Origin of the sequence: Staphylococcus sp. GDY8P119P (genome assembly GCF_017892075.1) — a bacterium.
GTDB classification, from domain to species: Bacteria; Bacillota; Bacilli; order Staphylococcales; family Staphylococcaceae; genus Staphylococcus; species Staphylococcus ureilyticus.
In genome coordinates this window covers 1-57,671 of sequence record NZ_JAESKJ010000001.1, presented here as the reverse complement: position 1 = coordinate 57,671, position 57,671 = coordinate 1, and the positions used below count along the sequence as shown (strand labels likewise).

Here is a 57,671-nt window from a genome sequence, read left to right as displayed (position 1 = left end):
TTCACGCAAATGGCGTCGTGAAATTGTTATTAATTCAGAAGGTGTTCATGATGCAGTAGCCATCCTTGATAAGATTATTGATAACAGCAAAGCAGATGAAGCTACAAAATCTGAAGCAGAGGAAGTTAAACAACAATTATTAGATACTTTACCTTATTATGAATGGTTAGATAATTTAAGCAATGCATTAGAATCTGGTGAAATATTTAAATATTTCCCAATTCCAGAAAAAAAAGAGTTATAGTTATGTTGGAAGCTTGCTTTTAACATTTTTAGTTAAAAAGCTGAGACAGTTTATAATGTCTCAGCTTTAAGTATGTGTTCATAGTGATTGAATACTATACATGCTACTCGTTTTACAAAGTAATCCGAATCACTGTCTCTATACAAAATAAGCGCACCACTATCTCACCGTAAAATAAGATAGTGGTGCGCTTGTTTTATATTACTTATCATTTTCTTTCCGTTCTCTTACTTGTGTTATACGTAACGAACGTCTTTCTACTTCCCTATATTTTTCGGCTCTATCTTCTAGTTTCAATCTATCTTCGGACAATGTCCTTAAGAATGAAATCATCATCATGACAAATATAGCCAACAGCGGGACACTAGCTAATAAAGAAGCTGTTTTCAAAACTTCTAACGCTCGTTCACCACCTACTAACATCAATCCAAATGGTAATAGACATAATGCAAAAGCCCAGTACAATCTATTTGCTTTTAATGGCTCGCCGATAACTTTCTTTTGAGAAGCTGCAGCCAAGATATATGAACCTGAATCAAATGTAGTCGCTAAGAATAAGAATGCAGATAACAAGAATAGTACAATGATTAAATTAGGGAATGGTAATTGATGCATAACTTCTATAATAGTAGCCTCTGTACCATGCGTATTTAAGAAATGGATCACATCGAATGAACCAGTGATTTGTAAATAAACTGCATAGTTTCCAAAAATACCAAAGAACAGTGCACATCCTAACGTCCCATAAACAATTGTTCCAAGCACAATTTCTTTAAGTGTACGTCCTTTAGAAATACGCGCAATAAACAATCCTATAAATGGCGCATATACAATCCACCATGACCAATAGAAAATCGTCCATTGTTGTGGGAAATTCGTTTCTTTACGACCACCTATACCGCCAAATGGTTCAATCCATGTAGCCATTTGGAAGAAATTTTTAATCATGTTACCCATACCAGTGATGGACGTTTCCATAATAAATACAGTCGGTCCAACAATAAATACAAATCCTAGTAATACAAAAGATAAAATAACATTCGCATCACTTAAAACTTTAATTCCTTTTTTCAAACCAGAATAAGAACTATATGCGAAGACAGCTGTAATTGTGAAGAGAATAATGCTACGCATCAACATACTGTCTCCAATACCTGTTAATTTTTCTATGCCTGCAGAAATCATTGGCACACCCAGTGCTAATGAAGTAGCTGCGCCACCAAGCAGACCAAAAATAAATAGAATATCAACTATTTTTCCTATAATACCATCTGTCTGACTTCTTAAAATCGGACGCATTGTTTGACTAATTTTATAAACTGGTTTTTTCTTAATAAAAACAAGATAACCAATTGCTAGTGCTGGCAATACAAATGTGGCCCAAGCAATTGGTCCCCAATGGAACATGCCATACATAGTAGCGTAATTCAATGCACTATCCGTCATTCCTTTACCGCCATGTGGAGGATCTTGATAATAGAATGCCCATTCAATAACGCCCCAATATAAAATATCTGAAGCAATTCCGGCACAAAATAGCATAGCTGCCCAACTAAAATTATTAAATTCAGGCTTGTCTGTCGCTTTACCAAGCGTCACATTACCATATTTACCAAATGCGATATAAAGTACAAATATTAACGTTGCAAGTCCAATCAATAAATATATTGAGCCGAGTGTACTCGACACGACCTCATTTAAATGCGTAATTATGTCCTGACTGGCCTTAGGAAAAACCATCATCGGAATAACTGCAATCAGTAATATCAATGAAGACCCTATAAAGGTCGTCCAATCCATTACTTTTACTCTTTCTTTTTTCACAATAGACACCCCTTATTGTTAGTAAAATATGTAAAAAATTTGCTAATCACTATAATTTTTTAGCAAAACCATTTATTAAATTACAAACATGAGCCTAACGAACTTTTAATAATAATGCAAATTGCATTCAAAAAACACAAACACAAAAGATGAATAAATATATAATATTTCTATTAGTCACAGTCTCTAAAATCGTTACAATCACAGTGTTAAGTTTAAATTTAACGAAATTAACGAACGGAACAAACTTTCTTTTTGTATTATTATGCGTTATTTATGTATTAATATTATTTTTTATATTTTTTCGAACAGTTGCTATTTTCCTTTTTCTATAGTAAATTCAACACACAATTAAGTTTCAATATACTTTATTTTTTAAAAAAATAATATTGGTAATTCTCAATATTTAACAAAGGGAGTTTATATCATGTGGCATTATTATAAATTGTATTGGAAAAATGTGCTTGATTTTAAAGGGCGTGCTAGAAGAAAAGAATTGTGGTTTCCATTGTTAGTCAATATATTAATCACTATTCTATTGGCTATACTATTAGACTATATTTTTAAAATACCAACGTCGATAAGTGACGCAATTAGCGCTTTATTTACAATTATTATCTTTATTCCTGATTTTTCAGTGGCTACAAGACGCATGCATGATATTGGTCGGACGATGACTTTTCCAATTATATTTGCCGTCTTTTCCGTGTTATTTTTAATTGCCTCATTTATCCCATCTGGTGACGGCTTATTTTTCAATATTTTAGCAGTTATTTTCGGCATTAGTAGCATTATTTTCTTCATTTTAAATATTGTCGCTTTCTTTTACATGATTACCGATAGTGACAAAGTAGTTAATCAATACGGATTACCACGTAAGTAATTAGAAAAACGCACATAAAGAACGGGACAGAAATCATGCTTTACAAGCGATTCCTGTCCCGTTTTTCTTTTTGCAAAACTATTAATCCCATACTTTTCAACTAAAATAGCTTATAATTCATATATAATGTATTTATAATAAATGAGGTATTTAACATGAACAAAAATAAAATCATTAATTATTGGAATAAGCGTGCGACTTCTTTTAGCAAAGACAAGCAAGCAGAACTTAAAAGTGTGCACGCAGAAAGATGGCTATCTGAAATAAACCAAATTATAACAATCGAACCCGGTATGAAAATCTTAGACATTGGCACAGGCGCAGGTTTTCTAGCAATTCTATGTCAACAACAAGGTGCGCAAGTTACTGGTATTGACCTTTCCCCTGAAATGATTCAATCTGCTAAGCAAAATGCATTACGTTTTAATATAAATGTCAACTTTCAAGTCATGGATGCTGAACATTTACATTTTGACGATGCGTATTTTGACCTAGTCATTTCTAGAAATGTTACATGGTTATTACCAGATACAAAAGCTGCCTACCAAGAATGGTTACGCGTTTTAAAACCAAATGCTACACTCATTAATATCGATGGAGATTATGGCAAGGATGCTTTTACAGATTATAGTGATATACCAAATCATCACGCGCATCATACTTTAGGAGACACGATGTTAGCAGAGAGTGAAAATATAAAGCAAAGTATTTCAATTAATCACTACGACCGCCCTCAATACGATTTAAATATCCTTAAGCAAATAAATACGAAACCCATCCATGTAGATACGACCATTCATAAACGCATTTATCAATCACATGATGAATTTTATAATCCAACACCTATATTTTTAATAGCATTAACGAAATAATAAATGATTATGAAACATACAACATAGCTAACCATATTAAAATATGAATAATTCGTTTCACATAGAGCCTACAACTTGCGTTGACACCTAATTTTTATCATACTATATATGAATAAAAGCAAAAGGAGTGGTAAGAATGAATAAAGAACAATTTGATAAAGTGAAAAACGGCAAAGGATTCATTGCTGCATTAGACCAAAGTGGTGGCAGTACACCTAAAGCATTAAGTGACTATGGTGTAACTGAAGATCAATATAACAGTGAAGATGAAATGTTTAAACTTGTACATGATATGCGTACACGAATTGTTTCATCACCTGCATTCAGTTCAGATAAAATCATTGGTGCAATTCTTTTCGAACAAACGATGGACCGTGAGGTAGAAGGTAAACATACTGGTGACTATTTAGCTGATAAAGGTGTCGTTCCTTTCTTAAAAGTTGATAAAGGCTTAGCTGAAGAACAAAACGGCGTGCAATTAATGAAGCCAATTCCAGATTTAGATAAATTATTAAACCGTGCAAATGATCATAAAATTTTCGGTACAAAAATGCGTTCTAATATTTTAGAATTTAATAAAACTGGTATTGACCAAGTTGTACAACAACAATTCGAAATTGGAAAACAAATCATCTCTGCTGGATTGGTCCCAATTATCGAACCAGAGGTAAATATCAATGCTGATAACAAAGCAGAGATTGAATCATACTTATCAAGTGCAATATTAGCTGAGCTAAATAAATTAAATGACGATGAACTCGTAATGTTAAAATTAACAATCCCAACTAAAGCTAACCAATATCAAGAATTAATCGCACACCCTAATGTGGTTCGTGTCGTTGCTTTATCCGGTGGTTATAGTAGAGAACATGCTAACGAAGTTTTAAAACAAAACAAAGACTTAATTGCTAGTTTCTCTCGTGCATTAATCAATGACTTAAATGTCAATCAATCAGATGAAGAATTTGATAAAATTTTAGCAGATACAATCGATTCTATCTATGATGCATCAGTAAACAAAGCTTAATAACCATTCAGCAATAGCTTTATATTTCCCAGGAAACATGGCAAAAATAAAGCTTAACACACACCCTGATCTTTAATGTCAGGGTGTGTTTTTATATAACAATGTTTAAATGCGATTTGTAATAACGTCTTACACACCTCAGTCAATATTACTTATCTTGCTATACTCAATCTAACTAACGCATTTTTTTATCATAAAAAATCGAATACTGCATTTGAAATAACATGTGCTCACTGAGACTATTCCTTAATGTTTTCAATATTTTTTAGCAAGCATGTTTAATGTAAGTTTTTAAGAAATCCTTAAATAGACTAGCTATAAACCACGACAAACTATATAATTATATTAATTTGCTAATTATCAATGGTTTTAAGGGGAGGAAGTATGAAAAATTATCTACATAGATGGATTATTGAAGCGCTAAGTTATATGGCTTTAGGGTTATTTGGCTCTTTGATTATCGGATTGATTTTAGAAACGCTTGGAGAACAAACATTATTACCACAATTAAATCTGACATTTTTATCAGCAATCGGCAAAGTAGCAATGTCCATGACTGGTGCCGCTATTGGTGTGGCGATAGCTTATGGTTTAGGCGCAAAACCACTCGTTACATTTTCTAGTGTTATCGTAGGTACATTAGGTTATACAACTTTTGATGGTGGTCCAGTAGGCGCTTATATCGCTACAGTCATCGTTGTTGAACTGAGTAGATTATATGCTGGCAAAACAAAAATCGACATCATTTTATCTCCACTACTAACGATATTAATTGGTGGTTTTATTGCAAAGGCTTTTGGACCAGCATTAAATCAATTTATGACAGGCTTAGGCAAAATTATCATTGCATCCACGGATCAACAACCGTTCATCATGGGTATCTTAGTCTCTGTTATCTTTGGTTTAGCTTTAACTGCACCGATCTCAAGTGCAGCTTTAGCGTTGATGTTAGATTTGAATGGCCTCGCTGCAGGCGCAGCAACAATTGGTTGTGCATCACAAATGGTTGGTTTTGCAGTTACTGGCTATAAAGATAATGGTTGGGGTGGTGTGCTTTCTGTAGGTATTGGTACAAGTATGTTGCAAGTCCCAAATATCATTAAACATCCAATGATTTTACTACCACCTACTCTTACAAGCGCTATTGTTGCACCTATTATGACAACGTGCTTCCCTATGACAAATAATGCTGCAGGTGCTGGTATGGGCACAAGCGGCTTCATCGGTCAAATTATGACTATCAATACAATGGGTGGCTCTATACAGACTTGGTTCTTAATTCTTACTTTCCACATTTTATTGCCAGCCATTATCAGTTTCTTTCTTTATAGAATTTGTTTTAAAAAACAATGGATACGTCCTGGTGACCAACTGATTCACATTGCAAAATAGCAACGACATACAATATAAAACAAATCCTGAGACAATTTACATGTCTCAGGATTTGTTTATGTTCATCTAAATCAATGTAATGATAAATATATTTTCAATCTCACTCTACTCTTTATCCACACGTGCGTTTACAGGGACATTTGCAGTAGCTTTTCTTGTTTGTGTTACATATAAAATTGCTGCGATTGCATACCAAGCCAATACGATAAGCCATTCGGAAGGCCATGCTAACGATGATGGCATACCTGGTAAATAAATGACTATAAACAAAACGCTTAAAACAATAGCGATAGTACCAACGAGTTTTCCATTCTTTATACGATAGGGTCTAGCTAAATCAGGTTGCACTTTGCGTAACTTCATAAAAGAAATCGCTACAAGTAAATACCCTAATACCACACCAATACCACCAGCATTAACAATCCATACAAGTGCTGCTCTACCTAAAAGTGGTGCAACAAACGCTAAGATACCAAGAAACAAAATACCATGTGTAGGTGTCTTATATTTAGGATGAATAAATGCAAACCATTTAGGAATCATGTGATTTTTCGCCATAGCATACAGAATTCTACTACCACCAATAATAAAAGCATTCCAACTTGTAATAATGCCAGCTACACCACCTAATACTAGCAAGACGCCAAATCCACTATGACCAAATAAGTTAGCCATTGCATCTGCTGTCGCCAAATTACTGTTGCTTAGAGCTTTAGGTGATAAACCTGTTGCTACACCAAATACAATGAGCAAATAAAAAATCACAGAAGCGATAATTGATAATATTAAAATACCGCCAATTTTTTTCGCAGGTGCTTTAACTTCTTCTGCAATTTGTGGGATGACATCAAAGCCCACAAACAGAAATGGAATCATCATTAATACAGACATCGTTCCACCAATACCATTTTCAAATGGCTGTAAATTATTGAAATTACCATTAAATCCTGCACCAAATACAAGTAATAAGCCAACGCCTACAATAAAAATTGTGAAAACTGTTTGCATGATTGCTGCAGGCTTTACACCAAAATAATTAAGTGAAGTTAAAATGACACTTCCAATTGAGCCAATGATCACCCATGTGAAGTATACATCCCACCCCGCGATATTCCACATCAATCCTTGATGTTGAAATGGAATAACATAGTCGATCACTGTGGGCAATGCGACCGCTTCAAATGTAATAACTGAAACATAGCCAAATAATACGGACCAACCTGATATAAAGGCAACGCCTGGTGAAAAAGCTTTTTTAACAAATACAAAACCGCCGCCAGTTTCTGGAATTGCTGCAGCTAATTCTGCATATGTAAGTCCGATGACAATGACTAAAAATCCACCGAGTAAAAATGCCACAACACTTCCTACAAAACCAGCTGTTGATACCCATTCTCCTGATAATACGACCCAGCCCCATCCAAGCATTGCGCCGATTGCCAGAAATAAGACATCAACAATATTCATCGTCTTATTAAATTGAGATTTCATTTTACATACCCCATAACATTCATTGAATTAAAAGTGAATGAGCTTAAATTTTCTATATTAGTTTCAATCTAATCATCACTTTCTTGTTCGTTTAGATTCATACGTTTTGCTTTATTTACAACTAGTGCTTTCTAACTGGCACTTTAAATACCTATGGATAAATATTTTGTTTCTAAGTATGGCTCTATACCTTCAGTGCCACCTTCTCTGCCATAACCACTTTCTTTCAAACCACCAAATGGTGCATGAGCAGCTGAAGGACCACCATCATTCCACCCAACAACACCATATTCTAACTCATTATAAAGCTTTAATCCTGTACGATAATCATTTGTGAAGAAGTAAGAAGCTAAGCCAAATTCTGTATCGTTTGCCATTTTTATTGCTTCATCTAAATCTTCATAAACCATAACCGGTGCAACTGGACCGAAAGTTTCTTCATGCATTACTTTCATATCTAAATTCACATTAGAGATAACCACTGGTTTTAGGAAATTTCCTTTTAACGCTTGTATTTCATCTACTGACCGTGATAATTTCCCACCTTTAGCTTGTGCATCTGTAATATGTGTCATCACTTTTTCAACTGCAGCTTTATCAATGAGTGGTCCTATGTTTACATCCTTTTGCAGACCATCACCAACAGAAAGTTCGTTGACTTTCTCAATCAAACGGTTTGTGTATTGATCAGCAATATCTCGATGTACAAAAATACGATTCGCGCAGATACATGTTTGCCCTGCATTTCTAAACTTAGAAGCAATCGTACCTTCTACAGCTGCTTCAATATCAGCATCTTTATGCACAATTAAAGGGGCTAAACCACCTAGCTCCATCGTTACATTTTTCACACTTTGCGCTGACTGTTCAATCAGTGATTTTCCAACAGCAGTCGATCCAGTAAATGTCACTTTATTAATCAGTTTATGTGTGGTGAAGATATCACCTGCATCTTTACCAGACGCAATAATATAGGATATCGCATCTTTGGGTATGCCGGCTTCATGTGCTAGTGCAACTAGTTTAATGGTTGTTAAAGGTGTTTTGACAGCAGGTTTACAAATGATTGTGCATCCAGCAGCTAATGCAGGCGCCATTTTACGCGTTATCATCGCTGCCGGGAAATTCCAAGGTGTTATCGCCCCTACTACACCTACCGGAAATTTATCAATCACTATTTTCTTAGATGACGTATTTGCAGGTATCGTACGTCCATATACTCTCTTAGCCTCTTCCGCATACCATTTTACATAAGCATTCGCATATATGACTTCCCCTTTAGCTTCTGCTAAAGGTTTTCCACCTTCAAGTGTAATAAGCTTCGCAAGTTCATCCTGATGTTCATCAATGAGTTTCCCCCATTGATATAACTTTGCTGAACGTTCGTGTGCATCAACTAATTTCCATTCTTCAAATGCTGTACGTGCACGTTCAATTTGTGAATGGATTTCATCATGACTTGTGTAGTTTAAACGTTCTATAATTTCATTGGTAGAAGGATTATAAACTTCTAATTGACTCATTATTGTTCTCTCCTTTACATTTATTTTTGTTATGAGGTATGACTTAACTATACCCGTTATTTAAAAATAAAATTTTAAGCGTCCAGATGTGCTTCCGCTATACTCACTTTTTCAAATGTTTCAGACAATATTTCTAATCCTTGTTGTAATTCATCGTCTGTAATAACAAGCGGTGTTAAGAATCGTAAAACATTACCTTTAATACCAGCAGATAATAATAACAAACCATTTGCATTCGCTGTTTGAATAATTTTTCCAGTCAATGCTTTATTGGGCTGACCGGTTTGATCATCGATGATTTCACAGGCAACCATAGCACCAAGTCTACGAATGTTTGTGATAAATGAATATTGTTCTGCACTGCGATATAAGAAACTTTCAAGTTGTTTTCCAATTTGTTCTGCTTTATTGTTTAAGTCTTCTTCTTCAATGATTTCAATGACTTTTAAAGCAGCTTCACAAGCTAAGGGATTTCCAGCATATGTGCCACCTAGTTCTCCAGGAGATGCACTGTCTATAATTTCCGCTTTTCCAACTACACCGCTTAATGGAAATCCTGCAGCCAATGATTTAGACACAGTTATTAAATCGGGTTCTATATCAAAATGTTCAATCGCAAATGTTTTACCTGTTCGTGCAAAACCTGTTTGAATTTCATCTGCTACAAAAATAATGTCATGCGCTTCACATATTTTTTTAACTGCTTTCACGAATTTTTTATCCGGAATAATAAATCCGCCTTCTCCTTGGACTGGTTCCATCACGATACAAGCTACTTCACTAGGATCTACAGTCTCTATGAAAAAATCATGTAACTTATCAATCATTTGATCAATATAGGCTGCTTCAGATAAGTATTCGGATTTTTCTGAAATATTAGGGTATGGCGCTTGGTAAACCTCTGGTGCAAATGGGCCAAATCCAAGTTTATAAGGCCTTACTTTACTTGTCATAGACATTGTTAAATTTGTACGTCCATGAAAACCTCTTACAAAGGAAACAACTGATTGCCTTCCAGTGTGTTTCCTAGCAATTTTCACTGCATTCTCTACAGCTTCTGCACCTGAATTAAGTAAAATCACTTTTTTATCAAAATCACCAGGTGTAATCTCTGTTAATTTTTGAGCTAAGTTGAGATAGCTTTTATACATAATGACATTGAAGCCAGGATGTATAAAGTTGTCTAGTTGTTCTTTTAAATGTTTGGTTATCTTAGGGTGTGTGTGTCCAACGTTTAATGTACCAATTGCTCCCGCAAAATCTATGAAACGTTCACCTTCTACATCTGTGATCGTAGCACCTTGTGCATGATCTGCAACATGCAGATTACCATTCCCAACACCACGTGCTACATACTTATCACGTTGTCTCTTATAGCTTTCAAATTGATTTGTCATCAATAACCCCTCCTCTTTGCTTCTACATAAGACCTGTAGTTTTCTAAAATTTAAGGGATTATTGGTACAGTGTAAAGTACCAGTTATGACAATTTAATGGAACCAGATTATTCCCAAATGACTTCTTTTAATCTCTGTACTGCCTGAGGAATCTGCTTTTGCTTGATTTTTGAAAATCCTATAATCAGTGTTTTATATGAACTATTTTTTTCAAGCGCTTTCACAGAAAATCGATTTAGTGTATAAAGTTCAAGTTTCATTTCTTTAGCTCGTGATTCAATTTCTTGGTAGGAAAAGGGGGTGTTAACTTCTACAATAAAATGTAAACCTGCTCGCGTATCTTTGATTCGAATATTATTTGTAAAGGTATTGGATAGATGTGTGATGAGTGTTTCTCGTTTCTTTCCATATATTTGATGCATCTTTTTTACATATTTTTCATAGTAGCCTTCTTTGATCATTAAATTTAATGTAAGTGCGTGAATCGTTGAAAAGTCAGGAATCATATTTAAATTATAGTGATCAAATTGTTTTACTAAATTAATTGGCAAAATCATATAACTCATGCGCAATCCTGGCATTAGCGTTTTTGAAAATGTACCTAAGTATATCACGCGTTCATTTTTATCAAAACTAAACAGTGAGGGGATATTATCAGTTTCATATTTAAACTCACTATCATAGTCATCTTCTATGATGTAACTTTGTGTTTGACTTGCCCAGTTCAAAAGATCAATACGACGCGACACAGGCATGATGATTCCCATTGGAAATTGATGCGATGGTGTCACTATCGTAGCATCAGGTTGAGCTTGTTTAATTGCTTCAATAGATATCCCCTTATGGTCTAAAGCAATCGGTTTTAACTGTGCAGTTGTTTGACGGATTAGTGTTCTAAACCTTGAGTACCCTGGATTTTCCACTGCGATCTTGATTTCATCTGGTAATAATTGAATCAATTTGGTTAACAGTATATTAGTGCCTGATCCAATGACAATTTGTTCCGGATGACATTGGATACCTCTTTGATAAGACACTAATTTGGCAATCGATTGTCTTAACTCTATTGGTCCTTTAATTTGAGGTATTGAAGATAATTCATGATCATAATTTTCAAATACACGTTTAACGAGTTTAGTCCATACCTCTACTGGAAACGCAGATATATCGGTACTCATATGAGAAAATGAATAATCGTATGCATCTTCAATTTGCTGTTCTTGAACATTCAAAGATATTTGCGCATTTGGATCAATGATCAATTTTTCTAATGGCTCAATAAAATAACCCTTCCGCTCTTCAGTATAAATATATCCCTCAGCCAGTAGCTGTTCATATGCTGCTTTTACACTATTCACACTAATATTTAAATGTTGTGACATATCTCTTTTGGAAGGTAACTTTTCATGACTTTCATATTTGAATGCGAGAATATCTTCTTTTAATTGGCTATATAATTGACGATAAATGAATTGACCGCTTTCCCGTTGCATTCAATCCCCCCTTTTTTACATCATCTGTTCTCCAGTTTTCTCATATCACTCATTATAATGAAAATGAGGACGGTATAGAAATCAAAACGTAAATTTGATTCCATGTCACCGTCCTCATCAGACCAATCTTATGGTTGGAAAATTACAATATGTTATTGGAACTCCAGTGGCACCACGACCGATTGTTGCATTGATAAATACATACAGTCTTAGAACTTGCCACTTCAATATGCTTTATATTTTATAGAATTGGTGACGCTAATTTAGCGATCGATTGTTTGAACTTAATCCAATTTGATCGCTGTTCATAGCGCTCTTCTGTTAATTCCTTAGATACTTTCATATCTTCTATAAATGCTGCTTTAAGTTCTTTGACAATATTTGCATCATACATAAATGCATTAATTTCAAAATTTAATTCAAAACTACGTATGTCCATATTTGATGAGCCTACACTTGCTACTTCATCATCAATAATCATCATTTTTGAATGAATAAATCCATTTTCATACGTATAAACTTTGACACCATCTCTAATCAACTGCGCGACACTTGTAATTGTGGCCCAGTATACAAAAATATGGTCTGGTTTATTAGGAATAATTAACCGCACGTCTACCCCAGCTTTTGCAGCTATACGCAATGCATTGATATAACCTTTATCTGGTATAAAATACGGACTGTGCATATAAATTGATTCTTTGGCGTTCATGATCATTTTCATATAGCCAAACTCTATCTGATGCCAGTTATCACTTGGGGCACCGAGTGCAATTTGCATCGGCACATCTCCACCTTGATTTGCATTGTCTGGGAAATACTTATCATTATATTCCAATTGTTCACGGTGTGATTGAGAATTCCAATCGTGGATAAAACTGAGCTGTAACGCGTCAACGCCATCACCTTTAACTCTTAAATGTGTGTCACGCCAATAGCCAAATTTTTCATCTAAACCTAAATATTCATCACCAATATTAAATCCACCCACATAACCAGTCATACCATCAATCACTAAAATTTTACGGTGATTTCTATTGTTTAGTCTGAAATTTATTAATGGAATTTTAGCTTGGAAGAAAGCCTCTACTTGTCCACCAGCTTCTTGGAAGTTTTTGAATTTTGATTTATGTACCGTTTTAGATCCTACTGCATCATAAAGTATTTTAACTTCCAATCCTTCTTCAGCCTTTTGTTGCAAAATATCGACAATTTCAGAGCCCAACTTATCTAATTTCAAAACATAATACTCTAAATGAATATACGATTTCGCATTGCGTAAATCTTCTTTCATTTGGTCAAATAGCGCATGACCATCAGTATAAATGTCGACATTATTATCGTAACTTAAAAATGTTGGTTCTTTCGTTAGCAATGTATTTACAATATCTGCATGTTTTTTAACTAATCGGTTATCTGAATGATTAATCTTGTTGGTAGCATCTGATAACTGTGTTTTCATTCGTTCTTTCATGTCATCTATCTGATTATGGTGAAAGCCTTGTTCCCGTTTTTTCCGTACTGCTCGACCAAAGAATATATAAATAATAAAGCCTAAAATAGGTACTACAAATAGTAGAAATAACCATGCCCAAGTTGCTGTAGCATCTCTGCGATCTCTATCTAAGAATACAATAATAAAGGCCAGTGCTATATTAATAACAAAGAAAAACGCAAGTATACCTCGATAAATCGGGCTTACACTTGGATCAAAAATAAGTTGCATAATGACACCTCATCGTTTCTTTTAGATTTTAATGAAGACTACATAAGTCATCTATGTGACTATTAATGTAGCTCAACTTATCAAATCCAATTAATTTTAAAACTCATAGAAAAACAAAGCATGTTGTAAAATATCGTACAATATTTGAATGATACTGTCTATTGTTCTATTGTTTTTTCTATTGTTCGATTACGCCCTGCTTGTGAGCCGAATAATGTGATTAATAGTGCAGTGATTAATAAAATACTTAATGAACCGATCCATTGACCTGTAACATCGTGTAATATACCAAATAATAAAGGACCTATAGCTGCAAAAAGATAACCCACAGATTGAGCCATACCAGATAACTTTGCTGACGTTTGACTATGTTCTGTTCTTAAACTAAAGAATGTATTAACAAGTCCAAACGCTAAGCCACTTGCAACACCAATTAAAATCGTAGCAATTAAAGCAAGTTGTGGTGAAAATAACATTATTGAAACACCCACCACAAAACATAAACCAGTGATAAAAGTTAATAAAAACTGTGATTTCATTTTGGTAGCAAATATAGGTGTAATAAATGTTAATGGGATGATGGAGATTTGCATAATTGATAAATACATCCCGGCTTCACTGATAGACATACCACTTTGAGATAAATATGCTGGCAGCCAATTGATTAGAGAATAAAAAATAAGTGACTGTCCGCCCATCAATATCGTTATTTGCCATGATAATGGCGACTTCCAAACATTGACACTCTCTTTTGGTAATGAGGCCGTTGTTTCTTCCTTATGCTTTAATTGAAACGCCCATATTATAATGGTAATCAATGTAATGACACCAATCGCACTAATAGCAATATTATAATTAAATGCTTTGACGACTGGCGCCGTTCCATATGATGATAATCCTCCAAACACGTTCATAACGACAGTATAATAGCCTGTCATCACACCTATATGTAATGGGAATTTCGCTTTGATCACTGCTGGGGCAAGTACATTACCAAAACCTATACCGACACCGATAAGAATGGTACCTATATATAACCACGAAACACCTGTGATAGAACGTACGATTACACCAATCAGTATTAGCCATAAAGCCACAAAAATTGTACGCTCTAATCCAAAGTGATAACTGGTTTTTGCTGCAAATAGCGAAATAATTGCGAATGCAATCAACGGGACGACTGTAATTACACTAACTGCACTGTTAGACATCGCCAAATCATTTTTTATATCAGGCAACGCAACTCCGATTGAAGTAATTGGCGCCCTTAGATTTGCACCCACTAATAAGACACCGATAAATAAAAGCCAATTAAACGGTTTTACTTTTCTATAATTTTCCATTTTGCTCACCTTACATCATAAATTTTCTAAACAACATTACATATGGTACAATATGTACGTTATAATGTAAATAGGAGCGATTCACGTGTATCATATTCAAAATATTATTGCAAAAAATTTAGCAACTTATCGTAGTAAACATCAGCTTAGTTTAGATAAAATGGCTAACCTAACTGGCGTTAGTAAAAACATGCTAAGTCAAATTGAAAAAGGCGCATCTAATCCAACAATTACAACATTATGGAAGATTGCCAATGGACTTCATTTACCTCTGTCACAACTGACCTCAACAAGACAGGAACATATAAACTTCGTGGATGAATCTGACATTATTCCTATTGTTGAAGATAAAGTTAAAATCTTTCCATATTTTCCTTACGATGATAGAAAGCACTTTGAAATGTTTAAAATGGAAATTCAACCAGGTGGTAAAATGATTTCTGATCCACATCATATACAATCTGAAGAGTTTATTATTGTTAACTCAGGCACTTTAAATATTGAAGTCGAACAAACGTCTTATACAATTAGCAGTAACCAAGCTTTTCGTTTTAATAGTGATGTAGCTCATGGTTACTATAACCCAAATAATGAAGTTGTTATACTTACCGCCACAATACATTATCAAGTATAATAGCAATCGTAGTAAATTTGCACTCAACATTATTTAATAATCTCACTGCGATAAACAAAAAATAAATAAAAGCCATCATCAAAATGGTCATTAACCTTCTTAAAAATAACGCCAAATGAATACGGTGTGATGTTGTTGCCAAGGTATGACACATTCAACGCTGAACTATCACATACAATCCCAAACGGGGTAGAAATCAAATTTTATCAAATGATTTCTACCCCGCTTGTTTTTAGAAACATTTTATATATCGCGCTTTATTTAATATATAAAGATTTATTATTTTTTATATTATCTTGACGAAAAAAGTTATGTCATATATATTTGACACATCAGAAAGAAGTGATGATTTAAATTGAATAAAGTTAAATACTTTCGCAGTCAACAACAAATATCTCAACTTGCGCTTGCACTTTCCGTAGGCGTTTCACGACAAACGATTAATATGATTGAAAATGATAAATACAATCCATCATTAAATTTATGTATCAATATTGCACAATCATTAAATGTTACATTAAACGATTTATTTTGGGAGGATCATAACGATGAAGAAAAGAGATAAATGGTTATATCAAAACTTCGCCGGTTTAATTGATACACCTGATGAATATCAACGACATGAAATTGATAAAACATTAGCAAAAATTTCAATTATTGCTTTATATACGTTACTTGCACTTGTTTATTTATCTATTTTCCTTGATATAGAGCGAGAATTTTTATCACCATTTACTGTTGGTGGTGCCCTGTTAATTATTATTCTATTCTGTAGAATGAGCATGAATCGTCTCGGTGCAGATGCTATTGAAATTGAAGTACATCAGCGACATACATATTATAAACTACTAAAAGAAACACGAAATAAAAGGATTATTTTCTTGGTTATAGCCCTAATTTATATGTTAGGGACTGCAACAATCACCGCACCACTACTTGCAGGAAATCCAATGAATTTTAGTTATTTATTAAATATAAGTACCTATATACCCTTTATATTGATTGTCATCTTTACAGTTAACAAAGATTCGCGCATAAAATTAATAGAATAGGAGGCCAATCATCTTGAATAATGAAAAAACACTTCGCTTAATTCCAAACTATAGATTTACTGATGAATATGAACGGCAAGTATTATTAAATCTCTATGCTAAACTATATGTCTGGATATTTTGGGGAACATTGATAATTTCCGCACTAGATTGTTTTATCTCTATGTATTTTCAACAAATACCATTTGTTAGTATCATTGCATTGATTGGATTGATGGTGAATTCAATCATATTCACGCGCGCACTTCGCAATAAAAAAGTAGATCTATTTGATGTCGATTCTAAAGATGAATACCAAAAATATATCAAAAAAGCACGTAACGGCAGTATCCTATTTGCATTTGTTATGTTTATAATTTTCAACATCAATAATTACCTTATTCCCTTTGTGACACACCAAGAACTTCCTAAAATCACAGCTTTAAGTTCTCAAATCCCAATGACTGCAATCATTGCCATGATTACAGGATTGATCATAAATATGATAGCCAAATCCAAAATCATTCGTACTTATAAAAAATGAAGGCCTAATTTTATGTTGAAAGCAGCGTAAAAAACGCTGCTTTCAATTTTTAGTTATTTTAATAGATAAAGTACGACGTGCCATTTAATATAAAAAATGCAAATCCATTCGAAAGTACAGCCCTCAAGTTATCGCAGTAAATAGCAATGCAACTTGAGGTGCTATCTTCAAAAATGAAAATGCATTTATTTTAATTTTATACTGTTATACCTTAATAAACATCCTTTTATGTTTAATCAGATTAAGATACATGTTCGTGAATATTTCTATTCCAATTGCAGTTTAAGTTATTGTGGATATGTGTAACTTAAATCCCAGCCGATATCATATTTATCAATCAACTTGGCATATTTCGCTCCCCAAAACATAGTATCTAGCTCCATTTGAACATTGCCTTCATCTTTCAATTGTTCATAAGCTTCTTCGACTGCCGCTTCACTATCAAACTCTAAAACAATATATACATTTCTATCTTGTAGCATTGTATCATCATCTTTAGGTATATCTGACAGCATGAATAAGTTACCATCAACTTCTAATTGGGCATGAATGATACGATTAGGATCATCTGCAACACTTTCATTCGCTTCACCGTACGTCATTGTATCTTTAATCTCTCCGTTCAACACCTGACTATAAAATGCCAAAGCGTCTTTACATTGACCGTTAAAAAACAAATACGGTACTGTCGATTTCAACATAGTATCCCCTCTTTTTAAATATCGTTTTCTATTATCAAACATACCCTTTTAACATAAATTTAGACAATTCAAGTTTGATATCTAGATTTGAAACACACATACGTAATTACAATTTTTCATCTTTATAAAAACTTTTCAATATAAAATGCTGATTCTTCAATCGATTTGAATTCCGTATTAATAACTGTAGCATTTAATTTAGCAAATATTTCTTCGGCATACATTAGTTCTTCTTTAATTCTATCGACACTATTATAATCTGTAGGTCCATGTAAACCTAATACTTTCACACGTTCAGTACGAATATTCAAGATATAGGTAGGACTCGCAGTCAAACCAAATACCTTTAAATTTTTATTTCTAAAGACCTCATCTGGAATATCCACTTCTGGAACTAAAGGGATATTAGCGATTTTATAACCTTTGTTTGCTAAATACATACTTAAAGGCGTCTTTGACGTTCGAGAAACACCTAAAATCAAAGCATCAGCTTCTCCTATATCCGTAAAATGTTTACCGTCATCATATTTCACAGAATATTCCATTGCCTCAATTCTTTTAAAATAGTTGTCATCTAACTTGCGCAAAGCACCACTTTCTAAGATGGGTGAACAATTCGTATGTTCTTGAATAATGCTAATTAAATCAGACATATAATCAACATATGGAATTTGTTGCGCTTGAGCATATGCCTGACCTTTTATGTTAAATTCTGGATTAACTAAAGTCGTTATAACGACTGCACCACGCGCCTTAGCCAAAGAAAGCACATTGAGTAATTCATCTTGATTTTTGATAAAAGGAAATTTTTTAATTTCTATACGCGTGACATCTGGAAATTGTGTTAAGGTCGCATGAATCATTCGCTGTGCTGTCTCACCTATAGAATCAGATACAACGAATAGCGTTAACTGTGTTCTATCATTATCATTTAACACGTAATCTACCGCCTTCGACTTCACTTTGAGCTGTTGATAATAAGGCTCCTGGCACTCTAAATGGAGAACATGATACATAATCCAAATCTAGTTGATTAAAGTATTGAATTGATTTGTGGTCACCGCCTAATTCTCCACATACGCCAATTTTTATCGATGGATTTGTGGCTTTTGCTTGCTCTGTCGCTTGCTTAATTAATTGTCCAACGCCATCTATATCAAGTGTTTGGAATGGGTCTATTGTTAATATGCCTTGCTCTGAATAAGCGCTAATAAATTTACCAGCATCATCACGTGAGAAACCAAACGTTAATTGTGTTAAATCATTTGTGCCAAAACTAAAGAAATCACATTCTCGTGCTAAATCTCCAGCGATTAGACATGCTCTTGGTGTTTCAATCATCGTTCCAATCATATAGTGAACACTTACTCCCATTTCAGATTGTAAGGCTTCAATGCATTCAACAACTTGTGTCTTTAATGTTGTGAATTCTGAAACAGTTGATACGAGCGGAATCATAATCTCAGGTTGACAATCAATGCCCTGCTTTTTAAGTTTCAATGCACTTTCCATAATAGCTTCTGCTTGCATAATATAAAGTTCAGGGTAAGTAATCGCCAAGCGACACCCACGATGCCCTAACATTGGATTAACTTCATTTAAACTTTCTATATAATGGTCTAACTCTGCAACAGACACGTTGAGTTGGCTTGCCACACTATTTTTTTCCTCTGTTGAGTTAGGTAAAAATTCATGTAAAGGTGGATCTAATAAACGGATAATCGTCGGACGTGCTCCAGATAACTTTAATATCGTTTCAAAATCTTCTTTTTGATATTGTTTAATTTTATTTAAAGCATTCACTCTTTTATCTTGTGTATCAGATAAAATGAAACGTCTCATTTCAATCAAACGTTCAGGGCCAAAAAACATATGCTCAGTACGAACTAAACCAATACCTTTCGCACCAAATTGGTAGCCAGCTTGAATATCTTGTGATGTTTCTGCATTCATGCGAACATCTAATCTTGCAATTTCTTCTGACCATTGCATAAATTGTTCAAAAGCCTTACTTCTCTCAGCTTTAATCGTTTCAACTTCTCCTAAATAAATATCACCTTTAGCGCCATCAACTGAGATAATGTCCCCTTCGTTTAATGTTCCGTTAGGATATGTTACTTTTTTATCCTTAACATTAATTTCAACGTCTGAACATCCTGTCACACAACATTTACCCATTCCTCTAGCTACAACTGCAGCATGGGAAGTCATACCACCATGTGTGGTAACTATCGCTTCACTTGCAACCATACCTTCAATATCTTCAGGTGAGGTTTCAGGTCTCATCAATATTACTTTATATCCCTGTTCAGCTTTGAATTTTGCAGTTTCAGCAGAAAACACGATTTCACCACTCGCTGCACCCGGACTAGCAGGAAGTCCCACTTTCGAAACAGCTGTAGCTCTCTCAAGTGCTTTATCATCAAAATTAGGATGTAATAATTGCTCAATTGATTTTACTTCTACATTCATAACTGCTTCATTTTTAGAAATAATACCTTCTTCGACTAAATCTACTGCAATATGAATGGCTGCATTAGCAGTTCGTTTACCACTGCGCGTTTGTAAGACATATAGTTGCTCATTTTCAATAGTAAATTCAATATCTTGCATATCTTTATAGTGTTTTTCTAATTGTTGAGAAACTTCTAAAAACTGTTGATGAACATGAGGCATTTGTGCTTTTAATGTGCTGATATCTTTTGGCGTTCTAATACCAGCGACAACATCTTCTCCTTGAGCATTCAACAAATATTCACCAAACAATTTTGCTTCACCAGTTACTGGATTACGCGTAAATGCAACACCTGTCCCACTTTGTGCACCACTATTACCAAAAACCATCTCCTGAATATTAACTGCAGTGCCAATATCGTGTGGTATTTCATTTAATTGACGATATACACGTGCGCGATCATTGTCCCATGATTTAAAAACTGCTTCAATTGCTTCTGTTAATTGTACAATTGGCTCCTGTGGGAATGGTTTATAAACTTCTTCCAAATAAACACTTTTAAAATGATCACATATTTCTTCTAATCCTTCAGCTGGAATATCTGCATCATTTTGGTAATTGTGTTGTGCTTTATATTGATTAAAATATGTATCGAATGAAGTCATCGGTATGCCGTATACGACTTCGCCAAACATTTGTAATAATCTACGGTAACAGTCATATGCAAAACGTGCATCATCTGTTTTTTCTGCTAATGTTTTAACATTAAAATCATTCAACCCCAAGTTTAAAATGGTATCCATCATGCCTGGCATGGAAATTTTTGCGCCACTTCTTACAGAAACTAATAATAAGGATTCTTTAGAAGAAAATGATTTTTGAGTGCGTTGTGAAAATGCTTCTAATTGTTCATGTAATTGTCCAACTAATTCATCTGAAAGGTGAGCGCCTTGCTTTAAATACTCAATACACGCCTTTGTAGTAAGCGTAAAACCGTCCGGCACAGGTAACCCTAACCGTTTCATTTCAGCTAAATTAGCTCCCTTACCTCCTAATAAATCTTTCATGGCTTTATTGCCTTCATCAAATGCATAAATATATTTTGTCATACTGATTCACCTCAAATTTTTAATATGTCATACTAATTATTATAGAGTATGTCATATTACTTTATAAAAAACAACTAAAATTTTAACGGTTGCTCTTTATCATTCACTTTCGTAACCTACTGAGCTAAAAAAAGCATATAAAAAGCCTTAAGCAACACGAGTTCATCGTATTGCTTAAGGCTTTTTATTTTTTATCGTATGACATAATTAAAATATTAAAATGATTATCCGTTTAGACTGCTATTATTTTTAAAATTTGTATGTCGTTGCATGCTAGCAGCTCATCTATTACATGTATGATTGATCTTTGATTGCTTCAAAGTGTTTTTTTATGTGTCTAACCTTTTTATTATTCTTACTAAACTTTCTAATGAAGTGATTTTATTGCTTTCGTCGCTAACACCATATTGCAATCTGTAATTTAACAGCATCAGAGTATTTTTTTGGGTTTAATCCTGTTTCTTTTTCACATTTTTCTAACCTATACAATAAAGTATTTCTATGGATATACAATTTTTTAGCAGTTTGCGTTATATTTAAATCATTTTCAAAGAAACTTTTTAGTGTATCGATACTCTGTTGACCCACATCACTTAATATTCTTTTTTTAAATCGTTCTCTTATGTTCTTATCAATTTGATATAAAAGTGTTTTTTCTTCTATATCTTCAAATGAGGTTACAACCTTTTCATTTTCAGCCAACATAAACACTAACTCACACTCTTCATATGCATTTTTAAAATCTTTTAATCTTTTAAACATAAGACTTGAAGCCATTTGAACGTTAAGCTCTAAGTTTTGAAATATTTGATATATATGATTGATTTTATTATCTAAAGCTTGCACTGACTGAGCAGTAGCAAGAATAACAATACGGTTATAATTCGTAAATGCAATTGTAAATGAACTGGCGTCTATCCTACTCGTTAATGAACGTACAATGCTATTTCTAGAAAAAATCTGCTTTTCAATATCGATAATAATACATTTTCTATAGGTTAATAAATCGATATTGAGTTGTTTCATTAAATATTGAATAAAGGATTTTGATGATTCACTTTTTAACAACTCCTCTATAAATAATTCTTGACTCCGTATTTGCCCTTCCAATTCATATGTAAAATAATTCTGATAAAGTAACAATTCTGTAGACATTTTAACTAATTCTGCTACATGTGTAATTTGACTAGGATTACCTGTAATACCGATAACACCTACTATATTATCTTGAAAAATAATAGGTAAGTTAATACCTGCCTGTGTACCTTTAAGATGTAAACTGTCTTTCTGGTTAATTACCACGGTTTTTTCTTGTTTCAACACTTCTATAGCACCTTCGTGTAGCGTACCGATACGTCTTTTATCGAAAGACGCAATAATTACTCCATTAAAATTCATAATATTAATGTTAGTTTTGGTTCTTTTAGCTGTTTCATTAACGATTAACGTTGCCATTTCTTCAGTCAATATATCCATTTATCTCACCACTTGTTATTTATATACAAATTTAAAATATTATTTTTGTATAGTTTAACCCTTTTTCCAAAATAGTAAAATCGTTAAACTTAGAACAATACATTTTAGAAAGCGCTTTCTTAAAAAGGAGAAATTCACAATGGAAATCATATTAGCACCTGATTCATTTAAAGGAAGTATGAAGGCAAGCGAAGTAACCAAGTATATGAAAGATTCTATATTAGAAGTTTTCCCTGAATCTACCATTCATGATTTACCCATCGGTGATGGTGGCGAAGGAACAATGGAAGCATTAATAAATGCAACAAATGGTTCGTTTACTACAGTCAGTGTAACCGGACCACTTGGTGACAAAGTAACAGCTCAATACGGTATTTTAGATAATCATACTTGTGTCATTGAAATGGCAGAAGCTTCAGGATTAAAGCATTTAAATCAAGACGAATTAAACCCTTTATATACGACAACGTATGGTACAGGCGAATTAATTTTACATGCTTTGAATCACGGATATCAAAATTTCATCCTGGCGATTGGTGGTTCAGCTACAAATGACGCTGGCGCAGGTATGTTGCAAGCTTTAGGAGCAGATTTAAAGAATAACCAAAATCATTCAATACATTTTGGAGGTGGAGAACTACAAAATTTAGCTCAAATTGACTTATCGAATTTTGATCCTCGAATCGCTTATTGTAATTTTATTATAGCGACTGATGTTCAAAATCCATTAGTAGGACCTAATGGCGCATCATTTATTTTTGGGAAACAAAAAGGTGCATCTGCACAAAATATGCATCAACTCGATGATAACCTCACTCATTGGGCTAATCTAGTTGAACACACTACAGGCATAAGGCTACACGATTTACCTGGTGCTGGCGCAGCAGGTGGTTTAGGAGGTGCTTTCAAAGCATTTTTTCCAAGTTACTTTAAAGAAGGTATCCAGGTAGTTATGGAATATATACAATTTGAGAAATACTTAAAGCAAGCAGACTTAATCCTTACTGGAGAAGGAAAAATCGATCAGCAATCTTTTTATGGTAAAGCACCAATTGGCATTGCAAAATGTGCTAAAAAGTATAATGTACCAGTTATTTTTATAGGAGGAACAGTAGAAGTAGATGAAAAAGACTTAAAAGACAGTGGTATACTCAGCGCATTTAGTTTAAGTAATGGACCTATGTCATTAGAAGAAACATTTTCAAAGTCGGAAAAATTGATAAAACAAACAACCAAGAATATTGTAAAAACATTTTTCCATAACCAATAACATATTAAGGGGATGTTAGTTATGAGAATTAAAGATACAATAGAAAAAATTCCTGGAGGATTGATGGTAGTCCCGTTGCTTTTAGGCGCTACAATAAACACCGTTGACCAATTACATTTAACTCCTATAATGAACCTACTTAAGTCACTGGGCGCACCTAAAACTGAACAAGGATATTACGAAATGCTTCAAATTGGGGGTTTTTCACAAGAACTATTCAAAGATAGTGCTCTTGTCTTAATTGCACTTTTTATATTTTGTGTAGGAAGTCAAATGAATTTAAAAATTGGCGGTAAGGCCTTAAAAAAAGGTATGCTATTAACAACAACGAAATATTTTTCTGGGTTAGCAGTAGGACTCCTATTAGGCTCATTATTTGATCCTTGGAGTGGACTATTCGGTTTGTCTACAATAGCTGTCATCGCAGCAATGACAAATAGTAATAGTGGCATGTATGCTGCTTTAACAAGTACTTATGGGAATCGTTCAGATGTTGGTGGCCTGTCCATACTTGCTATTAATGACGGACCATTGTTAACTTTGATTTCATTGGGATTTATTGGTACAAGCTTTCCAATCATTTCATTTATTTCTGTGCTTTTACCTTTAAGTATAGGCATGATATTAGGCAATCTTGACCCTAAAATATCAGAGTTTTTACGTCCAGGCGAAACCATACTCATCCCCTTTTTCGCCTTTTCTTTAGGTGCTGGTATGAATTTAGCTGAATTCTTTAATTTTTCCGTATTATCAGGAGGCTTAACGTTAGCAGTATTAACCTTTATTTGTACCGCATTTACTGGTATCATTGCCTTTAAAATATTTAAAGAAAAGAGTGTAATTGCACCAATTTCTGAATCATCTACAGCAGGTAACGCAGTATCTACACCTGCTGCAGTAGTTGCTGCTGCTTCTACGGCGCTCGCAAATGGTAATCTGAGTCAAAGTGAGTATGCTATGATTGAGAAAGTAGCACCTATCGCCACAGCACAAATTTCAATTTCGGCTATTACTACAGCAATATTATGTCCAATAGCAGTCATATTGATTGATAGGTATCAAAAAAGTAAAGGAATATATGGAACAAAGGAATATGTTACTCAATCGACCCAAACACATTCTAATGCGGAAATAAAATCACATTTTTATGAAAGCGCTTCATATAAGGAGGAAGATCGACCTTGAATACAGAAATATTATATGGAAAGTCAAACCTTAATATAGAATTACCTGAAAACTGCGTCTTAATAGAGCCAACACCTATACCTGCACTCGAAAATGATAAACAAGCCATACGTGATGCATTAAAGAATCCTATAAATTCGGATCCGCTGGAAGATTTAGTAAAATCCAATCAGACTGTTTCAATCGTTATTAGTGATATCACGCGCCCTACACCCAATCATATACTTGTACCTCTTATTATAGAATGCCTTGCACATGTACCTTTAGAAAATATTGTTATCATTAATGGTACTGGTACACATCGAGATCAAACTAAAGATGAATTGATACAAATGTTAGGTGAAGATATCGTAAACAATATTAGAATTGTACATAATCATTGTAATGATAAGCAAACTTTAAAAAAAGTTGGCCATAGTAAATACGGCTGTGATGTTTATTTAAACAAAGATTATGTAGATTCTGATTTCAAAATTGTAACTGGCTTTATAGAACCACATTTCTTTGCTGGATTTTCAGGAGGACCAAAAGGAATCATGCCTGGTATTGCAGGTATAGAAACGATTATGACATTTCACAATGCCAAAATGATCGGTGATATTCGTTCTACTTGGGGGAATATGACAGACAATCCAGTACAAGATATGACTCGAGAAATTAATGCCATGTGCAAACCTGACTTTATGCTCAATGTAACATTGAACAAAGAAAAAGAAATTACAGAAGTCTTTGCTGGAGAACTGTATAAAGCACATGATTTGGGATGTGCTTATGCAAAAAAACACGCTATGTTCAAATGTGACCATCGCTTTGACGTCGTTATCGCATCTAATTCTGGTTATCCACTTGACCAAAATTTATATCAAACAGTTAAAGGAATGAGTGCTGCTCATAAAGTGGTTAAAGAAGGCGGCAGTATTATCATGTTATCTGAATGCAGCGATGGTTTTCCAAATCATGGTAATTATGCAGAAATACTGAAAATGGCAGACACCCCAGAAGCACTTGTCAAAATGATTAATGATCCAAACTTCGCCATGCTAGATCAGTGGCAAGTTCAAAAACAAGCTGTGATTCAAACTTTTGCCAATGTGTATTTATATTCCAAATTAACTGATCAACAAGCAAAAGATGCTATGTTACATCCTGTTTCAAATATTGAAGCAACATTAAAAACTTTAGAACGACAATATGGGAAAGACATGACTATTGGCGTTATGCCACTCGGCCCACTTACCATACCGTATGTAGAATCATAATTTTCAATACGTCCAAAAATATTTAAGGAGGAAATTTAAATGATGACTAAATTACAGAATAAAGAATTTAAACTTGAAATGCTTTTAAAAGAAATGGAGACAGTAGTTATTGCTTTTTCAGGCGGTGTCGATAGTAGCTTAGTTCTGAAAAAAGCAATTGATGTATTAGGTACCAATAATGTAAAAGCAGTGATAGTTAAATCAGAATTATTTAGAAACGAAGAATTTAATCAGGCTATAGAACTTGGAAACACGTTAAATGCAGATATCGTAGAGACGGAAATAGCAGAATTAAAAGACCCACACATCATAAAAAACACACCCGACAGTTGGTATTACAGCAAATGTTTATTATACGCAAAACTAGAAGCGTTAAGAAAAACATTTGGATTCAATTATGTGTTAGACGGCATGATTATGGACGATATTTCAGATTTCCGACCAGGTCTTAAAGCGAGATCTGAATACGGGGTGAGAAGCGTTTTACAAGAAGTTGAACTTTATAAAGATGAAGTACGAGAACTAAGCAAATCAAATGGCTTACCGGTTTGGGATAAGCCTGCACTTTGTAGCTTAGCTTCTCGTATCCCTTATGGTGAACCACTTAGTTTCCACAAAGTTAATAAAGTTAATGAAGCTGAAAAATTCATTTTAGATTTAGATATTAATAACGTGAGAGTACGTTATCACGACAACATAGCACGTATCGAAGTTGATGAAACAGATATTGTTACGATAATTCAACATAAAGACCAAATTTCACTACGACTTAAAGAGCTTGGCTTTGACTATGTCACAATTGATTTAGAAGGCTATCGCACTGGTAGTATGAATGAGGTCATACAATCTTAATTTTAACGCTATAGTATAAAGGTGGTTTAACTATGACAGATAAATATGATTCCATCGAATCATTATTGCAAGCAGTAAAATCAGATCAATTATCAATATCTGAGGCTAAATCAGAATTAAGTCAATATGATGAATTAGGTTTTGCAAAAATCGACCTACATCGTAGAAAGCGACAAGGATTCCCAGAAGTAATATTTGGCGAAGGTAAAACTGAGCAACAACTAGTGAAAATCATTCACTCATTAATATTACACGAAGAAACAATTTTAATTACTCGTGTTAATAATGAAAAAGCCCATTTTATTTGTGAAACATATCCTCAATTGGTACATCATGCAACAGCACAAATCGTTTGTACATCTTTAGAGCATATTACCAAGACACAACGTCAAGCTGCTATTATTTGTGCAGGTACGTCTGACCTTCCTGTAGCGGAAGAAGCTGCTATAACAGCAGAAGTAATGGGAATCTCAGTAAAAAGATTTTACGATGTTGGAGTTTCTGGTATCCACCGTCTTTTCGCTCATATTGATGATATTCGCAATTGCAATGTATCTGTAGTAATAGCTGGCATGGAAGGCGCGTTAGCAAGTGTAGTTGCTGGCTTGGTTGACCATCCTGTCTATGCCGTACCAACAAGTATTGGTTATGGTGCAAATCTAGATGGTATCACTACATTATTATCAATGATCAATTCATGTGCACCTGGTTCTAGTGTACTTAATATTGATAATGGCTTTGGCGGTGGTTATAACGCTGCTATGATTGTCAATATGTTGGAACAACATTAAGGGATGGAGTGAATGATATGACGAATACAATATATTTAGATTGCCATGCGGGTATTGCAGGTGACATGTTGCTATCTTCTCTAGTAGACTTAGGTGCAAATATAGCTTACATTGAATCTCATTTACAAAAGTTGCCACTTAATGATTTTAAATTGCACTTTTCTAATCAAACCAAGCAAGGTATTCAAGCCAAACAACTAGATATTGATTTTAGCGAAACAACACACCATAGAACAGCTTCTGATATTACAAAAATGATACAGGATAGTGATTTACCCGCAAGAGTTAAAGTACGAAGCCAAAAAGTCTTTGATACGATTGCTCACGCAGAAGCTAAAATTCATGGGATGTCCGTTGAAGAAGTACATTTTCATGAAGTAGGCGCTATGGATTCCATTATCGATATTATCGGCGGTTGCCTTGCTTTAGAAAATTTGAAAATTGATGAGTTACACGCTTCCCCAATTCCAACAGGTGGAGGTAAAATAAATATCGCTCATGGATTATATCCTGTGCCTGCACCAGCAACGGCAGAAATTTTAAAAGGTATACCGCTTGCTTCTTTTGATATTAATAGCGAATTAACGACGCCAACCGGAGCAGCTTTTATTAAAGCATTAGCATCTAAAATTGGTCCTTTACCTTCTGTCACAATAGAAGAAATTGGTTATGGAAGTGGCACCAAAGACTTTGATTTTCCAAACATTTTAAGAGCAATTCAATTTAAAACTAAAGACAATACACCAACACAAGTCCAAGTAATAGAAAGTCAGATAGATGACATGTCTGCTGAGATGTTAAGTTACTTTCTTGAACAAGTTTTAGAAGATGGTGCATTAGATGCATACTTCACACCTATCACCATGAAAAAAAGCAGACCAGCCACTCAAATCACAATCATTTGTAAATTAGAAAATGCACAATTTTTCGAAGACTATGTTTTAAAAAATACATCTACATTAGGAATTAGAAGTTACACGGTTAATCGTAAAGTACTCCATAGACAATTCGAAACAATTCATACAAATTATGGAGCGATTTTAGTAAAAACAGCCATGTTAAATGGAAAAATAATTAAGGCAAAACCAGAATTTGAAGATGTGAGAAACGCTGCAATTCAAGCAAATAAACCATTCTTACATGTATACAATCATATTAATCAAGAGATTCAAAAACATATACAATTTGACTGAATTTCTTAAACCTTATGCCACATAAGTACTAATAGAATAAGCCTATAACTGAAATTTATAGAATTTCAGTTATAGGCTTACTTCATCTTAGTAGTTAATATGTTTAATTACTTTTAGCGTTTTCTGACTTTTGAGCATCCGGATTGGTATATTTTGATGGATTGTAATCGGCGCCTTTCGTATAGTCAGCAGAAGCATCCCATAATAAAAATTCATGAATATTATGATCTTTTAACGCTTGTACTTGTGCAGTTACTTCCGCTTTATCATAGGATTTATACTGCCCTTCTCCTAAATAAGAGGCTGTAAAATCTTGAAGCCATGGACGAGATTTTACCTTTTTAGGGTCGATACCTTGCAGTGCTTCTTTTTCTTTATCAAGATAACGATCCACTGTTTTATATGGTTCTGTATCTGGCGCTTCTAATCCAAAATCTCCTGGGCTCCAATGAGAAGGATAAATCATCGATGAAATGACATCTACATTTTTGGCGATTTTAGGGAAGCTTTGCCCAATACCTGGTGTTTCTTTAACCGTAGCTGCGTAACCAAAAACATCCGCAGATGTTTGAACATCATATGATTTTAAATCTTTACGTGCAGTTTTCAAAAAATTAGTAATCGTATCTACACGTTGCTCAACATGGTTTAAATCACTATTTTTATACTTTCCATTTGAATATTGTAGTGATTTATCTTTGTTTTCAAATCCTTCAGGAAATCGAACATAGTCAAATTGAACTTCTTTAAATCCTGCTTTAGCCGCTTCTTTTGCAACTGCAATATTATATTTCCATACTTTATCATTAAAAGGATTTAAAAAACTATCCCCGCCTTCACTTTCCCAAACATTACCATCAGACGTTTTAAATGACCAATCAGGTTTTTCTTCAGACAATCTAGAATCTTTAAATGTAACAATACGTGCAATTGGATAAATATTGTTTTTTTCCATTGCTTTTATGACTTTTTTTACGTCAACACGATTCACTGTATTGCTGCTAATCAATTTATTGTCACTTTTAAAGTCCATCGTTATATTTCCTTCATCATCTTTAACGTCAATTACCATGGCATTTAATTCAGTTTCATTTATAAATTGTATAAGTTCTTCAAAATTTTCCCCTTTTGCTGAATCCGGTGTTACATAGATACCTTTCACACCATCTTTTGGATAATCAATATCACTATATGTATGCTTTTTTGATTTGTTTGAACTTTCTTTACCTTCATTTGTTTCTTTCTCATTGTTAGAACCACTGTTACAAGCTGACATCATTAATACAGTCACAATTACTATCACTATAAATCTCCATACCTTCATTGAATTATCTCCCTCTCCCTTAATCAATTCAAAGACAAAAACATTTAAATCACAAATAAGTATTACACTACACATATTATATCATTTTAATATTTTAAACAACGTAAATTCCGAACTTTTATTTATAAAAAAAGACAGAAATAGTTATCAATTACAGGATTGACGACTTATTTCTGTCTTTTAAGCTATTATTTTTAATATTATCAATTCAGCTGTGCTCAACTTTTACATAATTGAAGGCCCAATACTTAAATTGGCACTCGCTAATGCTTGCTCTAACACATCTAGTACATGAATACTATGCTCTAATTGTCTTGTTGCAAATATAATGTTTTGTTCCCGAATTACTTTTTCAATTTTCACAAATTCTTCGTACATTCGATGCTTGTGTGCGTTCACCTGATAATACTGTGTACCACCAGTGTGATATTTTAATTCGAATGCATTTAACTCATTTGTAGGACCTTTAAGATTGATTGTTGCTTTATCTCCTTGAATATAAGATTGATTATCAGAACTAGAATCTTTAGCCCCAATACAAACTACTTTCATCTCTTCATATTCTAATTGTAAGATACCAGAAGTATCGATATTTTTTTCAATATTTGCAAAGTATGTCACTTTATTAGGTTTACCAAATAAGCCTACTGCTAAATGAACATTGTAAACATTAATATCCATTAATGCACCGCCACCCTTACTCGGATCAAATGCGGGTTGAATAATGTCATTTTTAAAATCATCAAATCTTGAGGAATACTGTGAATAGTTGAACTGAGCAATTTTGCAATTTCCAATTTCTGGTATACTTTGCTTAAGTACATCATAATTACTTAAATACAAATTGGTAATCGCTTCAATAATAATCACCTTTTCTTGCTCTGCTAAATCTTTAAGTATGGTAAGCTCCTCTGTGGTTAATGTAAAAGGTTTTTCACAAATCACATGCTTATTTTTTGCTATAGCTTTACGTGCGTAATCAAAATGAAGATGATTGGGAACAGCCAAATAAACAGTGTCTATCTTTTCATCTTCTATAAACGCTTGAAAATTTTCAAAGACTTGTTTAATATCAAATTGCTTTTGCAATTGAGCTACATTCTCAGGATTACGTCCAGTAGTCACTATGCTTTGTATATGAATTCCTGGTATCTCTGACATCACTGGCAATGCTTCTTTTACAATTTTTCCGGCTCCGACTATACCTATATTCATAAATTTCCCCTTTTTTATCATAAAAATTTATTGTCTATAATGAAATATCTACAATTTTTGAATCATAAAATTAAATCATCTATAACGATATTAATGGCTGTGGCATTTACCTGTCCAACCTTATAAAACATAATACGTCACAGTTTATTTGTTCATTTCATCATCTTTTCTATCATTACATTTGAATATTTCACGACAATTTTATATGTTTAGCTAACAACTCTTTAATCCTTTTTTGTGCTATTTCCCAAGAAATAACTGCTCGTATATAAGTCATGTACTGCTACATTGCTTTCAGCTAATGTGTCCTTTTAGTATTAACTTAAAATTAAATCAACAAGTTCTTCTGCTGACGTTTTACCGAAATAGTAAGGAATATCCATTTTACTTAAAGCATCAAACAAATCTGCTTTAACAACTCGAACACCGATAAGTTGCTTTTCAACTTCTCTAATATCGCCTTGACCAAAAAAATCACCATAAATACGACATGCCTTGATGCGACCATGTTCAACAGCTAGTGTAATATCAATGGTACCTGCCGCTAATTTCGCATCTCTATTATATTCATAGCGCGGGGAACGTCCATAGTTCCATTCCCAATTCTTATATTTATTTGTCACCATTTCATCTATCGCACGCCAGTCCGCTTCACTTAATTCATAACGTTTAACGTCATTGATATCGTCTAAGCCCAATAATTGTTTAATCATTAAGTCTTTAAACTCATGTATTGTAATATTTTGATATTCATTTGCTAAATGTTCGCGAATAGCTCCAACTCTTGATCTAACAGATTTAATTCCTTTAGATTCAATTTTTTTACGATTCGGCTTTAAAACTTTAATCATTGCTTCGTAATCAACATCTAATAAAAGTGAGTAACCTCCATAGATACGTCCATTGATTAAAGTCATAGCAGCGCCAGAAATTTTCTTTCCATTAATCTCTAAATCATTACGTCCACTTTGAATGACTTCGGTAGCACCTAAATTATGTAACGCCTTAATTGCTGGCTCATAAAACTTTTGAAAATCACCATATATCGAATGATCATTCTGTAAAAGACAGCACATATTCACAGCACCACGATCCACATAAACTGCGCCACCTCCTGTTTCACGACGCATCACTTGTATACCATGTTCATCTACATAATCTTGGTTAATCTCTACTGCTGTGTTTTGAAAACGACCTATTTCCACTTTTGGATCACAATAATAAGGTAATAAAATATCATCATCTAAAAATATATTTTGACTAACATAGACTTGCATTGCAGTATTAACTGCACCATCTGTTATATATTCACCGTTACGAATCGGTTCAATTAAATACATAGTTTTCTCCTACTTTGTTAATTTATTATTTGCTTCTAAAATTAATGTCGAAATATCGTCCGTTAAATGTATCGTTCTTTCGCGTATGTTTTGAGGAATTCTATATGCTTTTTTATTTAATGTCATAAATAATGCATCAGGATTTTGCCTTGTCATACGTTGAAAAGGATGCTTCACAAATTGCGGTGTAGTGTAGCCAATACCAATTTCTAAATATAAGACTTTGCCTGTCTTATGATTTTCAAGAAACTGATTGTAACGAGATAATTGCGCCTCAAAATCTGCATCTTCTACCATACCGACTTGTGCTTTTCGCTTATTAATTTCCATAGGTGCATCACACTTAGGGCAGTGTGGCACGAGTTCACGCGGTACTTCCATATTTGATTGCGCTTGAATCATTTGACGGATTGCCTCATCGTCTCGGTAGGTTTGGGGATGACAATGTTGACTACACTGCCATAGGATATATTCACCTTGAATATGAAACACTTTGTCCAAATCATATCCTGCTACTGCAAACGCATTATCTGCATTAGTAGTAATAATATGATGCGCTTTGTTTTTTAGTATTTCTTTTAGCGCAACATAAGATGCACCTACTGGTTGATCTAAATAATTCAATGCAACAAATCTACTTTGAAATGCCCAGTATTCTTGCCAACTTTCAAATGTATGCAGACTTGCTTGTAACATATCAAAAAATCCGTATTTTTCTATGAAATCCGGAAAATTTTGAGTAAATCTTTTTCCTATATACGTAAACCCATCTGATGCAGACATACCTGCCCCTATGCCAACAACTATTGCATCCGCTTCATCTATAGCTTGTGCTAATACGTCAGATTGGCAACTTTGATTTGCTGACATGACACGCCATGTTGATTCAGTCATAACGTTTTAGCTCCTCCTTATATAATTGTGCATCGGTATCAGTGAACACATTAAAAACTATCTTTATATCATCCAAATGATACTCTTTTTTATAATTTAATACGGTGTTAATGGCTATTTTTGCAGCTTCTGCTTGTGGAAAGCCAAACACACCTGTAGAAATACAGCAAAACGCTATACTTTTTAGTGAATGTTGTTTTGCAATTTCTAAACAACTTCGATATGCGCGCGCCAACAAATCTATATTCATCTCAGATACTGGCAATTTGCGAACTTGCGGCCCTACTGTATGAATTACATATTGGGCTGGCAAATTATATCCTGATGTTATTTTAGCTTTTCCTATACCTTCTTTTTTCCCTTGTGCTTCCATGATTTCATGACATGCCAAACGTAGCTGTACCCCGGCTTTAGTATGAATGATGTTATCAATACAATTATGATTGGCTTCAAAACAACCTAGTAATTGACTGTTTGCTGCATTCACAATCCCATCTACTTTGAGTTGAGTGATATCTCCTTGCCATAAAAATACATCGTCACCAATCATTGGCGACAATGTATCAATATGCGTAACATGTTGACGATTCATCGCTTGTAAATATGCATCTTGCACGTCTAAATAAGTGTCAGCAATGGGTTGAGGTGCTCTTACATTTGTTAGCCCTCTATACATTTCCCAACGCGTTGCTTCATCTTCTGGCAAATTTAAAGTTGCTTCACCGTGTGCTTCACGCCATAAATATTCAATTAAATAAGCTAAGCGTTCTTGTTGTTGCATAAATTATGCCTCTGGTAGAGCGTTAAATGCTGCTTCATCAACATTTTCTAATTTAACTAACCAGTTCTCTTCAGGTTTTTCTGAATTCAAAATTGTTGGTTCATCTTCTGCTTTTGTATTTCGTTCTACAATTGTACCAGCTAATGGAGATTGAACATCTAAGACTGTTTTAGAAGCTTCAATACTTACGATTTCATCATCTACTTTTACTTCATCGTCCCCTATAAATTCCACGTAACCAACGGTACCTATATCGTCTTGTAACTCTGGTGTCATACTATAAACATATTGTGCTCCTACTTTTTCTACCCATAAATAATTCGCTAATTTTTTCATCATAAATACTTCCCTTCATTAATATTTTATAAATATATTTCTGCAAGCAATTCAACAGCTCGACAACGTGCTTCAATACTCGGTATCAAAGGTACCACCATGACTTCATCTGCATTAAAATCTTGAATCATACGATCGATTTGTGGCTTCGCACTTTCTTTTGTGCCTACAATGATACGTGCACGACTTTGAGCGATTTGTCGCTCATCTTTCTCTGTACAATGATAAGATCGTGCTGTTTCAGGAGAGGGCATACGCTCAAACTCAGCAAATTGTTCCTTGCCTAATAACCATATATCTAAACTTTGGGCTAAAGTTTCCGCTTCTTCTGCTGAATCAGCCAATGCAATAAAGACAGTAATCATCACAGATGGCACCATATTTAATGACGATGGTTGAAATGCGTCTCTATACATTTTCACACTATCTTTTGCTTTATCTATTGCTTTCGCATTAGGTAATAGAAAAGTACCTAATGTGTACCCCATACCTTGAGCACCTGCCTTTTTAGCTGATGCTACACTGGTACTGAGCAACCACATACTTGGAATAAATGTCGTACTTGGTTGTGCTACAACGCGATGATGCCGTTGCTGCGTCTGTTGCTCTGTTAAATAATGTCTCACATCTTCAATAGACTGCCCGTAGTCTAAAAAATGTGATTTTGTTTCATTCATCGCTGCTTTCACTTGAGCAGTACCTGCATTATTGCCTATACCTAAATCGACACGTTCAGGATGAAGTGCTGCTAACATACGAAAGTTTTCGGCAACTTTATACGGGCTGTAATGAGGTAACATCACCCCACCAGACCCCAGAGCAATGTTCTGTGTTTTATTCAGTATTTGCATCATTAATAATTCAGGACTACTACATGCAAATGCTGGTACATTATGATGTTCTGTTAGCCAAAATCGTTTATAGCCGAGTTTGTCAGCTAATTGTGCTAAATGAACAGTATCTTGTAAAGCTTCTTCGGCAGATTTGCCTTCATCAATCACAGCGTAATCTAACACATTAAATTGAACCACGTGAACTACCACCTCCACCAATCATACATCATACAATATGCTTTGTTAACGATTGCACTTAAAGCGAGTATATTTGAGTATCTTATAACTTTCAGTTAAGATAAATGCAACGCAGTACCACAATACACTTTGCATCATTCAACATACGTCCACTTTAAATTGTCTACACCTTATAGGATAACGGATATAGAGAATTTTTGTTAGATTTTGCTTAAAAATTTTTTTACTTTTCCTAGTTTTGACCCTTTTATATTTAAGTGTTACTTTAAAATTAATAATAACAACGAAGATAGAGGTTATAATTATGAATATGAATTACAATACTTTATTAAAGCCACTCACTTTGCCAAATGGTATTGTCTTAAACAACCGTTTTGTTTTATCTCCAATGACAACTAATTCTTCTACACAGGACGGACATATCACAGAGGCAGATATTAACTATGCACGACGTCGTGCACATTCAGCACCACTTCAAGTTACTGGCGCCGCTTATATTGAACCTTATGGACAATTATTTGAATATGGTTTTAGCATTACTGATGATAGTTGTATTCCTGGCTTAACTACTTTAGCCAATGCCATGAAACAAGACGGAAACAAAGCAATACTACAACTTACGCATGCTGGCCGTTTTTCAAATCAAGCAATTTTAAACTTTGGTCAGGTTTACGGACCAAGTGCAATGACCTTAAATTCACCAATTAAGCATGAAGTTTTATCTATGACTACAGACAAAATCAAATCCGTAATACAACAATACGCAGATGCAACCTCACGCGCAATAAAAGCTGGATTTGACGGTGTTGAAATTTCAGCTGCACAACGCCTATTAATTCAAACATTTTTCTCAACTTTCTCAAATTTAAGGACTGATGCATACGGAAGTCAAAATTTAGAGAATAGATCACGCTTTGAATTAGAAATATTAAAAGCTGTTCAGAATGTTATTGATCAAGAAGCGCCCCCACAATTTATTTTAGGTTACCGTGCCACGCCCGAAGAAACACGAGGTAGTGATGTAGGTTACACTGTTGATGAGTTTAACCGTCACTTAGACTGGGTGCTAGAAACTGCCAATATTCAATATTTAGCGATTGCAAGTTGGGGACGTCAAATCTATCAAAACAAAGTACGTTCTGAAGGAAAATATAACGGAGAATATGTCAATGCAGTCGTTTATCAATATCTTAACGGACGCATTCCGCTCATTGCTAGTGGTGGGATTAATTCTCCGGATAGCGCTTTAGACGCCTTACAAAATGCAGATATGGTGGGCATGTCATCACCATTTGTAACTGAACCAGACTTTGTTACCAAATTAAAAGAACAAAGACCAGAAGACATTGATTTGCATATAACCTTGGAAGATATAGATGAATTGGCAATTCCTTATGCTGCTTTTAAAGATATTGTAAAAATGATGGATTACGGTGAAGGATTAAAGAAAGAAACTCGAGATGAATTGCGTAAACTTGAAACAAATTATGATGCAGTAAATTATAAGGAAGTAGATCATGAAAATGAGACTTAAGACTTCCACGATATAAGAACCATGATTCTTAAAGCATATGTACCGTTTTAAAAAGCAGCCGCGAAAATTAGAGTTCTAATTTTTGCGGCTGCTTTTTATCATCATTTTCACAAAATTTATAGAAAAACACTTAATATAAGCCTTTTAATTCATTACTTGTATCGATAAATATATTTTTAACTTGTTGATAATTACTCAATGCTTCTTTATACGTTTCACGACCAATACCAGATTTTTTATAACCACCAAATGGTGCACCTTCCGGCACTTGGTTATACGTATTTATCCAAATTCTTCCTGTTCTGACTGCTTTAGCAATATTCAGTGCGCGTGTAATATCTTGTGAGAATACGCCACCCGCTAAGCCATAGTCAGAATCATTAGCAATTTTAATCGCTTCTTGATCATCTTTTACTTTGATTACTGTTAAAACAGGACCAAAGATTTCTTCTTGGGCCAACTTATTATTATTATCGCTAACCGCAATAAGTGTTGGTTCTATAAAGTAACCTTTATCTAATCCATTTGCGACAATACGTTTACCTCCAGTTAGTACCTCAGCATTAGATTGTTCAGCATAATCAATATAAGACAATATTTTATTCATCTGCTCATCGCTCGTTTGGCTACCCATTTGCGTGTGCGCATCTAATGGATCTCCAACCTTAATATTTGAAAATGCCTCTTTTAATCTAGAAATTAACGCGTCGTATATACCTTCTTGGACTAATAAACGTGAGCCTGCACTACATACTTCACCTTGATTAAATAATATACCGAGTTGGATACCTTCAACAGCTAAGTCTAAATTTGCATCATCTAGAATAATATTTGCACTTTTACCACCAAGTTCTAAAGTAGCAGGGACAATACGTTTTGCACCTGCATCAGCAACTTGATAGCCGACATCTGTTGAACCTGTAAATGATAATTTATCTACACCTTCATGATTAAAAATAGCATTACCTGATTCTGAACCTTTACCAGTTACGATATTAACCACACCTTGTGGCAATACTTCTTGAAAAATCTTACCTGCTTCTAATAAGCTTAACGGCGTTGAAGATGATGGTTGAATAACAATTGTATTCCCTGCCGCAATGGCTGGTGCAATTTTCCATGCTGCTAAGAGCATTGGGAAATTCCAAGCTACTACAGCACCTACAACGCCAATAGGTTCATGCCGTACGATACTCATAGTATCTTTATCAATATCATTCACTGAACCTTCATGTGTTTCAATAACACTTGCAAAATAGTTAAAATGTCTTGCAGCGTACGGTATATCAATTGTTGAGGTTTCACGAATCGGTTTACCATTATTCAACGTTTCCACTGTTGCAAGCTTATCTTTATTTGCCATCAATTTTTCACTAATTTTTCTTAATAAATCCGCACGCTCCGTTTTAGAAGTTAAACTCCATGATTCGAAGGCGCTTTGAGCTGATGATACAGCTTTGTCGATATCCGTTTCGTCAGCTTTGGAAATATTTGAGAGTATCTCCCCTGTGGCTGGGTTAACAACTTCTAATGTTTCTCCACTATTACTTTTTACAAATTCACCATCAATTAACAATCCGTAATTCTCATCAACATAATCTTTTATATTTACTGTCATGACAATCTCTCCTTTGCTTTGACGTTATTGATAATAACTTTATTTGAGTTAATAGTTAACCTAACTTCTCAATTTCATTGTAAACGAATATCGCTGTTTTTTAAAAAATTCCAATCATCAACCATTTTGTTGGGCAAAAGCCTTACCTATAGCATCTAATTTTTCTGGTGCATCATGTACATCCATGTGAACTTCTACAAAATGCATTATGTTAGGTTTTTGATTAATTTCGTCTAATGCCGTTGCCAACGTATTACTTGTTGTAACATCATGTATTTGAACGTCTGTTTCCTTCATACCAAACACGAACGGTAACTGCTTGTAGTTCCACATTTTAATATCGTTGTACAGTGCAGTTTCACCGTGAATTTTACGTTCCACTGTATATCCATCGTTATTGATGACAAAAATAACAGGTTTTAATGCCTCACGTATGATTGTTGATAATGCTTGAACAGTTAGTTGAAGCGAACCATCACCAATCAACAGCACGTTTCTACGTTGTTTGTCCGCAATTTGTGTTCCTAGAGTCGCAGGTAAAGTATAACCGATTGATCCCCATAATGGTTGTCCTATAAATGTATTATCTTTAGAGAATAGTAAATCATAAGCACCAAAGAATGACGTGCCTTGTTCAGCAAGTATAACGTCTTGAGGCTGAATAAATTGCTGCATTAATTTGAAATATGTTGACTGTTTTAATGGTTCATCACTTAATTCAACCGTTTCGTTAGTTACTTGATAACGTGGATAATTCACATCAGCTGTATAATCAATATTCAACAAACCATCTAGTAAATCTACGAGTTTTACTTCTTCATCACGTAATTCGTCAACTTTAAAATAATGATGATTCATCATGATTACATTTTCTAAATTAAATCCATAAGAAAATCCAGCAGTAGCAGAATCTGTAAGTTTTGCTCCGATATTTAAAATGACATCACTTTGATCTACATAAGCTTTAATTTGTTCATCTGCAATCTTTCCGTCATAAATACCCATATAATATTGATTCTCTTCATTGAAAGCCCCTTTACCTAAGGACAATTGAGCAACTGGTATATGTGTTTGGTTAACAAATTGTTCTAGTTTATCATGCAACGCAAAACTATTGATTTCATGTCCAGCTATAATTAAAGGTTGCTTTGCATTTTTTAATTTGTTTTCTATTATTTCTATATAACTGTCAACATCTTGTTTGGCTGGTGCAGTATATTGGTATGGTGTTTCTACTTCAATATCTACAGCAGCTACATCTATAGGTAAATGTATATGAACGGGACGTTTTTCATTAATTGCTGCATTGATTAATCGAGGAATTTCAGTTTGTGCATTTTCTGGAGTGATATATCCTTGTGCTGTTGTGATATGTTTGTACATTTTACGATAATCATCAAATGTGCCTTCACCTAATGAATGATGTACATATTTACCAGCACGTTCAACTTCACGTGTTGGTGCGCCTGTGATTGCTATGACTGGTATACGTTCTGCATATGCACCTGCAATACCGTTAACCGCACTTAGCTCTCCCACACCAAATGTTGTTACCATTGCACTAATGCCTTTAATTCTTGCATAACCATCTGCTGCGTAACTTGCGTTAAGTTCATTTGTGTTACCAATCCATTCCATATCTTCTCGATTGATAATATCGTCTAAGAATGTAAGATTAAAGTCACCAGGTACACCAAATACTTTATCAACACCAACTGAGCGAATTGCATCCATTAAATATTGTCCTACTCTTTTTTGCATACATCATTTCTCCTTTAATGTGTTTCGTTTTCATTACACATTAAATATAACTTGTTAAATAAATTAGGTCAAGTTTATTGACTTATTTACATAACCAAACAAAGAGGCTTTTTCTAACATCTAGAAAACAAGCCTCTGATATAAACGATTGTATTAAGTAGGTACAATTTTGCTATTCTATTGACATACACATACTTTAAAAATTATTCTTCTCATCTTTCAAATATTTTACTGATTGGAATCCTTCTCTATATGAAGCAAATTCTTCCATAATCGCATACCAATCATTGCCAACTTTTTCTTGAATTTCTTTAAACATATCATTTTGTGCTTTATTTAATTTACGCACTAAGTTGCGGCCTTTTTCTGTTGGATATAACGTTTTAATACGCTTATCTTCTGGTGCCTGTTTTTCTACAATGAATGCTTCATCTCTTAGTTTTTTTAAAGTTGCATGGCTACCTTGCTTAGAAATTTCTAACTTTTTCAATAAATCTTTAATCGAGATGCCAGGGACTTTTTCAATAAAAAATAAAAATCTATGGTGTTGACGATTCAAACCATAATCTTTAATGATTTCATCCGCTGTCGTAATAAATGTTTTATATGCGAAGTAAAATAGCAAATTTTCATAGTCATTATTTTTTATTTCCATAAGTCACTGTCCTTTTAAAATTTTTGGGGAACCTTTAACTCAAAGCTTTAATAAAACGTTGAACACCATCTTTGGCAGTTTGAGGCGCACAAGCTACATTCATTCTTAAAAAGCCTCTGCCTTCTTCACCATACTTTGTACCAGGTTCAAGCGCAACTTTGCCTTGTTCTAGTAACTTTCTCATCATTTCTTCTTCAGTTAAACCCGTTTCTCTATAGTCAATCCATAACAAATAGGTTGCTTGAGGCTTTTGAATTTTTATTTGTGGGATGGCTTTAGTAATTTCTGAAATAGCATAATCCATATTTGAAGACACAATATCTATGAGTTCATCAAGCCAATCTTCCCCATGAGTATAGGCAGATTCTAGTGCAGCTGCACCAAATGGACTAATACGGTTAACGCCTAAACCATGTGCCGCAAAGTTTGACTCTAATGCTTGTCTAATATCTTTATTGGGTGAAATAATCAAAGCAGCATGAATACCTGCTAGATTAAATGTTTTTGTAGGTGCAGTGCACGTAATGATTTTTTGTGCTTCTTTTTCAGATGCTAATTTATCAAGCGGGATATGTTGATAATCAGTAAATACCAAATCAGCATGAATTTCATCTGATAGTATTAACACATCATATTTCACACATAATTCAATCACTTTTTCCAAAGTGTCTTTAGACCAAACAATGCCGCCTGGATTATGTGGGTTACATAAGATAAACATTTTTACGCCTTGCTTTAACTTTTCTTCAAAGTCTTCAAAGTCGATTGAGTAATTTCTCTCATCTTCTATCAAAGCACACGTTATTAATTGTCGATTCATACCTGAAGGCAAATTGGAAAAAGGTGGATAAACCGGAGGCGTGATTAAAACACTATCTTTTGGAGTCGTAAATGTTTCAATAATTGATGCTATCGCAGGAACTACACCTGAATGCGCAAGAATCCAATCTTTCTCAATATGCCAATCATGACGTTTATGAAACCAAGATTGAATCGCTTTTTTGCAGTCTTCATCTAAATAAGAATAGCCAAACACACCGTGATCGACACATTTCTGTAACGCTTCAATCACTGGTTGTGGCGCTTTAAAATCCATATCCGCAATCCACATTGGCAGTACATCTGAAGCATCATCAATATGATACACATCTTCCATCGTATCCCATTTAACTGATCGCGTCTGCTTTCTATTAACAACTTCATTAAAATGATAAATCATTACAACCACTCCTTTACCTTAAAACACATTATTGTTGATTCTTTTTCTCAAAAAAACAATATAACCCAAAATGACATACACAACAGCTAATAACGCAAATATAATTTCACATATCAACATGAATTGTAATAAATTTTGTAATACGCTCGGAAAACGCACATGAATCATAAAATTAAAATAAGCAGTCGCTGTTGTTACCCACGGAAATGTTAAAGCGGCAAATGAAAATTTAAAATTTATAGCCACTAACTTAGGAATAAACATTAATGAGACCATAAAAAGTAGTTGGGATATTATAAAACCACTTACCATTATAATGATGTCATTCGATTTTGCACTGATTAAAAACCCATTAAGACAAAGTGCTGCAGGAGCCGCTATAATGATTGACATTGGAAATTGATTTTCATTATATAAGCGCCAAGTTTTTTTGATTAAAATAATCGCTATTAGTATTATAAAACAAAAGGTTGCTATATATACCGTGAATTCACCTAGGACTGGATTAAATTCTTTTGCAGTTTCAGCTATTACACCTATCCCTACAAATGTTACAAACCAACTCGTATTCGGCAAAACAGTACCTTTGTTATGTAATATTAGATGATAGTAAATAAAACCTGCAATAATGATAAATTGGATGATAATCGTTAACCACCATAACCATAATAGTAAACCAAGATTGACATTCAAGTGATGCTTTATGATGTAAATGATTGTCATTAAAGCCATTGGAAACGTTGGGAAGGTAGCGCAGATATGACGATCACTCAATTCATTATATACTGTATGAGGATACAATATACACTTTTTAATAAATAACACTAAAATGATGCAACTCAATATAAAAAATAACACTGCTAAACCATACCAAGACATATTAAACAGTAAATTACTAAGCGAAGCGATACCTAATGCTAATCCACAAATAGCCGTTGGTAATACTTTAATCAATTTATAAAACATAATTTTAATCCTTTTACAATATTTAGTTATATCATTACTATACTATGCTTAAACTATTTATGTGTAAAATAAGATTATTATTTCGTTACCTTTTTATCATCTTGCCTAATCTTCTGTGCCTTTATTTTTGTATTATTTCAATATATGCACATATTTGAATGTGACATTCATATCGATATATTAATCTTCAATAATATCTAATCCTTTGTCCCTCAACTGCTTTAAACCCTTGAGCATTTGGTTAATATCGTCATCCGAATGTCTTTCCCATACGCTTAATTCCGCGACAATTTTTAGTGGTTCAGTAGAGCGATAAGAAAGCGTTGGATTGCCAGGTAATTTTTTATCTGTGACGTTCGGATCGTCTTCAAATTCTCCCAATGGTTCAACAACATAAATATGCTCTTCTGCCCTATCCTTAGATAAAGCAACTGCAAGTTCAGCTCCCCATTTTGCGGCTTCTAATGTACCTGTGAAATATATATGGTTCATAATTCGATCTTGATAATTCGATTTATATAATGGATGCAGTAAATCACCTATCTCTAATTTAACTTTTGTACCATGTAAATATAAGTTTTGTCCAAATTGAGCTGTTTCACTGTTCATCGCTTAAGTTCCCCCCTCATAATCAGTAAGCTGTTCAATTATTATATGCAATATCTATTGGAAAATATAGACTATAATATCTGACACTCGCATCGTATAATTAAAGCAAAGGAGGTTTTATATTTATATTATTTTTTAACAATTGTTGATTATAAAAATAATGTACGACATAGCGCTTGCTTAAACGAAACTTCTGTTACATCTAAATTAAAAACGGAGCTAATCAACTTCAAAAAGTTTTGCAGCACCGTTTTATATATGATAATTATATTAATTTAATCAGCAATAAACCCACTATTTAAATGGACTAACTCATCAGCTTTATCTGTAAACACGCCGTCTACGCCCCAATTGGACAATTGATTTGCCCTCGCTTTACTATTCACCGTCCATACATTTAATTCGTAACCAGCATTTTTAATTGAACGCACGCGTGCTTGAGACAGTTTTGCATCTTCAATATTGACAATCGTTGATTCACAATAGTCTAAAAGTATTCTCCAATCACCTGTAAATGCTGCTGCTTTAAAAAGAACTGCTCGCTTATATTGTGGCATTAGCTGCTGTGCTAATTTCAATAAAACAATATTAAAACTAGATAATAAAATATCTAAATTTGAATTTAATGTGTTTAATTTTTCAGCAACTTGTTTAATCATACTTTCTGATAACACACTACCATCTTTACCTGTTACACCTTTTAATTCAATATTTAAATTCATTTTATATTTATTAGCTAATGCAACCACCTCATCAAAAGTCGGCAGTTTTTCCTCTGCATATTTAGCATTAAACCAATTGCCAGCAGATGCTTGTTTGATTTCATCATAATTCAATTGTGTAATTTCGCCAATCATATCTGTTGTTCTATCTAAAAAATCATCATGAATAATGACGAGTTGTTCATCTTTTGTTATTGCAACATCTAGCTCAATCCATTTTAATCCAGGCACATGCGCAGCTGCTTCAAATGCTGCCATTGTATTTTCAGGTGCTTTACTTGATAATCCTCTATGAGCATAAACTGTAAACATATCATCTTCCCCTTCAATGTGATTTTAGTGTAATTATGATATGTCATGAACCATAATTCAAATTATCTAAGCTATTATCAGAAAAAACATTTTATAGTCGAAAATCAAACAAAAAAGTCGCCTTCTGTATCCTTAATAGGAGTTCAAAGGCGACCAATAGGTGTCATATATTATGATTTTGAATTTACATATGAAGTTGGATCAACAGAATATCCGTTCCCCACGCCACCTGACATACGTTGGAAATGTAAATGAGGTGCAGTAGAATTTCCTGTACTTCCTGATAAACCAATTTGTTGTCCTTCTTTAACTTCTTGGCCAGATTTAACATTTAAAGAATTCATATGCATATACCATTGATAGTTATCACTGTTTTTCTCTTGGATTGTAACTTGGTTACCACCACCATAGTTACTCCAACCACTTTGAATTACTGTACCATCTGCTAATGAATAAACTAGTGTGTTTTCATCCATTGCGTAGTCAACGCCATAGTGTGCACCACCGCCATGGTAACTACCATAAGGTTGTAATTGACGATTTTTAGTTAACCAATTTGATGAATGTGTACTATTATTACTACTGTTTGATGCTACTTCTGATTGTGTAGCTTTTTGTTGTGGTGCAGCTTGTTGTTGTGGTGTTGAATCATTACTTGATGTAGTGTTTTGTTGCACATTATTCGTACCATTATTTTGTGTGTAACTTGTTTCATAATTGTTATTTGTTGATGCGTTATTTTGTGTATGATTTACATTATTAGAATTACTTTGTGCTGTTTGTCCAGATTCAGTGCCATGGTTCGTTGTTGCACTATTATCAACATCATCGTTTTCTGATGTTTGGTTGATGTCATAACCTTCTGATTGTACTTCTTCATGACTTTGGTCATCAGTGTAGTTATTATCATCTGAGACATTTACATTATCTACGTTTGAAGCGTTGTTTGAAGTGTTATTAGCACTTTGATTATTCATTGGGAAATAATAGTAATGATAATTCCCCTCATCGTCTATTAAATAGAAATAATATTGTTGTTGATCAAACATAGATTGATCCCAATTTCCATCTAATGTGTGATGATAGTTCCCATTATCATCTTGATCAATATATCCATAATTAAAAATATCACTATAAGACTGATTGCTTGTGTACTGTGTATTAGATTGATTATTTTCTGAAGCGTGTGCTTCACCTTGTGCGATACCAATTGCACCTAAAGATAATGTAGCAATTGTTGCTGTAACCATTTTTTTCATAATTAATAAGTCCTCCCAAAATTTTTACATACATAATAGTATCAGAGAAACTGTATAAAAAGAATAGCAGAAACTGTTTTTTAATTTGTTAGTAATTTATTTGTGATGTAACGTAAATTTTTTGAAAATTCCTAATATGTATTACGATTGCACCTTCAAAATTTCAAAAAAATAGCGTGTTATGGTATTTCATTTTCTAAAAAGCTTTCCTTATTCTATTACAAAGTTAACAATCGAATAAATACATTTTTAAGTACATTTATATACAAGGCTAATAATTATCTAATTAACATTAGCTTGATACAAAAAAACCGAGACATCATTATCTATGTCTCGGATGGTTTAATACTATTTTTTGTCTACTGTATTACTTTCTTATTAATGCTAATATACCGGCTACTAATATTAATATACCTGATAAAATACCAAAAAAGCTTATAAAAATTATATTTAAAATACCACCTATGATTAATAATATTCCTATTAAGACTCTTTTTTTGTTTATAATACAACTAAGAACCAGTGTTATTATACAAGTTATTATAACCGCTACGCCTAATCCAGTTATACTGCCACTATCTGTTGCTCCAAATTCTTTGCCAATACCGTCGACCATTATAGCGAATAAGCCACCTATAATACCAAATATACTTCCTAATATTCCTAAAATCATTTCTGCTACTCTATTTGTTTGTTTTTTTCCAATATACTCATTCATATAAATTACTCCTTTTCTTTTTACTACGCTGCTTCATCTTCAGCAGTTTCATCTTCTTCGCTTTGTTTCATATCTTCTTCATACTCTTTATCTATTTCATCCATTTCTTCTTCATATTCTTTATCTATCTCATCCATTTCCTTTTCGTATGCTTCATCTTGCTTTTTCATTTCTTCTTCAAATGCTTGATCTTCTTCTTCCATCTTTTTATTGTATAATTCATCAACACGTGCTTCTAATTGATCATATTCTATCTCTAATACCTCATGATCAACATGGTCCATTTTTTCACCATCCGTGAGTTCATTATATTCATCAACTAATGTGTTATACATTTCTGCTGGATATGTTATTTCATCGCTTTCATCATCTTCTTTTTCGGTATCAGTTTTTTCAGCATCCGCTGTTTCACTTGTACTTTCATTATCATTACTTGCTGATACAGAATTACTAGTTTGTTGATTACTCGCTTCTTTAATATCTTCTTTCTTTATGTTCCATTTTGCTTTAATATTTTCAAAATTTGGCGTAGCATCCATTTCTAAAGTATATGTATCATTTTCAGGAACGTCATAAGTAATCATACCTGATCCAGTATTTCCTTTGTTCAATTGATGTGAAAACCCTGAGTCTCCTTCACTCTCCCCGTACCATTCTTGATAATTTTCACCGTTCACTTTCATGCTAAAATCAGTCGAATCAACTAATATTTGATCGTCATTATTATTTTTAAATTTCAAATATACTTTTATAACTCTGCCATTTTCAGGTTCACTATATTCATCATAATTATTTACATATTCTACTTTTGCTAATTTCACATCTACACCATCAGCGTCCACTACTTGTCCAATTTTAAAATTCTTCATAGTATTCGTAGCTTTTGACTTATTATCTTCTTTTCTGTCAGATTTTGTTTCCTTACCTTCCGTATTACAACCAGCTAAGATACATATGATTAAAACAGCCAAAAACAATAGTTTTTTCATTTTACCACTTCCTCATTTTACATTTACAGTTAATTTGAATTTTGTTCAACTTTAAAATTATTTTAAACCATACTACATAATCTTATAACATATTTAGTTAAAATCAATCATTTTTTTGAAATTTATGTTAATTTAAAATTTTATTAATGTGCTATCTTAGGAAAACCTATTTTTGTTACAAAAATGACTGTAGAAATAATTATCTTAGAAACGAAATTTCATAAATAATTAGTCCTACAGTCATATTAAAATTTTTCTTTTTATATGATTTATTCAAATCTCTGTTCAAATTGTTACAAAGCTGTAAGTGTTCTATTATGTGATATGTCATAAAAATGAACTTTATGTTTTTACCAAAAAATGCAAGTATAAATAATATATTTTTTATATTATTAATTACATGCTACCATAAATATATCAACTAATAAGTGGGGCATGATATTGAATAATTTAAAAAAACATTATGTGACAAAAGGTTCGAAAGACTATTTAAAAATCATTATTGCACTTTTCATTTCCGGTTTTACTATCTTTTCTATCTTATATAGTGTTCAACCTTTGATTCCACATTTCACAAAGTCATTTAATATTAGTGAAACTGTTTCAAGTTTAGCTTTATCAGCAGCAACCATTACCTTAGCGATTGCTATGCTATTTTTCGGGGCACTATCCGAAGTGTTAGGCCGTAAACCTATAATGATTTTTTCTGTTCTTTCTGTATCCTTACTCGCCTTAATACAACCATTTTTAACAGATTTCAATACTTTTTTAATTGTGCGATTAATCCAAGGCATATGTCTAGCTGGTTTACCATCAATCGCAATGGCTTATATTGGTGAAGAAATTTCATCACAAAATTTACCTGAGGCGATGGGCATTTATATTAGTGGAAATGCTTTTGGCGGCGCCTTTGGAAGAATATTCACCGGTTTTATTTCAAGTATATATGGATATCAAACTGGCCTAATTTCTATAGGTATAATCAGTCTTATTGCAGCCATTTTATTTACATTTTTATTACCATCATCTAAACATTTTGAAAAACAGCGTTTTTCTGTAAAAACATTATTAATGAGTTATTATAAGCATCTAACAAATATCAGATTGCTCAAACCATTTATGATTGGCTTTCTGCTACTTGGGTGTAACATCGCAGCATTTAACTATATTGGTTTCGTGTTATCAGAAAAACCATATAATTTACATGATAGTATCATTAGTTTTATTTACTTATTGTTTTTAATAGGCATGATTTCCTCAATACTAAACGCAAAATTACGTATGAAATTAGGTACTTTAAATGCCTTGAAATTCAGTGTTTTATTGTTAATTTTCGGTATTAACATCACTTTATTGCCACCGCTAACATTTAAAATTATTGGCTTAGCCTTTAGTGTTTATGCTTTTTTTAGTGGGCATGCAATTGCAAGTGCAGTCGTTACCAGTCGTGCAGAAGACCATAAAGCACAGGCCTCTAGCCTATACTTATTATTTTATTATATGGGTTCTTCTGTAGGTGGTACTTTAGCCGGTGTGTTTTATAACTATATTCAATGGCCTGGCGTAGTTTTAATGATTACTAGTTTTATGGTCATAGCATTCGTTATTGCTCTTACCATTAAGCAAAAATAGGCTTGAAAATCTAAAATATTAAGATTTCCAAGCCTATTTATATATTCAAATTTTTACTATTGTATTGTTGTTTCCATATTTGCTTCAAATTCATCTAGTAGTTCACGTGCTTCATCAGTCGTATTTGTACTCATCAGTTGATGTCTTAACTCACTTGCACCTCTGATGCCACGCACATATATTTTAAAGAATCTGCGCAACGGTTTAAATAAGCGTGTTTCTTCTTGTGAATATTTGTCGAACAAATCAAGATGAAGTCTCAACAAGTTTAAAAGTTCTGCACTCGTATGTTCTCTTGGTTCTTTTTCAAAAGCATAAGGATTATGGAAAATCCCACGTCCAATCATGATACCATCGATACCATACTTTTCTGCCAGTTCAAGCCCAGTTTTTCTATCTGGAATATCACCATTTATCGTCAATAATGTATTTGGTGCAATTTCATCACGTAGTTTTTTAATTTCACCGATTAATTCCCAATGGGCGTCTACTTTACTCATCTCTCTACGTGTACGCAGGTGAATTGATAAATTCGCAATATCTTGCTGAAAAACATGTTTCAACCACTCTCTCCATTCATCAATTTCAGAATAACCCAAACGTGTTTTAACACTTACAGGTAACCCTCCTGCTTTAGATGCTTGAATAATTTCAGCTGCAGTTTCAGGACGTAATATTAGTCCTGAACCCTTACCTTTTGTTGCAACATTCGCAACTGGACAACCCATATTCAAATCAATGCCTTTAAACCCCATCTCTGCCATGCCAATACTCATTTCACGAAAATGTTCAGGTTTATCACCCCAAATATGTGCAACGATGGGTTGTTCATCTTCTGTAAAAGTTAAACGGCCACGTACGCTATGTACGCCTTCAGGATGGCAAAAACTTTCCGTATTTGTAAACTCAGTGAAAAAGACATCAGGTCTTCCCGCTTCGCTGACTACATGACGAAAGACTACATCTGTTACATCTTCCATAGGCGCCAAAACAAAAAATGGACGCGGTAATTCACGCCAAAAATTTTCTTTCATATATATTTTAACCTTCTTATCTATTATTATCTCGAATTTTTATCCATGACGATATTACCACAAAAATTGGACTTATACAAAAAGATTATAAACTTCCAAAAGCAACTCGAAAACAGCTTATCTAAAAACTTATTACCTAAATAATCGAATAGTTACGCATTCAAAATAAATCTATTGTCACCTTAAATATTTTCGAAAGCAGTTCAAGTTATACATGCAGAAGGCGATCTATCTCATGATTTTTCTTCACTTTTTAACAAAATTATCAAAGTTATAAGAAAATATTCATTTAATACCTAGTCCGGTAACTATACATACTACTAAATAACCCTACACATAAAATAGCAGCAGCAAAAATCAAGGCTGCATTGAAGTTCCCTGCGCTTCCAATTAATAATCCTGACAATGCAGGTGCAATCATTTGCCCCAAACTGTATATGACAGTCAATATCGCAACTAAGTTCAGCTTACTATTATTTTGATACATTAAAGCTTGTGCTTTGGACATAAATAATGTAGTAAGCCCTAAAAACGTTGAACCAAATAATAATGAACTTAGAATCAAACTCAACATACTTTCTGATAGTATTGGCAAAGTAACACTTATTATTTGTAAAATAAAAGCTAAATAGGTCGCCTTACCATGGCCTAACATATCAGCCAACATAGACCAAAGAATGGTCGATGGTATCGCGCCTAACCCAACAAACATCCAACTTAATGCTGCATAGTCTGATAACGAGGGTATCGATTTAACAATGGCAACCAAAAATGTGCCCGTAATAATATATCCAGCACCTTCGCAAAAATATGCAATGGAAAATCCCCAAATAAATTTTTTCTTCAACTTACTTGATACATTAGATTGACTTTCGTTTGTTTTATGGCTTTCGTGATCAGTACGATCATTTTCACGCATACCAAATATAATAAAAATAGCCATGATTAATGAAAAAATACCGAGCAAAACCCAAGTCGTTTTCCATGTATTCACTGAAGTAAATAAAAAAATAAAGATACTACTTGAAAAAATACCTAAACCTACACCACTATAAAGTAGACCTGATATACGTTCTTTTCGAACCATTTTTAATGCTTCTAACGCAACATTTGATGCTAATACAAAAACAGTACCACTAGACACACCAGAAACAAATCTAAAAATAGCCCATAAGATATAACTATCAAAAATACCCATGAATAGTGTTGAAATAATATTAATCATTAAATATATTTTAAGATCGACTACCTTATTAAATACAATAATCCAAATTGGAATTATTGCGCCAATAAGATACCCTAAATAATTATATGTAGCCAACATACCAGCACTCGGATTGTCCATACTGGTATTAAGCTGCATAAAAGGCATGATGGGCGTATATGCAAAACGTCCAATTGCCATAACAATAAACAAACACAACATACCTAAAACAAGTTGCTTATACGCTTCTTTCATACTTTACACACCTTTCAATAAATTAATTACATTATACACTTTTCATGATATTTACAAATACTTTTTCATTAGCAATCAATAATATTATCTTCAACCCCTTTTAATTTTGAAATAGTAAGTATAGAATAGGCATTATTATTATTTTGAATTTTCAGATTTTTATTAGGGGGATTGTTATGCAACAACAAAATATGCTTTGGAAAGATTGGAGATTACATGGCATTGTCCTAATCATTATGATCATTTCTGAAGTGATTGGCGCACATAAAATTCCATTAGGTATAACTTCAATCCTATTGTTACCAGTAGTTTACGCAGTATTACTTGGTTTGGGAGTATATTTCACACCTATTATAGGTAAAAGACAAGCTAAGCACTCTGAACCAATGGTCTTTATTTCTGTAGCATTACTCATAGCAAAATTCGGGGTAGAGGCTGGACCTGCCCTTCCTAAAATTATTGCAGCTGGACCCGCTTTAATACTTCAAGAAGCCGGAAATTTAGCTACTATTATTATTTCATTACCGCTAGCTATACTTTTAGGTTTACGTAGAGAATCTATAGGCATGACACATTCAATAGGTAGAGAACCAAATTTAGCACTTATTACTGAAAAATATGGTATTACCTCTCCTGAATGGCGAGGAGTCATGTCCATGTATATATTTGGAACGATATTTGGGGCAATATTTTTTAGCATTTTCTCCGGCATACTAATCTCTATTTTACCTTTTAGCCCATTAGCATTTGCAATGGCAACAGGTGTAGGAAGTGGTGTGATGACTGCTGCTGCACTAGGTCCCTTAGTTGAAATGTATCCTGACCAAGCTAGTACAATTACAGCATTCTCTGGTGTGAGTAATTTACTTACATCTGTCACAGGGCTTTATGTGGGTATATTAATTGCTTTGCCATTAACTCGAAAATATTACAGCTTTATTATGCATATTAAATCAAAATTCACAAAAGATAAGGAGCAATGAGTATGAATTCAAAAGTTACAAACTGGATACTCACATTATGTGTGGTAGGCATTATTTCACTTTTTAGTAATTGGATTGGTTACAGTGTTATGCCAATAGAAGCTTTACCGGGCATTCTTACATTAATGGGCATTGCATTAAGCGGTTTAATCTTACGTGATATTGTTCCTTTAAATATACCTAGTATTGCTTATATTGGGATAATCGGACTCATCATTACAATACCAGGCATCCCTGGATCATCACACATTGTTGAATGGACTGAAAAAGTAGATCTGTTGTCATTAGCTACACCAGTGGTTGCATATGCAGGTGTTTCTATAGGAAATTCGTGGGCCGATTTTGCTAAGTTAGGTTGGAAAACAATTGTCGTAGGAACCGTAATATTGCTCAGTACATACGTAGGTTCTGCCCTTGTAGCAGAAATTGTTTTAAGCATTCAAGGTTTAGCATAATCTACACATAATCATCCCCGTACAAACAATTCAATCTATCGTTTGTACGGGGATAATTAAAGTCAGAAAATATTTTAAATATAATAAATGAATACTATAAAGTTCAATAAAAAGAGTACAATAGCTGGAATCGCTTTTTTAATTGGATCCTTGCCTAAGAAAATCAATGAAATTGCACCAACAAACATCGTTGCACCTAGTAATATACTTGATAATAAAGCAATCACATTATACAACACACCTATCAACATCCCCAGACCACCTACAAATTCAAAAATTCCTGTAATTTGATTAAAAATAGGTGGGTAGCCAAGACGCGCAAAATCTTGTTTCATTGCACCAGATAAAATTTTAGATCCTGTCATGATAAAAAATATCCCCAAAATTATTTGCAATATAATGATAATAATACTCATTTTAACGACCCCTTTTCATTTTTATCTTAGTCATACGCTAGCAAACCAGAAATCATATAAGGCGTAATGCGTTTAATATAATTTTCAGGTAACATCTCACTATCCTTTTGGTACCATGTTTCAGCTGCTTTATAGATACTTGCACTTATCATGTTTGCAGCCAATTGTCGTGTACTATCTTCTTCAAAGTCAATATCATTCAACAATTTATACAATACATTTGCAATATGTTCTTGAACAATATGGTCTATTGTCTCAGGATAACTCCTATGACATCTTCTATTTAAAGACAATTGAAACTCTGCCACTACTTTAAAGATGTCGATAATTGTATTTTCACTCAATGGTTTATATTCAAAATATTCATAATTTAAATTAATTAATAGTTCCTCAGCAAGCGCTTTTTCTAACAAATCATAGATATCACTGAAATGATAATAAAACGTAGCTCTATTGATAAGTGCCTCTTGTGTAATATCTTTTACAGTTATACTTTTAAAATCTTTAACACCAGACAATTTGATAAAAGCTTGCATGATAGATTTTCTCGTTTTAATGACGCGCAAGTCTGATTTTGATTGTACCATTCGACTCCCTCATTTTCTCCCAACATTTAATTCTGGATGTTGAATATTCAACATTTTCTACAATTTGTTGGTACTTATTATTCATATTACTACTTATCATAAGAGTATATCAATTTAATTAAACTACGGAGGTACAATTATGGAAAAAAATATGGTATGTGATATGTATTCGGGTGTTTGCAAACCGAGTGAAGAAAATGAAGTAGAAAACATAAACTTGAACAACCAAAGTCCTAATTTAACTTTATATTATATAACTGATCCTATGTGTTCACATTGTTGGGCTTTCGAACCAATTTTAAATAAACTGTTAGTTCAGTACGGTCATTTGTTTAATTTTCAAATGATTATGGGTGGTCTTTTAGAAGCTTGGGGGGATGGTCCTATTGATCCTGCTAATGGCATTTATAAACCAGCTGATGTGACACCACATTGGCAAGAAGTAGGTCAATATTCACGCATGCCTATCGATGGTACAGTTATGGAATTAGATCCTGTGCAATCTTCATACCCAGCATCTCGATTGTATAAAGCGATTCAGCAATTAGATTCCCCGACTTCTGCTATTGAATTTATTAGATTAGTGAGGGAAGCTGTTTTCGTCTTTAACCAAAATATTTCTGATAACAAAATACTTAAATCAATTGTACAAACTTTATATAAAAACAATAAAGCAATAAATATTGAAACTATTTTTGATTTAGCAAATAGTACGCAAGGCCAGCAACTACTTTCAAACGATTTTAACTTAGTACGAGAATTAGGTGTCAGAGGTTTCCCTACAGTTGTCATAGTAAATCATGATAACCAAGGTACCAAAATTGTAGGTGCTAGAGATTTAAATGTTTATATAGATACACTTAAAAAACTTAACAATAATGGAAAAACCGTTTCAAAACCATTGCCAGATTTAGAATTATATTTAAAAAAACAACATCGTTTATTTTCTAAAGAAATTGAAATTATGTATAATATTGCGCAAGGCGAAGTACCAAATTTCGTTGAACAAAATTTGAGTCCTTCAGTTTACACAGCCAAAAATATCCTTGGTGAAAATTATTATGAATTTATTTTATCGTAATACATGACAATCTAACTGACATTGTGAGCGAAATAGCTTACATTCATCAAACACTATATGTACTTGCTCAATACAGGTGAAATTTAATCAATTTATCAAATATGTTTATATAATAGTGTCACTTTATTGCATTTATATTCTTACTCATGTCGTTTTATATTTTTTCAAATATTCATTGTAATTAAAAGTTTCTATACTATTAGTTACAATGATATTTTTATTTAGCTGCGCTTCTAAATACCTACTCACTTCACAAACTGCATTTATTTTTATTGATTCTATGTCATTCATTTCTATTACTACAAAGTCTATTTCTTTAACACTATGATTCGTTTGAGAAAGTATCCTATAGATGTGTTGTAACAATCCTTCATTATATTTAGTTTTAGAAATTGCTACTACTTTTGAATTGATTGGTTCTTGATTTCTATTACGCAAGTAAAATAGTGTGTTACCTCTGCTATATTGAACGATGATATACATACAGAAACCCCATTTTAATTTTTTATATCTATAATTAGTATATACACATTACGCACAATTAATAAACTATTCATAATAAATCAAACTCAATTTATAATCAGTTTTATTTAAACAATAATTAGATAGTAAAAAAACCTGAGACTGCACATGTCTCAGGTTTCTTTATTTAATACTATTTTTATAATTTATTAATTATTTATCTTCTTCATTTTTTCTACGACGTTTGAAAACTAGTAATAACGCACCCAAACCTGCAAATAATGAACCAAATAAAGTACCTTTATTAATTTCATCTTTTCCTGTTTCAGGTAATTCAGATCTATTATCATTAATTTTTCTAGAGTTATCGGAACGATCATTTACTATTTTTGAAGTTTGATTTTGTTCTAACTCTGAAATATGATCGCGTTTAGATGGTTGGCTTATATCTGAACTTTCTCCTGATTTCGGTTCTTGAGTATTTGAGTTTCCTTCTGTACTTGGATTTTCTCCCGTACCTGGTTCTTTTCCTGTACCTGGTTTTTCTCCTGTACCTGGTTCTTC

General features: G+C 33.5%; 54 protein-coding genes (1 of these 54 running past the window's edge). 20 read left to right on the top strand and 34 right to left on the bottom strand.

The genetic code is table 11. The annotated features are described in order from the left end of the window. Positions 1 to 244: the 3' portion of a choline uptake/conversion transcriptional regulator CudC gene (cudC, locus tag KA830_RS00270; protein ID WP_192946028.1), read on the top strand. It extends 311 nt beyond the left edge of the window; the window shows 244 of its 555 coding nt (coding positions 312-555); the start codon falls outside the window, past its left edge; the stop codon is at positions 242 to 244. Between the two features lie 201 nt (positions 245 to 445). Here cudC and KA830_RS00265 read toward each other — a convergent pair whose 3' ends face one another. After that, on the bottom strand, positions 446 to 2,068 hold the full coding sequence (locus tag KA830_RS00265) for a BCCT family transporter (protein ID WP_103161376.1): 1,623 nt from the start codon (positions 2,066 to 2,068) through the stop codon (positions 446 to 448). Between the two features lie 427 nt (positions 2,069 to 2,495). Here KA830_RS00265 and KA830_RS00260 point away from each other — a divergent pair, with 427 nt between their 5' ends. The 4 genes from KA830_RS00260 to KA830_RS00245 all read left to right on the top strand — a co-directional run bounded on the left by KA830_RS00260 (position 2,496) and on the right by KA830_RS00245 (position 6,242). Then, a complete protein-coding gene (locus KA830_RS00260; RefSeq protein ID WP_210134045.1) occupies positions 2,496 to 2,951 on the top strand; it encodes a DUF805 domain-containing protein in 456 nt (151 codons plus the stop codon). A 155-nt stretch (positions 2,952 to 3,106) separates the two neighbouring features. Next, entirely contained in the window at positions 3,107 to 3,823 is a 717-nt protein-coding gene (locus tag KA830_RS00255; RefSeq protein WP_204179924.1) for a class I SAM-dependent methyltransferase, read from the top strand. A gap of 136 nt (positions 3,824 to 3,959) precedes the next feature. Beyond that, a complete protein-coding gene (locus tag KA830_RS00250; RefSeq protein WP_046206621.1) occupies positions 3,960 to 4,850 on the top strand; it encodes a fructose bisphosphate aldolase in 891 nt (296 codons plus the stop codon). 384 nt (positions 4,851 to 5,234) lie between these two features. After that, positions 5,235 to 6,242, top strand: a complete 1,008-nt coding sequence (locus KA830_RS00245; protein WP_107520711.1) for a PTS sugar transporter subunit IIC — start codon at positions 5,235 to 5,237, stop codon at positions 6,240 to 6,242. A gap of 105 nt (positions 6,243 to 6,347) precedes the next feature. Here KA830_RS00245 and KA830_RS00240 read toward each other — a convergent pair whose 3' ends face one another. From KA830_RS00240 to KA830_RS00215, 6 genes are all read right to left on the bottom strand, one after another. After that, on the bottom strand, positions 6,348 to 7,733 hold the full coding sequence (locus tag KA830_RS00240) for an APC family permease (RefSeq protein ID WP_064209163.1): 1,386 nt from the start codon (positions 7,731 to 7,733) through the stop codon (positions 6,348 to 6,350). A gap of 143 nt (positions 7,734 to 7,876) precedes the next feature. After that, positions 7,877 to 9,256 (bottom strand): NAD-dependent succinate-semialdehyde dehydrogenase, encoded by a 1,380-nt coding sequence (locus KA830_RS00235; RefSeq protein WP_070658041.1) that lies wholly within the window; start codon positions 9,254 to 9,256, stop codon positions 7,877 to 7,879. 74 nt (positions 9,257 to 9,330) lie between these two features. Next, positions 9,331 to 10,653: a 4-aminobutyrate--2-oxoglutarate transaminase gene (gene gabT, locus KA830_RS00230; RefSeq protein ID WP_073344600.1), complete on the bottom strand. Its 1,323-nt coding sequence runs from the start codon at positions 10,651 to 10,653 to the stop codon at positions 9,331 to 9,333. 107 nt (positions 10,654 to 10,760) lie between these two features. Further along, a complete protein-coding gene (gabR, locus tag KA830_RS00225) occupies positions 10,761 to 12,146 on the bottom strand; it encodes a MocR-like transcriptional regulator GabR (protein ID WP_204179923.1) in 1,386 nt (461 codons plus the stop codon). 241 nt (positions 12,147 to 12,387) lie between these two features. Continuing rightward, entirely contained in the window at positions 12,388 to 13,872 is a 1,485-nt protein-coding gene (gene cls / locus KA830_RS00220; RefSeq protein WP_070037132.1) for a cardiolipin synthase, read from the bottom strand. 158 nt (positions 13,873 to 14,030) lie between these two features. Next, entirely contained in the window at positions 14,031 to 15,215 is a 1,185-nt protein-coding gene (locus KA830_RS00215) for a CynX/NimT family MFS transporter (RefSeq protein ID WP_070658046.1), read from the bottom strand. A gap of 85 nt (positions 15,216 to 15,300) precedes the next feature. Between KA830_RS00215 and KA830_RS00210 the strand changes: the two genes are divergently transcribed. From KA830_RS00210 to KA830_RS00195, 4 genes are all read left to right on the top strand, one after another. Continuing rightward, positions 15,301 to 15,849, top strand: a complete 549-nt coding sequence (locus tag KA830_RS00210; protein WP_204179922.1) for a helix-turn-helix domain-containing protein — start codon at positions 15,301 to 15,303, stop codon at positions 15,847 to 15,849. 355 nt (positions 15,850 to 16,204) lie between these two features. Next, on the top strand, positions 16,205 to 16,414 hold the full coding sequence (locus KA830_RS00205; RefSeq protein WP_204172009.1) for a helix-turn-helix transcriptional regulator: 210 nt from the start codon (positions 16,205 to 16,207) through the stop codon (positions 16,412 to 16,414). Continuing rightward, positions 16,398 to 16,901, top strand: a complete 504-nt coding sequence (locus KA830_RS00200) for a hypothetical protein (RefSeq protein WP_070658050.1) — start codon at positions 16,398 to 16,400, stop codon at positions 16,899 to 16,901. Before KA830_RS00205 ends, KA830_RS00200 begins: the two co-directional genes overlap by 17 nt. Positions 16,902 to 16,914: 13 nt before the next feature. Continuing rightward, positions 16,915 to 17,424, top strand: a complete 510-nt coding sequence (locus tag KA830_RS00195) for a DUF3278 domain-containing protein (protein WP_204179921.1) — start codon at positions 16,915 to 16,917, stop codon at positions 17,422 to 17,424. Between the two features lie 287 nt (positions 17,425 to 17,711). Here the strand turns inward: KA830_RS00195 and KA830_RS00190 are convergent, their stop codons facing one another. The 4 genes from KA830_RS00190 to KA830_RS00175 all read right to left on the bottom strand — a co-directional run bounded on the left by KA830_RS00190 (position 17,712) and on the right by KA830_RS00175 (position 23,165). Further along, a complete protein-coding gene (locus KA830_RS00190; protein ID WP_046206609.1) occupies positions 17,712 to 18,125 on the bottom strand; it encodes a VOC family protein in 414 nt (137 codons plus the stop codon). 122 nt (positions 18,126 to 18,247) lie between these two features. Next, positions 18,248 to 19,063 carry a pyruvate, water dikinase regulatory protein gene (locus KA830_RS00185; RefSeq protein ID WP_046206608.1) on the bottom strand — a complete coding sequence of 272 codons (816 nt, stop codon included), beginning with the start codon at positions 19,061 to 19,063 and terminating at the stop codon, positions 18,248 to 18,250. After that, positions 19,053 to 21,689, bottom strand: a complete 2,637-nt coding sequence (gene ppdK / locus KA830_RS00180; RefSeq protein WP_210134044.1) for a pyruvate, phosphate dikinase — start codon at positions 21,687 to 21,689, stop codon at positions 19,053 to 19,055. The genes KA830_RS00185 and ppdK overlap by 11 nt, the downstream gene beginning before the upstream one ends. Positions 21,690 to 22,085: 396 nt before the next feature. Beyond that, positions 22,086 to 23,165, bottom strand: coding sequence for a CdaR family transcriptional regulator (locus KA830_RS00175; protein WP_204179919.1), 1,080 nt, complete (start codon positions 23,163 to 23,165; stop codon positions 22,086 to 22,088). Between the two features lie 139 nt (positions 23,166 to 23,304). Here KA830_RS00175 and KA830_RS00170 point away from each other — a divergent pair, with 139 nt between their 5' ends. Genes KA830_RS00170 through larC form a run of 6 tightly spaced genes read left to right on the top strand, consistent with a single transcriptional unit; the run spans position 23,305 to position 29,715 of the window. Continuing rightward, positions 23,305 to 24,435 (top strand): glycerate kinase, encoded by a 1,131-nt coding sequence (locus KA830_RS00170; protein WP_204179918.1) that lies wholly within the window; start codon positions 23,305 to 23,307, stop codon positions 24,433 to 24,435. 21 nt (positions 24,436 to 24,456) lie between these two features. Then, a complete protein-coding gene (locus KA830_RS00165; protein ID WP_070658059.1) occupies positions 24,457 to 25,620 on the top strand; it encodes a 2-keto-3-deoxygluconate permease in 1,164 nt (387 codons plus the stop codon). Continuing rightward, a complete protein-coding gene (larA, locus tag KA830_RS00160; RefSeq protein WP_046206604.1) occupies positions 25,617 to 26,879 on the top strand; it encodes a nickel-dependent lactate racemase in 1,263 nt (420 codons plus the stop codon). The genes KA830_RS00165 and larA overlap by 4 nt, the downstream gene beginning before the upstream one ends. Before the next feature lie 42 nt (positions 26,880 to 26,921). Beyond that, the gene (gene larE, locus KA830_RS00155) at positions 26,922 to 27,731 is read left to right on the top strand and encodes an ATP-dependent sacrificial sulfur transferase LarE (protein ID WP_204180004.1); all 810 of its coding nucleotides are present in this window, start codon (positions 26,922 to 26,924) and stop codon (positions 27,729 to 27,731) included. Positions 27,732 to 27,763: 32 nt separating this feature from the next. Next, positions 27,764 to 28,522, top strand: coding sequence for a nickel pincer cofactor biosynthesis protein LarB (gene larB, locus KA830_RS00150; protein ID WP_046206603.1), 759 nt, complete (start codon positions 27,764 to 27,766; stop codon positions 28,520 to 28,522). A gap of 17 nt (positions 28,523 to 28,539) precedes the next feature. Further along, positions 28,540 to 29,715: a nickel pincer cofactor biosynthesis protein LarC gene (gene larC, locus KA830_RS00145; protein WP_204179916.1), complete on the top strand. Its 1,176-nt coding sequence runs from the start codon at positions 28,540 to 28,542 to the stop codon at positions 29,713 to 29,715. Between the two features lie 103 nt (positions 29,716 to 29,818). Here the strand turns inward: larC and KA830_RS00140 are convergent, their stop codons facing one another. The 7 genes from KA830_RS00140 to KA830_RS00110 all read right to left on the bottom strand — a co-directional run bounded on the left by KA830_RS00140 (position 29,819) and on the right by KA830_RS00110 (position 36,636). Further along, positions 29,819 to 31,039 (bottom strand): putative glycoside hydrolase, encoded by a 1,221-nt coding sequence (locus KA830_RS00140; RefSeq protein WP_204179915.1) that lies wholly within the window; start codon positions 31,037 to 31,039, stop codon positions 29,819 to 29,821. Between the two features lie 225 nt (positions 31,040 to 31,264). Continuing rightward, entirely contained in the window at positions 31,265 to 32,254 is a 990-nt protein-coding gene (locus KA830_RS00135) for a Gfo/Idh/MocA family protein (RefSeq protein ID WP_204179914.1), read from the bottom strand. 317 nt (positions 32,255 to 32,571) lie between these two features. Beyond that, a complete protein-coding gene (gene lplA / locus KA830_RS00130; RefSeq protein WP_070658069.1) occupies positions 32,572 to 33,594 on the bottom strand; it encodes a lipoate--protein ligase in 1,023 nt (340 codons plus the stop codon). 9 nt (positions 33,595 to 33,603) lie between these two features. Beyond that, entirely contained in the window at positions 33,604 to 34,488 is an 885-nt protein-coding gene (locus KA830_RS00125; protein WP_204179913.1) for an SIR2 family NAD-dependent protein deacylase, read from the bottom strand. Further along, on the bottom strand, positions 34,481 to 35,269 hold the full coding sequence (locus KA830_RS00120) for a protein-ADP-ribose hydrolase (RefSeq protein ID WP_204179912.1): 789 nt from the start codon (positions 35,267 to 35,269) through the stop codon (positions 34,481 to 34,483). The genes KA830_RS00125 and KA830_RS00120 overlap by 8 nt, the downstream gene beginning before the upstream one ends. Before the next feature lie 3 nt (positions 35,270 to 35,272). Beyond that, entirely contained in the window at positions 35,273 to 35,605 is a 333-nt protein-coding gene (locus tag KA830_RS00115) for a glycine cleavage system H family protein (RefSeq protein ID WP_046206596.1), read from the bottom strand. Between the two features lie 26 nt (positions 35,606 to 35,631). Then, complete coding sequence (locus tag KA830_RS00110) at positions 35,632 to 36,636, bottom strand: LLM class flavin-dependent oxidoreductase (protein WP_046206595.1); 1,005 nt, start codon at positions 36,634 to 36,636, stop codon at positions 35,632 to 35,634. A 304-nt stretch (positions 36,637 to 36,940) separates the two neighbouring features. On the opposite strand from KA830_RS00110, the gene KA830_RS00105 reads away from it, so the two are divergent. After that, complete coding sequence (locus tag KA830_RS00105; RefSeq protein WP_204179911.1) at positions 36,941 to 38,170, top strand: NADH-dependent flavin oxidoreductase; 1,230 nt, start codon at positions 36,941 to 36,943, stop codon at positions 38,168 to 38,170. 130 nt (positions 38,171 to 38,300) lie between these two features. Here KA830_RS00105 and KA830_RS00100 read toward each other — a convergent pair whose 3' ends face one another. From KA830_RS00100 to KA830_RS00055, 10 genes are all read right to left on the bottom strand, one after another. Beyond that, a complete protein-coding gene (locus KA830_RS00100) occupies positions 38,301 to 39,788 on the bottom strand; it encodes an aldehyde dehydrogenase family protein (protein ID WP_046206593.1) in 1,488 nt (495 codons plus the stop codon). A 117-nt stretch (positions 39,789 to 39,905) separates the two neighbouring features. After that, the gene (locus KA830_RS00095) at positions 39,906 to 41,549 is read right to left on the bottom strand and encodes an alpha-keto acid decarboxylase family protein (protein ID WP_204179910.1); all 1,644 of its coding nucleotides are present in this window, start codon (positions 41,547 to 41,549) and stop codon (positions 39,906 to 39,908) included. A gap of 196 nt (positions 41,550 to 41,745) precedes the next feature. Then, the gene (locus KA830_RS00090) at positions 41,746 to 42,204 is read right to left on the bottom strand and encodes a MarR family winged helix-turn-helix transcriptional regulator (protein WP_064209143.1); all 459 of its coding nucleotides are present in this window, start codon (positions 42,202 to 42,204) and stop codon (positions 41,746 to 41,748) included. A gap of 34 nt (positions 42,205 to 42,238) precedes the next feature. Then, positions 42,239 to 43,423, bottom strand: coding sequence for a MalY/PatB family protein (locus KA830_RS00085; protein WP_204179909.1), 1,185 nt, complete (start codon positions 43,421 to 43,423; stop codon positions 42,239 to 42,241). 18 nt (positions 43,424 to 43,441) lie between these two features. Further along, positions 43,442 to 44,377: an SLAC1 family transporter gene (locus KA830_RS00080; RefSeq protein ID WP_245337226.1), complete on the bottom strand. Its 936-nt coding sequence runs from the start codon at positions 44,375 to 44,377 to the stop codon at positions 43,442 to 43,444. Between the two features lie 192 nt (positions 44,378 to 44,569). Next, on the bottom strand, positions 44,570 to 44,998 hold the full coding sequence (gene arr, locus KA830_RS00075; RefSeq protein WP_070658079.1) for an NAD(+)--rifampin ADP-ribosyltransferase: 429 nt from the start codon (positions 44,996 to 44,998) through the stop codon (positions 44,570 to 44,572). 275 nt (positions 44,999 to 45,273) lie between these two features. Further along, positions 45,274 to 46,032 (bottom strand): glycerophosphoryl diester phosphodiesterase, encoded by a 759-nt coding sequence (locus tag KA830_RS00070; protein WP_204179908.1) that lies wholly within the window; start codon positions 46,030 to 46,032, stop codon positions 45,274 to 45,276. A 170-nt stretch (positions 46,033 to 46,202) separates the two neighbouring features. Then, complete coding sequence (locus tag KA830_RS00065; protein ID WP_210134043.1) at positions 46,203 to 47,291, bottom strand: M23 family metallopeptidase; 1,089 nt, start codon at positions 47,289 to 47,291, stop codon at positions 46,203 to 46,205. Positions 47,292 to 47,658: 367 nt separating this feature from the next. Beyond that, positions 47,659 to 48,009, bottom strand: a complete 351-nt coding sequence (locus KA830_RS00060; protein WP_046206585.1) for a DUF4064 domain-containing protein — start codon at positions 48,007 to 48,009, stop codon at positions 47,659 to 47,661. A 23-nt stretch (positions 48,010 to 48,032) separates the two neighbouring features. Continuing rightward, entirely contained in the window at positions 48,033 to 48,998 is a 966-nt protein-coding gene (locus tag KA830_RS00055) for a DUF4352 domain-containing protein (RefSeq protein WP_204179907.1), read from the bottom strand. 441 nt (positions 48,999 to 49,439) lie between these two features. Here KA830_RS00055 and KA830_RS00050 point away from each other — a divergent pair, with 441 nt between their 5' ends. Next, positions 49,440 to 50,630, top strand: a complete 1,191-nt coding sequence (locus KA830_RS00050) for an MFS transporter (protein WP_064209137.1) — start codon at positions 49,440 to 49,442, stop codon at positions 50,628 to 50,630. Between the two features lie 56 nt (positions 50,631 to 50,686). On the opposite strand, the gene KA830_RS00045 is transcribed toward KA830_RS00050, so the two are convergent. Together KA830_RS00045 and KA830_RS00040 are read right to left on the bottom strand one after the other, a co-directional pair. Continuing rightward, complete coding sequence (locus KA830_RS00045; protein ID WP_073344702.1) at positions 50,687 to 51,664, bottom strand: tRNA dihydrouridine synthase; 978 nt, start codon at positions 51,662 to 51,664, stop codon at positions 50,687 to 50,689. Between the two features lie 289 nt (positions 51,665 to 51,953). Continuing rightward, positions 51,954 to 53,123: a YbfB/YjiJ family MFS transporter gene (locus KA830_RS00040; protein ID WP_070037070.1), complete on the bottom strand. Its 1,170-nt coding sequence runs from the start codon at positions 53,121 to 53,123 to the stop codon at positions 51,954 to 51,956. 176 nt (positions 53,124 to 53,299) lie between these two features. Here KA830_RS00040 and KA830_RS00035 point away from each other — a divergent pair, with 176 nt between their 5' ends. Together KA830_RS00035 and KA830_RS00030 are read left to right on the top strand one after the other, a co-directional pair. Then, on the top strand, positions 53,300 to 54,106 hold the full coding sequence (locus KA830_RS00035; protein ID WP_204179906.1) for a DUF3100 domain-containing protein: 807 nt from the start codon (positions 53,300 to 53,302) through the stop codon (positions 54,104 to 54,106). 2 nt (positions 54,107 to 54,108) lie between these two features. Continuing rightward, positions 54,109 to 54,561: a hypothetical protein gene (locus KA830_RS00030; RefSeq protein WP_046206580.1), complete on the top strand. Its 453-nt coding sequence runs from the start codon at positions 54,109 to 54,111 to the stop codon at positions 54,559 to 54,561. Positions 54,562 to 54,635: 74 nt separating this feature from the next. Here the strand turns inward: KA830_RS00030 and KA830_RS00025 are convergent, their stop codons facing one another. Both KA830_RS00025 and KA830_RS00020 read right to left on the bottom strand, forming a co-directional pair. Next, on the bottom strand, positions 54,636 to 54,977 hold the full coding sequence (locus tag KA830_RS00025; protein ID WP_070658088.1) for a DoxX family protein: 342 nt from the start codon (positions 54,975 to 54,977) through the stop codon (positions 54,636 to 54,638). A gap of 26 nt (positions 54,978 to 55,003) precedes the next feature. Next, positions 55,004 to 55,564: a TetR family transcriptional regulator gene (locus KA830_RS00020; protein WP_064209133.1), complete on the bottom strand. Its 561-nt coding sequence runs from the start codon at positions 55,562 to 55,564 to the stop codon at positions 55,004 to 55,006. 139 nt (positions 55,565 to 55,703) lie between these two features. On the opposite strand from KA830_RS00020, the gene KA830_RS00015 reads away from it, so the two are divergent. Beyond that, positions 55,704 to 56,645: a DsbA family protein gene (locus tag KA830_RS00015; RefSeq protein WP_204179905.1), complete on the top strand. Its 942-nt coding sequence runs from the start codon at positions 55,704 to 55,706 to the stop codon at positions 56,643 to 56,645. Between the two features lie 144 nt (positions 56,646 to 56,789). Here the strand turns inward: KA830_RS00015 and KA830_RS00010 are convergent, their stop codons facing one another. Further along, positions 56,790 to 57,128 carry a hypothetical protein gene (locus tag KA830_RS00010; protein WP_046206576.1) on the bottom strand — a complete coding sequence of 113 codons (339 nt, stop codon included), beginning with the start codon at positions 57,126 to 57,128 and terminating at the stop codon, positions 56,790 to 56,792. Positions 57,129 to 57,320: 192 nt separating this feature from the next. Continuing rightward, a partial coding sequence (locus tag KA830_RS00005; RefSeq protein WP_210134042.1) for an LPXTG cell wall anchor domain-containing protein occupies positions 57,321 to 57,671 on the bottom strand: 351 nt, incomplete at its 5' end.

Excerpts from the sequence above, each read along its gene's own strand:
- KA830_RS00120 (WP_204179912.1), bottom strand. The coding sequence starts at position 35,269 with ATGCAACAACAAGAACGCTTAGCTTATTTAATTGAATATTTATGGCGT.
- larC (WP_204179916.1), top strand. The coding sequence starts at position 28,540 with ATGACGAATACAATATATTTAGATTGCCATGCGGGTATTGCAGGTGAC.
- KA830_RS00170 (WP_204179918.1), top strand. The coding sequence starts at position 23,305 with ATGGAAATCATATTAGCACCTGATTCATTTAAAGGAAGTATGAAGGCA.
- KA830_RS00060 (WP_046206585.1), bottom strand. The coding sequence starts at position 48,009 with ATGAATGAGTATATTGGAAAAAAACAAACAAATAGAGTAGCAGAAATG.
- KA830_RS00095 (WP_204179910.1), bottom strand. The coding sequence starts at position 41,549 with ATGCAAAAAAGAGTAGGACAATATTTAATGGATGCAATTCGCTCAGTT.
- KA830_RS00020 (WP_064209133.1), bottom strand. The coding sequence starts at position 55,564 with ATGGTACAATCAAAATCAGACTTGCGCGTCATTAAAACGAGAAAATCT.
- arr (WP_070658079.1), bottom strand. The coding sequence starts at position 44,998 with ATGAACAGTGAAACAGCTCAATTTGGACAAAACTTATATTTACATGGT.
- gabR (WP_204179923.1), bottom strand. The coding sequence starts at position 12,146 with ATGCAACGGGAAAGCGGTCAATTCATTTATCGTCAATTATATAGCCAA.
- KA830_RS00140 (WP_204179915.1), bottom strand. The coding sequence starts at position 31,039 with ATGAAGGTATGGAGATTTATAGTGATAGTAATTGTGACTGTATTAATG.
- KA830_RS00025 (WP_070658088.1), bottom strand. The coding sequence starts at position 54,977 with ATGAGTATTATTATCATTATATTGCAAATAATTTTGGGGATATTTTTT.
- larB (WP_046206603.1), top strand. The coding sequence starts at position 27,764 with ATGACAGATAAATATGATTCCATCGAATCATTATTGCAAGCAGTAAAA.
- KA830_RS00245 (WP_107520711.1), top strand. The coding sequence starts at position 5,235 with ATGAAAAATTATCTACATAGATGGATTATTGAAGCGCTAAGTTATATG.
- KA830_RS00040 (WP_070037070.1), bottom strand. The coding sequence starts at position 53,123 with ATGAAAGAAGCGTATAAGCAACTTGTTTTAGGTATGTTGTGTTTGTTT.
- KA830_RS00165 (WP_070658059.1), top strand. The coding sequence starts at position 24,457 with ATGAGAATTAAAGATACAATAGAAAAAATTCCTGGAGGATTGATGGTA.
- KA830_RS00035 (WP_204179906.1), top strand. The coding sequence starts at position 53,300 with ATGCAACAACAAAATATGCTTTGGAAAGATTGGAGATTACATGGCATT.
- KA830_RS00100 (WP_046206593.1), bottom strand. The coding sequence starts at position 39,788 with ATGACAGTAAATATAAAAGATTATGTTGATGAGAATTACGGATTGTTA.
- gabT (WP_073344600.1), bottom strand. The coding sequence starts at position 10,653 with ATGACAAATCAATTTGAAAGCTATAAGAGACAACGTGATAAGTATGTA.
- KA830_RS00015 (WP_204179905.1), top strand. The coding sequence starts at position 55,704 with ATGGAAAAAAATATGGTATGTGATATGTATTCGGGTGTTTGCAAACCG.
- KA830_RS00105 (WP_204179911.1), top strand. The coding sequence starts at position 36,941 with ATGAATATGAATTACAATACTTTATTAAAGCCACTCACTTTGCCAAAT.
- KA830_RS00240 (WP_064209163.1), bottom strand. The coding sequence starts at position 7,733 with ATGAAATCTCAATTTAATAAGACGATGAATATTGTTGATGTCTTATTT.
- KA830_RS00115 (WP_046206596.1), bottom strand. The coding sequence starts at position 35,605 with ATGAAAAAATTAGCGAATTATTTATGGGTAGAAAAAGTAGGAGCACAA.
- cls (WP_070037132.1), bottom strand. The coding sequence starts at position 13,872 with ATGCAACTTATTTTTGATCCAAGTGTAAGCCCGATTTATCGAGGTATA.
- KA830_RS00260 (WP_210134045.1), top strand. The coding sequence starts at position 2,496 with ATGTGGCATTATTATAAATTGTATTGGAAAAATGTGCTTGATTTTAAA.
- KA830_RS00070 (WP_204179908.1), bottom strand. The coding sequence starts at position 46,032 with ATGTTTACAGTTTATGCTCATAGAGGATTATCAAGTAAAGCACCTGAA.
- KA830_RS00125 (WP_204179913.1), bottom strand. The coding sequence starts at position 34,488 with ATGACTGAATCAACATGGCGTGTCATGTCAGCAAATCAAAGTTGCCAA.
- KA830_RS00090 (WP_064209143.1), bottom strand. The coding sequence starts at position 42,204 with ATGGAAATAAAAAATAATGACTATGAAAATTTGCTATTTTACTTCGCA.
- KA830_RS00250 (WP_046206621.1), top strand. The coding sequence starts at position 3,960 with ATGAATAAAGAACAATTTGATAAAGTGAAAAACGGCAAAGGATTCATT.
- KA830_RS00030 (WP_046206580.1), top strand. The coding sequence starts at position 54,109 with ATGAATTCAAAAGTTACAAACTGGATACTCACATTATGTGTGGTAGGC.
- lplA (WP_070658069.1), bottom strand. The coding sequence starts at position 33,594 with ATGTATTTAATTGAACCGATTCGTAACGGTGAATATATAACAGATGGT.
- KA830_RS00045 (WP_073344702.1), bottom strand. The coding sequence starts at position 51,664 with ATGAAAGAAAATTTTTGGCGTGAATTACCGCGTCCATTTTTTGTTTTG.
- KA830_RS00215 (WP_070658046.1), bottom strand. The coding sequence starts at position 15,215 with ATGGAAAATTATAGAAAAGTAAAACCGTTTAATTGGCTTTTATTTATC.
- larE (WP_204180004.1), top strand. The coding sequence starts at position 26,922 with ATGACTAAATTACAGAATAAAGAATTTAAACTTGAAATGCTTTTAAAA.
- KA830_RS00055 (WP_204179907.1), bottom strand. The coding sequence starts at position 48,998 with ATGAAAAAACTATTGTTTTTGGCTGTTTTAATCATATGTATCTTAGCT.
- KA830_RS00065 (WP_210134043.1), bottom strand. The coding sequence starts at position 47,291 with ATGAAAAAAATGGTTACAGCAACAATTGCTACATTATCTTTAGGTGCA.
- KA830_RS00235 (WP_070658041.1), bottom strand. The coding sequence starts at position 9,256 with ATGAGTCAATTAGAAGTTTATAATCCTTCTACCAATGAAATTATAGAA.
- ppdK (WP_210134044.1), bottom strand. The coding sequence starts at position 21,689 with ATGACAAAATATATTTATGCATTTGATGAAGGCAATAAAGCCATGAAA.
- KA830_RS00135 (WP_204179914.1), bottom strand. The coding sequence starts at position 32,254 with ATGAATATAGGTATAGTCGGAGCCGGAAAAATTGTAAAAGAAGCATTG.
- KA830_RS00200 (WP_070658050.1), top strand. The coding sequence starts at position 16,398 with ATGAAGAAAAGAGATAAATGGTTATATCAAAACTTCGCCGGTTTAATT.
- KA830_RS00010 (WP_046206576.1), bottom strand. The coding sequence starts at position 57,128 with ATGTATATCATCGTTCAATATAGCAGAGGTAACACACTATTTTACTTG.
- KA830_RS00190 (WP_046206609.1), bottom strand. The coding sequence starts at position 18,125 with ATGTTGAAATCGACAGTACCGTATTTGTTTTTTAACGGTCAATGTAAA.
- KA830_RS00175 (WP_204179919.1), bottom strand. The coding sequence starts at position 23,165 with ATGGATATATTGACTGAAGAAATGGCAACGTTAATCGTTAATGAAACA.
- KA830_RS00255 (WP_204179924.1), top strand. The coding sequence starts at position 3,107 with ATGAACAAAAATAAAATCATTAATTATTGGAATAAGCGTGCGACTTCT.
- KA830_RS00085 (WP_204179909.1), bottom strand. The coding sequence starts at position 43,423 with ATGATTTATCATTTTAATGAAGTTGTTAATAGAAAGCAGACGCGATCA.